This is a genomic window from Amorphoplanes friuliensis DSM 7358, assembly GCF_000494755.1.
Lineage (GTDB): Bacteria > Actinomycetota > Actinomycetes > Mycobacteriales > Micromonosporaceae > Actinoplanes > Actinoplanes friuliensis.
Genome location: NC_022657.1, coordinates 5,454,098 through 5,510,426, shown reverse-complemented (window position 1 = coordinate 5,510,426; position 56,329 = coordinate 5,454,098). Strand labels below are relative to the sequence as shown.

Below are 56,329 nucleotides of genomic sequence, written 5' to 3'. Positions count from 1 at the left end.
CGTACGTGAGCTTCCGTGTGAACTTTACGCAGCGCGAGGGGTCCTGGATCAAACCTGTACGCCGATGCGACCAGGGCCATAGCCGCAAAAGTGGCAAACTGGAGGGTAAGGTGCCAATCGGCAGAGGGAGATTTTCGTGAAGTATCGGCTCGTGACCCGCAGCGACTTCGACGGCCTGGTGTGCGCCGTTCTGCTGCGCGTGCTCGACATGATCGACGAGATCACCTTCGTCCATCCGAAGGACGTGCAGGACGGCGCGATCGCGGTCACCGAACGTGACATTTTGACCAACCTGCCGTTCGCCCCGGGCGCTCACCTGGTGTTCGACCATCACCACTCGGAGACGCTGCGTAACAAGGGTGATCGGTCGAACCACATCATCGACCCGGACGCACCGTCGGCCGCGCGGGTGATCTACGACTACTACGGCGGCGCCGAGCGGTTCCCGGAGATCTCCGACGAGCTCATGCGCGCGGTCGACCAGGCCGACTCGGCGCAGTACGCGCTCGAGGACATCCTGGACCCGCAGGGCTGGACCCTGATGAACTTCCTGATGGACAGCCGGACCGGGCTGGGCCGCTTCCGCGAGTTCCGGATCTCGAACTACCAGCTGATGATGCTGCTCATCGACGCCTGCCTGCAGTTGCAGTCGGTCGAGGAGATCCTCGAGCTCCCGGACGTCAAGGAACGCGCCGAGCTGTACAAGGACTGCTCGGCGATGTTCGTGGAGCAGCTCAAGCGGGTCAGCCACGTCGAGGGTGACGTGGTCGTGGTCGACCTGCGCGAGGAGGAGACCATCCACGCCGGCAACCGCTTCATGGTCTACGCGCTGTTCCCCGAGGCCCGGGTGTCGGTGCACATCATCTGGGGCCGGCAGAAGCTCAACACGGTCTTCGCCTGCGGCAAGTCGATCCTCGACCGCACGTCCCCGGTCGACATCGGCGAGGTCATGCTCCGCTACGGCGGCGGCGGTCACCTGGCTGCAGGCACCTGCCAGGTGCCCCACGAGGATTCACCCCGGGTCCTGGCCGAAATCATCGACGCCCTGAAGACCCCGCGGACAGTCTCGGTCTAGAGCAAAAAATAGGGGGGCGGGAAGCCGAACCTTCCCGCCCCACCCTGTGCAGGTCGTGGGTCTTGCCCTGGACCCCACCCGCTGGTCGTGTTCCGCGCCCCACGCGCATCAGCACGACACACCCGCGACCACCTTGCGCGGGACGTCTCTTTACTCGGCCGGGCCGTCCTTGTAACTCCAGGACGTGACTCGGGGCGCCGCACCGACGAGTTCCTTGGGCGGGTCTTCCGAGGAGTCGTCGGAGGCGGCCGGCTCGTTGCGTCGGCGGGACCGCAGCACCGCGATCACACCCGCGGCCGCGGCCAGGGCAGCCACGACCCAGCCGGCGATCGTCCAGAAGCCCGGGCCGTCGTTCTCGTCGAGCAGGGCCGCGAAGAGAGCGGCGTCGGCGTCACTGGTGCCGCTGGTTCCCGTACCGGAGTGGCCACCGTGAGCGGCACCCTCCTGGCCGGGGACCGCCGGGGTGAGCGCCAGCTGCGCGGGCGGCATGGCCGCACCCTTGGCCGGGTCCGCGTAGGTCGGCTCGACGGCGAAGCTCATCTGTGTGGTCTCGACCGGCAGCGGGCCGAGGGCGACCGCGAGGTCGGCCGACTTGCCCGGGGCCAGCGACTTGCCGGGCATCGCGATCCAGACGATCGCGGACGCGGTCTCGGTCACCGGCTGACCGCCGTGGATGCTGGTCAGCGGTTTGTCGAGGTCGCGCTGGACGATCTGCGGCGCCCAGTTGTCGACCGAGAGCGGGTAGACCTCGGCGACCGGCTGGTCCGCGGGGAGGACGAGCTTCACCCGCGTGATCGCGCTCTGGGCGGTGTTCGTCACCCGGAACGTCACGTTGGTGCCGCTGCCCTGGGGCGCGGTCGGCGGGCTGACCGTCACGTCGGCGGCGGCGGGGGAAGCCGCGCACAGCACACCCGTGGCGACGGCGGCGGCCAGGACGCCCGCCCGGCGGTGCTTCTCGAGATGCCTCACGACGGGTAGTTCGGTTGAGGCGGCCGAATGGTTCAACCGCTGCGAACTTTCTTTCGGCGGGTTCGGCATGATGGTCGGCATGCGTGACGTGGCGATCGACAGCGACATGATCAGACTCGGACAGTTCCTCAAGCTGGCCGACCTCATCGACACCGGTGGGGAGGCCAAGGTGCTGATCTCTGTCGGCGATGTCTCGGTCAACGGTGAGGTCGACACCCGGCGCGGCCGGCAGTTGCATCCCGGCGATGTCGTCACGGTCCGCGGGCAGTCCGCACGGGTCGCCTGAGGACCTTCGGGCAATTAGATACCCATATATGCAGCACTGAGTGACGAACGGTTGACATGCTGTCGATCACAGGCATCTACTGAGTCCGGTGTGTTACCGGCGTCACAGATGCCGGCGTTCGTTCCGCCTCGCCGGGGAGGCCCCATGTCTCGTGCTCGCATTCGCGCGGTTATGTCGGGAGCGGCGGCAGCGCTGCTGGCGGTGGCACTCGCCGGATGTGCCGGCTGGGGCGGGGGCGGCGGGGGCTCCAGCGACGCGAACAGCATCGACGTCCTGATGGTCAACAACCCGCAGATGATCGACCTGCAGAACCTGACCGCGGACAACTTCACCAAGCAGACCGGCATCAACGTCAACTTCACGGTCCTGCCGGAGAACGACGTCCGCGACAAGATCAGCCAGGAGTTCTCCAGTCAGGCCGGTCAGTACGACATCGCCTCGCTGAGCAACTTCGAGATCCCGATCTACGCGAAGAGCAAGTGGATCGCGCCGCTGGACACCTACGTCGCGGCCGACACGGCCTTCAACCAGGCGGACATCCTGCCGCCGATGACGAAGTCGCTGACCGCCGACGACAACAAGCTGTACGGCGAACCGTTCTACGGCGAGTCCTCCTTCCTGATGTACCGCAAGGACGTCCTCGACGCGCAGGGCATCCAGATGCCCGCGAAGCCGACCTGGCAGCAGGTCGCCGACATCGCGGCCCAGGTCGACGGCAAACAGCCCGGGATGGCCGGCATCTGCCTGCGCGGCCAGCCCGGCTGGGGCCAGATCTTCGCCCCGCTCACGACGGTGGTGAACACCTTCGGGGGTACGTGGTTCGACGCGGACTGGAACGCCCGGGTCGACGCGCCGGAGTTCAAGCAGGCCACGCAGTTCTACGTCGACCTGGTCCGGGCGCACGGCGAGGTCGGCGCACCGCAGGCCGGCTTCACCGAGTGCCTCAACAACCTGATCCAGGGCAACGTCGCCATGTGGTACGACGCGACCAGCGCCGCCGGCTCGCTCGAGGCCGCCGACTCCCCGGTCAAGGGCAAGATGGGCTACGTCGCCGCGCCGGTGGTCAAGACGCAGAGTTCCGGCTGGCTCTACGCCTGGTCGTGGAGCATCCAGCAGGCCAGCAAGAAGAAGGACAACGCCTGGAAGTTCATCTCCTGGGCGTCGAGCAAGGAGTACGAGGAGCTGGTCGGCAGTCAGCTCGGCTGGTCCAAGGTGCCGGCCGGCAAACGCGCCTCGACGTACGAGAACCAGGACTATCTCAAGGAGGCGTCGGCCTTCGCCGAGCCCACCGAGCAGGCCATCTCCAGTGCCGACCCCCGCAACCCCGGCGTCCAGCCGCGCCCGGCGATCGGCATCCAGTTCGTCGACATCCCGGAGTTCACCGACCTCGGTACGCAGGTCTCGCAGTACGTCAGCTCGGCCATCGCCGGGCAGATGTCCGTCGACGAGGCCCTGAAACGTGGTCAACGTCTGGCCGACGACGTCGCCGAACGGTACCGATCCCGCGAGAACGGCTGAGAGGGGTTCGTGTCATGACTTCCGTAGCCGAGAAGACCGGTGAGGGCCGGGTCGGCACCACTCCTCCGAGCCCGCCCGGCGCCGCTCGCCGGGCCGCGGGCTGGGCACGCCGGGCACCATTGCTGCCGGCGCTCATCTTCATGATCATCGTGACCCAGCTGCCGTTCGTGGCGACCCTGGTCATCTCGTTCATGGACTGGAACGCGTACTACCCGGACGAGCGCGGGTTCGCCGGGATCGACAACTTCAAGCGCGTCTTCACCGACGTCAACATGCGGGACGCCGTCTGGACGACGATCCTGCTCACCGTCGGTGTGGTCCTGATCAGCCTGATCCTCGGCCTGGGCATCGCGCTGCTGCTGGACCGCAAGTTCCGCGGCCGGGGCGCGGTCCGCACGATGATGATCGCGCCGTTCCTGGTCGTGCCGGTCGCCGCGGCCCTGCTCTGGAAGCACGCTCTCTACAACCCCGAGTACGGCCTCTTCAACGGCGCTCTGACCTGGCTCTGGGGGCTCTTCGGGGCCGACGCCCCGCAACCGGACTGGATCAGCAACGCGCCGCTCTGGTCGGTCATCTTCGCCCTGGTCTGGCAGTGGACGCCGTTCATGATGCTCATCCTGCTGGCCGGGCTCCAGGGCCGTCCGCTCGACGTCGTGGAGGCGGCGCGCATCGACGGCGCCAGCAGCTGGCAGATCTTCCGCAGCATGACGCTGCCGCACCTGCGCCAGTACCTCGAGCTCGGCGCGCTGCTCGGCTCGATCTACATCGTGCAGAACTTCGACGCCGTTTTCACGATCACCTCCGGCGGTCTCGGTACGGCGAACCTCCCGTACACGATCTACCAGATCTTCTACCAGGCCCACGATTACGGCCGGGCCTCCGCGGCTGCCGTGATTGTCGTCATCGGCACGATCATCATCGCGACGTTCGCACTGCGGACCGTCTCGTCGCTGTTCAAGGAGGACCCGGGCCGATGACCACCGCCTTGCACCGCGCCGCACCGCCCGACGCCGTACCCAAGAAGAAGGACCGCGGTGGCCCCTGGCTGTCGCTGCTGGCCTGGGTCGTCGGCATCCTCTTCGTGCTGCCCGTGGTCTGGATGGTGCTGACCTCGTTCCACACCGAGGCCGACGCCGCCACCAACCCACCGGCCGTCTTCGCGCCGCTGACCCTCGAGGGGTACCGCGAGTTCTTCTCCGGGGGCGCCACCCCGTGGCCGCCGCTGCTCAACTCGCTGACCGCCAGCCTCGTCTCGACCGCCCTGGTCCTGCTGCTGTCCTTCCCGGCCGCGTACGCGTTGTCGATCAAGCCGGTGAAGAAGTGGACCGACGTCCTGTTCTTCTTCCTGTCCACCAAGATGCTGCCGGTCGTCGCCGGTCTGCTGCCGCTGTACCTGTTCGCGCAGAACACGGGCCTGCTCGACAACATCTGGCTGCTGATCGTCTTCTACACCTCGATGAACCTGCCGATCGCGGTCTGGATGATGCGCTCGTTCCTGTCCGAGGTACCGGTCGAGATGCTCGAGGCCGCGTCCATGGACGGCGCGAGCCTGTCCAAGACGCTGCGTTCGGTGATCGCCCCGGTGGTCATGCCGGGCATCGCCGCGACCGCGCTGATCTGCTTCATCTTCAGCTGGAACGAGCTGCTCTTCGCCCGGGTCCTGACCGCCACCGTGGCGGAGACGGCCCCGGTCTTCCTGACCAGCTTCGTCACCAGTCAGGGGCTGTTCCTGGCCCAGTTGTGCGCGGCCGCGTTCGTGGTCTCGCTGCCGGTGCTCGTGGCCGGTTTTGCGGCCCAGGACAAGCTGGTCCAGGGCCTGTCGCTCGGCTCGGTCAAGTAGCCGCGCCTGATTCCGCATCCACTCCGCCCGATAGAGGTGACCGGCCCCACCCTCGGGGCCGGTCACCGCCTCTTTTTCCCCGAAAGAGGTAGGAACCGGCCCGGCCCTGGGTACGTCAGAGCGCCTATGACCAGACTTCGCGGCTCTTTCCCGGCCGCTGCCGTCGTGACCCTGTTCCTGCTCGGCGCCTGTGCCCAGACGACCGGCGCCGGTGCCGCGGCCGAAGCCTCGGGCTCACCCGTGCCCCCGGCCATCCCCGGCGACTCCGACACCCTGGTGCTGCGTGTGGCGTACACCGGGGGTTTTGTGGGTCCGGACGCGCTCGCCGGCCGCATGCCCGAGACCAGCGTCTACGCCGACGGCCGGGTGATCTTCAACGGCCCGGTTCCCGCGAGTTATCCCGGCCCGGCCGTGCCCAACGTGCAGCTGATCACCGTCTCGCCGGACACACTCCGAGAGCTGGTCGACGGGGCCGTCGCCGCGGGGGTCAGGGAGGGGACCGACTTCGGGCAGCCCGGTGTCGCCGACGCACCGTCCACCGAGGTGTCGGTGCTGCTGGCCGACGGCCGCCGGCAGGCCGTCGCGGCGGAGGCGCTGGCCGAGGCGCAGGCCGACGACCCGATGCTCACCGCGCCGCAGAAGCAGGCCCGCAAGGAGCTGCTCGGCTTCATCGACAAGCTGGACAGGCTGACGACGCAGCCGACGAGCGGCACACCCCAGCCGTACAAGGCGGAGACCCTGGCCGCGATCGTCACCCCGTGGGTGGATCCCGGTGACGACCTGCCCGGCAAGCCGAAGGCTATCGCCTGGCCAGGCCCGGCGCTGCCCGGCGAGTCGCTCAGCCCGACCGTCAAGATCAACTGTGTCGCGGCAACCGGCGCCGAGGCCAAGGCCGTGCTCGACGCGGCGGCCGAGGCGACCGCGATCACACCGTGGACCTCGGGCGGCAAGACCTACTCGGTGCGGCTGCGGCCGTTGCTTCCGGAGGAGACGGGCTGCGCCGATCTGAAGGCGGTTCGATGACCCCGATCGGTGAGCCGTTCGAGCCGTCGGCCGGCCCGCGACCCGAGCCGGCCCGCACGGACAGCAGCGGGCCGGGACAGGCAACGCCCGTCCCGGCCCGCGCGGCCTGCCGGCCCTGGCTTACTTCACGCCGAGCAGATCCACCACGAAGATGAGCGTCTCGTTCGGCTTGATGACGCCACCGGCGCCACGGGCGCCGTAACCGAGGTGCGGGGGGATGGTCAGCTTGCGGCGGCCGCCGACACGCATGCCGACCACCCCCTGGTCCCATCCACCGATGACCTGACCGGCGCCCAGGCCGAAGTCGAACGCGTCGCCCCGGTTGTAGGACGCGTCGAACTCCTTGCCGGAGGAGAACGCGACCCCCACGTAGTGGACGCTGACCTGGTGTCCCGGCTTCGCCTCGTCGCCGTCACCGACGACAAGGTCCTCCATGACCAGCTCGGCCGGCGGCTCACCTTCGATGGGGCCGACGTCGGGCTTCTCCATGTGTCCTCCTGTGTTGTGTGCCTTCGTGGCCATGCAACCACAGCGCCTGGTCTTTTCGGGCAGCACCACCCAGCGTAGTGAACGACTGAGGGCTGATCTCCGTACTGTCCGCCGTGGGGTCGGTCCGGCCTCGCGCCGCCGTGCCCGCCCGAGGAGGCCACATGACCGTCGTACGCCGTACCGCCGCGCTGGTCATGGCCGGTGGGTTCGCCGCGGCCGCCACCTTGCTCCCGGCGGCGCCGTCCCTTGCGCACGGCGCGCCGACGTCACCCATCAGCCGTACGGCGGCGTGTGCCACGAACGGTGAGCAGTCGGGGTCGGCGGCGTGCAAGGCTGCGTTGCAGGCCAACGGGCGGGGGTTCGGCAACTTCGACAACCTGCGCGTACCGAACGTGAACGGCAAGGACAAGCAGTTCATCCCGGACGGCAACCTGTGCAGCGGCGACCTCCCGGAGTTCCAGGGCCTCGACCTGCCCCGCACCGACTGGCCCACCACCAAGGTCAACGCCGGAGCCAACCTGCCCATCCGGTACGCGGGGACGATCCCGCACCAGGGCACGTTCCGCATCTACCTGACGAAGCAGGGGTACGACCCGACCGAGCCGCTGGGCTGGGACGACCTGGGTGCGTCGCCGATCTCGACCGTTCAGGACCCGCCGCTGCGGAGCGGGGCGTACAGGATGAGCGCGAAGCTGCCCAAGGACCGCAGCGGCCGCCACGTGCTCTACGTCGTGTGGCAGACCTCCAGCACGCCGGACACCTACTACTCGTGCTCCGACCTGCAGATCAAGGCGAAGCCGGTGGCCGTCGCCGCGACGAAGCAGGCCAAGCCCGCCGCGACACCCAAGGAGTCACGGTCCGTGGAGCCGGGAGTGGTCGCGTCGCCGCAGGAGGTTGCCGGTCCGGCTGCTGCGGGCGTACCGGAGCAGGGTAAGGAATCGTGGTTGAGCCCGGCGGCGGCGCAGGCCGAGGACCGGGTGGCCCTCGGCCATCAGATCATCGTCGCGGCGCTGATCGTGATCGCCGGTGTCGGAGCCGCGGCCGGCTTCAACCGGTGGCGCGGAGCCCGCAACGGCGGCCCGGGTCACCAGGCCCCGCGCCGCTGACCGTCAGCGCACCGACCACCGCTGCGCGGCCGTCCCGTTGCAGGTGTAGAGCTGCACGAGCGTGCCGTCGGTGGTGCCGCTCGCGGTCACGTCCAGGCACTTACCGGAGCCGGCGCCGACGATGGTGCCGTCCGGCTGGAACGTGAACCGCTGTGCGGTCGTGCCGTTGCAGGTCCAGATCTGAGCCTTGGTGCCGTCCGCGGTGCCGTTGCCGTTGATGTCGAGGCAGCGGTCGCCGTAGACGCGCAGCTCACCGGCGGCCGACCGGGTCCAGCGCTGGATCGTGCTGCCGAGGCAGTCGTAGATGTGCAGCTGCGTGCCGTTGGTGGTGCTGGTGCCGGGCACGTCCAGGCAGCGCCCGGACAGCGGGCTGGCGACCGCGACGGTGACGCCGACCGGCGGTACGACCTGGGCGTTCAGGGCGGACGGGGTCGCCTGCAGGGCGCTGAACCAGCGGGCGCCCATCTTGTCGTAACCGGCTGCGGTCGGGTGGGTGCCGTCCGCGATGTCGGCCGTGGTCAGCACCGCGTGAATGTCGACCAGGTGGGTGAGCGGGCCCTTCTGCGCCACGATGCCGGGGATCGCGGCGTTGAAGTCCTGGATGCGGCTCTCCAGCACCGGGTCGGTCTCCGGTGCGAGCGTCGAGATGAAGAGCTCGACCGTCGGCGCGTTGGCCCGGATCTTGTCGATCAGCGCGCCGAGGCGGGCCGGGGCGTTCGGGAGGTCGTAGTTCTGGTTGACGTCGTTGGTGCCCAGGTGGACCAGGATCGTGCGGGGTGCGTACGCCCGCAGCCACCCGGCCACATTGGCGTCGATCTGGTCGATCCGCCACCCGGAGTGACCCTCGTGGTCGTGGTCACCGAGGCTCGCCGGCCCGTTGGCCGCCGACCCCACAAAGTCGATCTTGTGTCCAGCGCCGGTCAGCAGCTCCCACAGCTTGATCCGGTAGCCGCCGGGCACGTTGAAACCGTCGGTGATGGACGCGCCCAGCGGCATGATCCGGACCCCGCCGTTCGACTCGGCCGCCCGCGCCGGTGCCGGCAGGCCGAGGACGAGCAGCAACCCGAGGATCGCGGTGCCCATGGTGCGCCAAGTTCCTGACCTCATCAAAGCCTCCCTGACAACGTTGTCGTACCTCGTCCAGGAAGACAGACGGGTATCAATGTGTCAATGGTGTTTCCAGCGCTCTGCCCGTAACCCGCTAGCGTGGGCGCCGATGAGGAAAAATGTGCTGGGGTGGAGTGCAGGCGCTGTGGTGGCGGTCGTGGCGGCGACGCTGGTGATCAGATCGGCCACGGACGACAGTCCACCGGCGGCGGTCCCGCTCGGCGCCGCCTCATCGGCCTCTGTCTCGTCGGCCGTTCCCTCTTTGGTCCCGTCGCCCACTCCGTCTTTGAGTTGCGCCCGGGCGACCGCCGAGGGTCTCTCCCTGGAGGAACGGGCCGGTCAACTGCTCATGATCGGTACGCCCGTGGACAGCCCGCGTGACCTCAGCGGCGAGGTGAAGCGCTACCACCTGGGCGGCGTGTTCCTGGCCGGCCGCAGCACCCGGTCCGCCGCGTCGCTGCGGGCCGACATCACGGCGCTGCAGGGTGCCGCCACGGTGCCGCTGCTGGTCGCGCTCGATCAGGAGGGCGGCAGCGTGCAGACCCTCAAGGGGCGCGACTTCCCGCTGATCCCGTCGGCGCAGAGGCTCGGCGCGGGGTCGCCCGCCAAACTGCGTGACACGGTCCGCGCCAACGCCGATCGGCTCTCCGGCATCGGAATCACGGTCAACCTCGCACCGGTCGCCGACACGGTCCCCGCGAACATCGGCACGGCCAACCCGCCCATCGGGGCGTTCCGCCGGCAGTACGGCTCCGACCCCGACAAGGTCGCGGCGTCCATCCGTACCGTGGTGCCGGCCTCTCAGGGTGAGGGTGTGCTGACCATCCTCAAGCACTTCCCGGGCCTGGGCCGCGTCCGCGCCAACACCGACACCTCGACCAAGGCCGTCGACCGTACGGCGACCGTCGACGACCCGTACCTGAAACCGTTCGAGGCAGGCATCGAGGCCGGCTCGGCCGGAGTGATGATCTCCTCGGCGTCCTATCCGCGCCTGGACCCGAAGAACATCGCGGCGTTCTCCGAGCCGATCATCACGGGTCTCCTCCGCGACCGCCTCGGGTACCGCGGCCTGGTCATGTCCGACGACCTCGGCGCCGCTGACGCCGCCGAGTCGGTGCCGGCGGGGGAGCGCGCGGTGCGCTTCGTCCGCGCCGGCGGCGACATGACCCTGAGCATCCGCCCCGAAGACGCGGCGCCGATGACGTCCGCACTGATCGAAGCCGCCCAGAAGTCCCCGGCGTTCGAGGCCCGGGTCACCGACGCCGCCGTGCACGTCCTGGAGGCCAAGGGAAAAGCGGGCCGCCTCCGCTGTTGACCTGGTGCGCGCTCCAGGTCCTAGCGTCGAGACCATGCAGACGATCGAACTCGGCACCACCGGACAGCAGGTCAGCCGTCTCGCCCTGGGTGCCCTTGCGCGGGAGGGCCGCCAGGCCCGAGCGCGCCTTAGACCGGTCGGTTCTGCTGCTCGATGTACTGACGCACGACATTTAGCGGTGCCCCGCCGGCGGAGCCCGCGAAGTACGAGCCCGACCAGAGCTTGTTGGTCCGGTAGTAGTGCCGCACGAGTCCGGGAACTCCTGCCGCAGGCGGCGCGACGAAACGCCCTTGAGGTTGTTGACGAGCTTCGCCGGGGCGGCCTTGGGCGGAAAGTTGACCAGCAGGTGGACGTGGTTGTTCTCGCCGTTGAACTCAACCAGCTCGGTCTCGAAGTCCGCGCACACTGCCCGCATGATTTCCCTTATCCGGGCGAGGTGCCGGTCGCCGAACACCCGGTGCCGGAACTTCGTCACGAAGACCAGATGAGCGTGCAGAGCAAAAACACAGCGCCTACCAGTGCGGATGCCTTCAAGTTCAGTCATGAACCAACCCGGTACGGTGCTTCTCGTGCAGCTCCGTTACAACTTCCGGCTCTACCCGGACACCGCTCAGCGGAAGGCGCTGGCTCGGTCGTTCGGGTGCGCTCGGGTGGTGTTCAACGACGGGTTGCGTTTGCGGCAGACGGCGCGGGAGAACGGCGGGAAGTACGTCTCGGACGGCGAGCTGTCGCGGCGGCTGATCACCGAAGCCAAAGCCACCCCGGAACGGGCGTGGCTGGGCGAGGTGTCGTCGGTCGTGCTCCAGCAGGCCCTCGCGGACCTGAACGTGGCGTACCGCAACTTCTTCGCCTCGATCACCGGCAAGCGCAAAGGCCGCAAGGTCGCACCGCCGCGGTACCGGTCACGTAAGGAAAACCGGCAGGCGATCCGCTTCACCAGGAACTCCCGGTTCAAGGTGCTCGACAACGGCCGCCTGCGGCTGCCGAAGATCGGCGACCTCGCGGTGCGCTGGTCCCGGACGCTGCCCTCGGACCCGTCGTCGGTGGCTGTGATCAAGGATGCTGCCGGCCGGTATTTCGCCTCGTTCGTCGTGAAGAGCACCGACGAGGCGTTGCCGCCGGTCGAATCCGAGGTCGGTATCGATCTGGGACTGACCCACTTCGCGGTGCTCTCGGGCGGCACGAAGGTGGCCGCACCGAAGTTCCTGCGCCGCGCCGCGCGCAAGCTCAAGCGGTTGCAGCAGGCGCTCTCGCGCAAGCAGCGCGGGAGTCAGAACCGGAGGAAGGCCGTCGTGAAGGTCGCCAGGGCGCACGCCCGGGTGGCCGACACCCGGCGGGACTGGCAGCACCAGCTGTCCACGACGTTGATCCGCGAGAACCAAGCGGTGTACGTCGAGGATCTGTGCGTGGTCGGTCTGGGCCGGACAAGGCTGGCGAAGTCCGTGCACGACGCCGGCTGGGCCGGCTTCACCGCCATGTTGGAGTACAAGGCGGCGCGGTACGGGCGGACCTTCGGCCGGGTGGACCGGTTCTTCCCGTCCACCCGGAAGTGCTCCGATTGCGGCCGGATCAACGACAAGATGGCACTCGACGTGCGAGCGTGGGACTGCCCGTGCGGCAGTCACCACGACCGGGACGTCAACGCCGCCAGAAATATCAAGGCCGCCGGGCAGGCGGACTTCAACGACCGTGGAGCGCAGGTAAGACCAGCAGCGATGCTGGCACCGCGCGGCGAAGCGGTAACCCACCCGGACGCCGCGTATTCCACACGCAGCGTGGAGGGAATCTCCGTCCTTTAGGGCCGAGAGGATGTCAAGAATGGTGGGCCCGCCCCGGCAGCCGCGGCGGCGAGAGCGAGGAACTCCTCGGCCGCTGGTTGCGCCGCGGCGGCCACCGCGACCAGGTTTTCCTCGCCACCAAAGGCTCCGCCCTCCCACGCCCCTCCCCGAACCTGTGGTCCGCAGACGGCACCCCGGACTGGAACCTGGCCCGCCGCACCTTCGAAGGCGCCGGCGCCGACACCCTCCGCCACGCCGTCGACGCCAGCCTCCAACGACTCGGCACCGACCACATCGACCTCTACTACGTCCACGTCGACGACCTCACGACCCCGCTGTCCGAAACCCTGGAGGCGCTGGCGGGCCTCGTCGCCGCCGGCAAGATCCGCTACCTGGGCTGGTCCAACGTCCGCACGTGGCGCCTCGAACGCATCCGCCAGCTCTGCGACCGCCACGGCTGGCCGGCGCCGGTCGCGGTCCAGCAGCAGCACAGCTACCTGCGCCCGAACCCGGCCACGGACAACGCCTCGATCACCGGCCACGAGCAGCTCGACTACCTGGCCGCGCACGACGACCTGACGCTGGTCGCCTACTCACCGATTCTGAAAGGCATCTACGACGACCCGGCCCGCCGCGCCGCCCACGGCGTTATGGAGTCCTATGCCGGCCCGGACACCGATGCGCGGCTCGCGCTGCTGACGGAGATGGCCGCCGACCTCGGCGTGACACCGGGCCAGCTGGTCCTGGCCTGGCTCCTCCACTCCACACCCCGGGTCATCCCACTGATCGGCCCAAGGACTCCCGAACAGCTCGAATCCGCCCTCCAAGCCCTCGACGTCAAACTGACCGAAGACCAACTGCAACGCCTGGCGGGGTGAAGTCACGTGCTCGTCCCGTCGAGAGACATGCCATCGCCGATACTGATGGCATGTCTACCCAATGGCCTGCAGTCGCCTCGCTCACGGGCAGCGTTCTCGCGGCGCTGATCGGCGGCAGCCTCGGCGGGTTCGTCGCTCGTCGGCATGAAGGTCAGAGGTGGACTCGCGATCAGCGTATGTCCGCCTACGCCGACTTGGTTCGTAGTTACTCCGAGGTGTACCACCGGATCGCGTCACTCGATGACGACGGTCAGCGTGGTCAACCTGACTGGCCGGCCTGGAACCGCAGCCTTGCTGTCGTCTATGTCGTTGCAGCATCGGAGATTGCCAATCAGGCGCGGTCGATCGACGAGGCGCTATGGGATTTGAGCCAGCAATCCGGAACAGGACGCCTCCCAGCTGAGCAATGGCGGGCCCTCCGGACGCCGCTCGAAGCGGCGGTGCTCCAGTTCCTCAACTTGGCACGGGACGAACTGGGCAGCCTGGGCGAACCACTGCCGAAGTTGTGGGGTCGCCCGGACAACTACCCGGCCTCTTGAGCACCGGCCGTCAGTCGCTGCTCAGTCCGTGTCGGGGCGGAAGCTGGCGAAGATGAGGTCGAGTTTGGGGCGTTGGGCTTTCCAGCGGGAGTCGCTGGTCTGCCAGTAGATGCCGTAGGCCTGCTTCTTCGAGGTGATCACGCCGCGGTTGTTGACGTGCTGGCGGGTGCTGCCGTTGAAGGTGTATTCCCAGTCGGCGGCTTTCTGCCAGTACTTCACTGCTTTGATCTTGATTTCGCGGTAGCCGGGGAATTCGCCGCGGCCGACGCGGTATTCGGCTTTGCCCTGCCAGTCGGCGACGGGGTTGGGCCGGGGTTTGTTCGTCTGGTCGATGCCCAGGGTGGTGCCGCTGTCCGGGTCGCGGAAGTAGACGATCGAGCCTTCCTTGGACCGGGTCCAGCCTTTTGGCACGTAGAGGCGGAAGCCGGTCGGGTCGCGGTAGTCGCGCCAGCCGTTCGGGAGGGGTGGGCGGGTGTTGCCGGCGGCCACCGTGGTGGTCACGGTCGATTCGGGGGTCCGGCTGGGTGGTGTGGGGGACGGGGACAGGGCCGAAGGCGACGGTACGACCGGAGCAGTCGTGGCAACCGCCGCCGGCGGAGGCGACGCGGTGGTCGTCTCCGTGCGCCGTCCCAGCCACACGGCCGTACCGGCGGCGAGCATGACAGCGACCACCACCGCCGCGGCCAGGGCGACCTTGCGGCCGGGGCGGCGTACCGGGGAGACCGAGGCCGCGCGGCGCAGAAGGCGGCGGGTTTCGGGGAGGCCGATGCGTTGCGCCGGGTCCTTGCGGAGGAGGCCTTCGAGCACGGGCGCCAGCGGGCCCGGCTGGTGTGCGGGGTCGGGTTCGTCGACGGCCACCGCGGTCAGGGTCTCGACCGTCGACTTCCGCTCGTACGGGGAGTGGCCCTCGACCGCCGTGTAGAGCGACGCACCCAGGGACCAGAGGTCGGAGCCGAGGGCGGCGGTGCCGTCGCGGAGACGTTCGGGGGACATGAACTGGGGGGAGCCCACCACCATGTCGGCGCTGGTGACGATGCCGTCGCCCTCGATGGCGGCGATGCCGAAGTCGGTGAGGACCACGCGGCCGTCGTCGCCGAGGAGGATGTTCGCGGGTTTGACGTCGCGGTGGCGGACGCCGGCCTGGTGGGAGGCTTCCAGGGCGGCGAGGACCTCGAGGCCGATCTCGGCGACCCGACGGGGTGGCAGCGGGCCGTCGTCGCGGATGGCCTCGGCGAGCGTCCGGGACGGGATGTACTCCATCACGATCCAGGTGTGGCCGTCGGCCTCGAAGACGTCGAAGACCCGCGCGACGTTGGGGTGGCTGAGCCGGGCCGCCGCCCGGGCCTCGCGCAGGGAACGCTCCTGGACCTTGGCGTGTTCGGTCTCGACCAGGTCGTCCGGCGGGATGATCTCCTTGACGGCGACGTCGCGGCCGAGGACCTCGTCGCGGGCCAGCCAGACGCGGCCCATGCCGCCTTCGCCCAGGGTGCGGCCCAGCCGGTAACGGCTGTTGACGACGACCGGGCTGACAGTCATGCCTCTCGCTGTACCCGCGGCGGGCGAGAAGCACACCCCCGTCTCACATTCCGCGGGACTATCATGCGCCGATGGACGAGCTGTCGCTGCTCGACACCACCGGGATCCTGCGCCAGCCGTGGATCAGGCCCGAGCGGACGAGTGCCGGGCTGGGCTGGTCCGGCCTCTATGTCTCGGCGCAGCAGGAGCAGCCGTACCGTGCCGCTTTTGACGGCGCTCGCAGCCACCTGGTGATCCTGCATCTCGACGGGCCGGTCACCGTGCGTCGTGGGCAGGCCGGGCTCGTCTCCGCGCGTACCGTGGGGCCGGGTGGATTTTTTGTGCATCCGGCGGGGAAGGATCTGACCGTCGAGCTCGGCGGGGACCTCGCCACCGTGCACGTCTACCTGGACGACGAGGCGTTGCAGGCGGCCTGCGACGGTCCGGCGGTGGAGCTGGCCGAGGAGCTCGGTGTGGCGGACCCCGAGCTGGAGCGGCTGGTGCGGGCGCTCGACCAAGCGCTGCGCGGGTGGGAGCCGTCGGGACGGACGTATGTCGACGAGCTCTGCGGTCTGCTCGCCGATCATCTGGTCCGGCGGCACAGCGTGCGACGCCCGGCCGGGTCGCCGCGGGCCGGGGGATTGAGCGCGCGGCAGCTCGCACGGGTGCGGGAGCTGCTGGTGGAGCGGCTCGGCGAGCCGGTCCCGCTGGCCGACATGGCCGCGGTGGCGGGGCTGAGTGTCAGTCACTTCTCGCGGCGGTTCAAGGCCGGCACCGGGCTGTCACCCCATCAGTTCCTGGTACGGCTGCGGCTGGAGACCGCCTGCCGGCTGCTGCGGGCGCGGGTCATGCCGATCGCGGCGGTCGCCAGTCACTGCGGCTTCTCCCACCAGGAGCATCTGACGCGGGTCATGCGGCGCTACCTGCAGACCACACCGGGGGCGCTGCGCCGGGCCGGGTGACAGCGTTTTTGTGCAGGAAACGAGCGCGTGACAGCGTCGATACTCGATCGATGACGCCCTTCGAGTTCACGAGCGGGCCCTCGCGGGTGGTTTTCGGGCCGGGCATCCTCGACCGGCTCCCGGACGAGGTCACGCGGGCCGGCGGCACCCGCGTGCTGGTGCTGTCGGGGTCGGGCACCGCCGAGGCCGCGGGGCGGGCCGCCGCGCTGCTGGGCCCGTTGCTCGGCGGTCACTTCGCCGGCGCGGCGATGCACACCCCGGTCGGCGTCACGAGCACCGCGCTCGAGCTGGTGCGGTCCCTGGACGTGGACTGCCTGGTCTCCGTCGGCGGCGGCTCGGCCACCGGGCTCGGCAAGGCCCTGGCGGTCCGGACCGGCCTGCCGCAGCTCACGGTGCCCACCACGTACGCGGGCTCCGAGGTCACGCCCGTGCTCGGCGAGACGGACCAGAACGGCAAGACGACCAGATCGGCGCCGGAGATCCTGCCCCGGGCGGTGCTGTACGACGTCGAGCTGACCCTCGGCCTCCCGGTGGCGCTGTCGGTCACGAGCGGTGTGAACGCGATGGCCCACGCGGTGGAGGCGCTGTACTCGCCGGACGCGAACCCGGCGACCGACACGATGGCTGTCCGTGCCCTGACCCTGATGTCCCGCGCGCTGCCCCGGATCGTCGCCGACCCCGGGGATGTCGAGGCCCGCTCGGACGCGTTGACCGCGGCCTGGCTCGCGGGCATCTGCCTGGGCACGGTCCGGATGGGCCTGCACCACAAGCTCTGCCACTTCCTGGGTGGTAAATATGGCATGCCGCACGCCGCGACGCACACGGTCCTGCTGCCACAGGTGCTGGCCTTCAACCCGGCCGCCACGCCTGACGTGCTCGGGCGGATCGCGGGCGCTCTGGGCGTACGGGATGCGGCCGCAGGCCTGCACGATCTGATCGCGGGCTGGGGCGGGCCGACCTCGCTGAGGGAGCTCGGGCTGGCCGAGGAGGCGGCGGACGACGACCTGCTGCGGGCCGCCTACCGGGGGACACGTCCGCCGGGAGCCGCGGCCGTGCCGGACTTCGGCGCGCTGACCGAGCAGGTCGTCGCGAGCTTCGCCGCGACGCCCGATCCCCGGACCCGGGTCCTGCTCACCGACCTGGTCCGGGTGCTGCACGAGTTCACCAACCGGCACGATCTCACCCAGCGCGAGTGGGAGACCGCCGTCGGTTTCCTGACGCGTACGGGTCAGCTGTGCGACGACACGCGGCAGGAGTTCGTGCTGCTCTCGGACACTCTCGGCGTCTCGAGCATGGTGGATCTGCTGACGAACTCGCGGACCCCGGACACCACCCCGTCGGCCGTGCTCGGGCCGTTCTACGTGCCGGGGCCGCCGGCCGAGCAGCAGGGTGCCGACATCGCCCGTGGTCTGCCCGGCACTCCACTGTGGGTGGACGTGCGGATCGAGGATGTCGACGGCAAACCGGTGCCCGGCGCGGTGACCGACGTGTGGCAGTCCAACGAGGACGGATTTTACGACGTGCAACTGCCGGAGCTCGCCGGGCCGGTGCTGCGGGCGCGGTTCACCAGCGACGCCGACGGGCGGGTGCGGTTCTGGTCGATCCTGCCGTCGGAATATCCGATCCCCGACGACGGGCCGGTGGGGCAGCTGCTCGCGGCGGCCGGACGCCACCCGTACCGGGCGCCGCACCTGCACTTCATGATCAGTGCGCCCGGTCACCGGCGGCTGGTCACGCAGCTGTTCGTCGCCGGTGGTGCGTACCTGGACTCGGACACGGTGTTCGGTGTCAAGGAGGAGCTGATCGTGGACTTCGGGCCGGGCACCGGCGAGCCGCCCGACGGCCGGGAACTGACCGAATGGAACAAAGTCGTTTACACGTTCCGGATCGCGGGGGAGCAGCAGTGAGCGTTGTGGAAACCGATGTCCTGATCGTCGGCAGCGGGCCGGCGGGCAGCGCCGCCGCGATGCTGCTCAGCACGTACGGCGTGCCGAACATCATGGTCACGAAGTACAGCCGCCTGGCCGACACACCCCGCGCGCACATCACCAACCAGCGCACGATGGAGGTGCTGCGCGACGCCGGGCTCGAGGACGTGGTCGTCGCCCAGGCCACACCGCAGCACCTGATGGGGCAGACGCCGTTCTGCTCGTCGATCGCCGCGACCGAGGAGCTCGGCCGGCTGCACACCTGGTACACCCACCCGAACCGGCAGGCCGACCACGACCTCGCCTCGCCGACGGCCATCTGCGACATGCCGCAGCACCTGATGGAGCCCGTCCTGGCGTCGGCGGCGACGGCCCGCGGTACTCACCTGCGGTACGACACCGAATATCTGTCGCTGACCCAGGACGACGACGGGGTCACCGCCACGGTCCGTGACCGGCTGCGCGGCGACGAATACCAGATCCGGGCGAAATACCTGATCGGTGCCGACGGCGGACGCAGCCGGGTGGCCGAGGACATCGGGCTGCCCACGGTCGGCCGGATGGGTGTCGCCGGCAGCATCAACGTCGTCTTCGAGGCCGACCTGAGCCGGTACGTCGCCCACCGGCCGAGCACGCTCTACTGGGTGCTGCAGACCGGTGCCGACGTCGGGGGGATCGGGATGGGGCTGGTCCGCTGCGTACGCCCCTGGCACGAGTGGCTGATCGTCTGGGGGTACGACATCGAGGGCGAACCGCCGGACCTCACCGAGGAGTACGCCCGCCGCCTCGCCCACCAGCTGATCGGCGACGACACCGTGCCCGTCACCATCAAGTCGTCGTCGGCGTGGACCGTCAACCACCTGTACGCCGAGCGCTACCACCAGGGGCGGGTCTTCTGCGCGGGTGACGCCGTGCACCGCCACCCGCCGTCGAACGGGCTGGGGTCGAACACGTCGATCCAGGACGCGTACAACCTGGCGTGGAAGCTCGAGCTCGTGCTGTCCGGGGCGGCCGGGCCGGCGTTGCTGGACTCGTACAGTGCGGAGCGGGCGCCGGTCGGCCGGCAGATCGTGGAGCGGGCCAACCGGAGCATCGGCGAGACCGGCCGGATCTTCCAGGCGCTGGAGGGCGGCCTCGACGCCCGCAAACTCCCCGGCGAGGGCGCGGAGAAGCAGCGGCAGCTGCTGAGGGAAGCGGTCGCGTTCAAGGACTACGAGTTCAACACCCACGGCGTGGAGCTCGACCAGCGGTACGTCTCGGACGCGGTGGTCCCGGACGGCACGCCGGCGCCGCGGAATCCCCGCGACGCCGAGCTGTACCACCACGCGACGACCTGGCCGGGTGCGAAGGTCCCGCACGCCTGGCTGGGCCGTGGCACCGAGCGGGTGTCGACCCTGGACGTCGGCGGCCGGGGCCGGTTCACGCTGCTGACCGGTGTGGGTGGCGAGGCCTGGGCCGCCGCAGCCGCCGATGTCGCCGAAGAGCTGGGCATCGAGCTGACGGCGGCGACGATCGGCCCCGGCGCCGATTACGAGGACCTCTACGGGGACTGGGCGGCCCTGCGCGAGGTCGGTGACACCGGAGCCGTGCTGCTGCGGCCGGACAACTACGTGTGTTTCCGCAGCCCGGCACTGGCGGCCGACCCGGCGGAGGCGCTGCGTACCGCTCTCCGCCAGGTCCTTGCGGTCTAGATGCCCGGCACGGTCGTGACGGGCACGATCGGCTGGACCTCGGGCTCCGACGGCATCAGGATCCAGAGCACCGGGTAGACAAGGAGCTGGCTTCCCGGGATCGCCAGCAGGATCAGCACGAAGAGGAGGCGGGCGGCCAGCGGCTCGAGGCCGAAACGCTGTCCGAGGCCGGCGGCGACACCACCGAGGATCCGTCCGTTGCGCGGCCGGACCAGGCCGTTGCGGCGCATCGAACCGTACATCTTGTTCATCGCACTCTGTTCGTTCATGTCTCCAAGAATGGCTGGTCAGGGGGTCTCGGGGCATCGGGGACGAACCCTGGCCGGACCCTTAGCCGGCGACCCTGAGACGGGCGGCGACCGGCAGGTGGTCGCTGCCGGTGCGGGGGAGGGTCCGCACCTCGGTGACGGTCACCGCACGGGCCATGACCTGGTCGATCCGGGCGACCGGCAGCCGGGCGGGCCAGGAGAACGCAAAACTGCTGTCGTCGGTGGTCAGGCCGAGCCGGGCCAGCGCCCGATCGCCCGTGGCGGTGTTCAGGTCGCCCAGCAGGATCACCCTGTCCAGCGGCTCGGCACTGATCGCGGCGGCCAGCCGGCCCGCGCTCTCGTCCCGGTGATCGGAGCCGAGCCCGGCCGGCCCGAGACGCATCGACGGCAGGTGCGCGACGTAGACCGCGATGTCCCCGTGCGGCGTGCGAGCCGTGGCCCGCAGGCCACGGTTCCAGTCGGGACCGAAAGCGGCCGGCCTGATGTCGACCGCGCGGGCCTCGGCCAGCGGAAACCGCGACCACAGGGCGACGGTGCCCTGCACGGTGTGGTGCGCGTACTCCGCGGGGAAAGCCGCCGCATACGCGGCCACGGCCTCCGGCGTGACCTCCTCCAGCGCGACCAGGTCCGGCTCGATCTCCAGCAGATCCCGTACGGTCGCAGCCGGGTCCGCGTTCTCGTCGCTGACGTTGTGCTGGACGGCGGTGAGGTCGTACCGGGAATCCGATCGGGGGAGGAAGTGGCCGCCGAAGAGCGCGAGCCAGGCGATCGCAGGCACGAGCACGGCGACCAGGGCCAGCGCTGACCGCCGCCAGAGTGCGAGGGCGAGCAGGGCCGGGATCGCCAGCCCGAGCCACGGGAGGAAGGTCTCGACGAGGCTGCCCAGGTGCCCGACCGTGTTCGGCACCAGTGCATGAAGGACCAGCAGACCGGCGACGAGGACGGCGGCCAGAGCCCGTTTGCGGCCCCGCCGCAGGGATGGCATGCGCACGCCGCGATGCTCGCAGACCCTCGCCACCTCAGCCCTGCTGCCGCACCAGCGGGAGGAAAACCTCGTCGACGATCTCGACGAGCGTGTTGTCGGGCACGGCACTGAGGCCCCGGGTCAGATATTCGTTCCGGAGCAGCGTGATCGCCACGGTGGCGACCCGCGGGTGCAGCGCGCCGGGACGCGCCTGACCCCGGGCGACGGCCCGTTCGAGCAGGATCAGCCAACTGCCCGTGCTGCCGTCGGCGATCTGCTCGTGCATCTCGGTCAGCAACTCGGGATCGTCGGCGAGACCGGCCAGCAGGCTGCGCAGGATCTCCGCCCGCGGCGAGGTGGCGTCACCGTTCACCCGCCGCAGCAGGTCGAGGGCGTCCGCGCGGAGATCGCCGGTGTCGGCGGGCTGCAGAGCGGCCTCGCTGAGCTCCCGGTAGGCCGCGACGCCGAGAGCGGCCCGGCTGGGCCAGCGCCGGTAGATCGTGTTCTTGTTCGTCCCGGCCCGCCGGGCCACCGCGTCCATGGCAAAACCGCGATAGCCGGACGCCACGAGCTCGTCGGCCGCGGCACGCAGGATCGCCTGCTCCAGCTCGGTGCCACGACGCCGGGTGCCGGCCATGGTTCCTCCTTCGTAAGGTACTGGGTGTACCTTACGCCCATGCGAGGTAGAGGCGTCACCTACGACACCGGATTCATCAGCGAAGGCCCGAGCACGCACGAGCCGTTCGACCCTGAGGCCGTGCGGCGCGACCTGCGGGTGATCCGCGAAGACCTGCACTGCACCGCCGTACGCGTGACCGGCAGCGACCCCGACCGGCTGGAGGTCGCCGCCCGGCTCGCCGCCGACGCCGGTCTGGAGGTCTGGTTCTCACCCTTCATCTGCGACCTGACCACCGACGAACTGCTGGACTTCCTCGCCGACTGCGCGGACCGGGCCGAACGGCTGCGGCGTACGGGTGCCGAGGTCGTCCTGGTCACCGCGGCCGAGCTGACGCTCTTCGCCAAGGGCTTCCTCCCGGGCGACACCATCGGCGAGCGGATCGCCGGGCTCATGAGCGGCCGGAAGCCCGCCCCCTTGAACGACTTCCTGGCCCGGGCGGTGGCCGTGGTCCGCGAGCGGTTCGCCGGCAAGGTCACCTACGCGTCGCTGCCGACGGAGGTTGTCGACTGGACGCCGTTCGACTTCGTGGCGGCCGACGCCTACAACTCCGTCGAGGTCGCCGCCGTCTACACCGAAGGGATCCGCTCCCTGCTGTCCCACGGCAAACCGGTCGCGATCACCGAGTTCGGCTGCACCACCCACCGCGGCGCCGCGGCCCTCGGCGCCCGCGGGATGTTCATGGTGGACTGGGACGGGCCGACCCCGCTCGGACTCAAGGCGCCGTACGTCCGCGACGAGCACGAACAGGCCACCTACCTCCACGACTCCCTGGACGTCTTCGAGGCCGAAGGTGTCGACACCGCCTTCTGGTGCACCTTCGCCTGCTACAACCTGCCGGACGAGTACGACGTCGCCTCGTACGGTCTCGTCCGAGTGACCAAGGACCACCAGTGGACGACAAAAGAGTCCTTCGAGGCGCTGAGCCGGCGGTTTCGGGCCCTAGGCTGAGTGGCACCAGGCCTGGGGAGGGAACATGCGGATCAGTGACGTTCTTCGTGTCAAGGGCGGGCAAGTTGTGACGGTGTCTCCGGAGACGCTCGTCGAGGGGTTGCTGGCGGTGCTCGCCGAGCATCGGATCGGCGCCGTTGTCGTTTCTGCCGACGGGTCGGCGGTGGACGGCATCGTCAGTGAGCGGGACATCGTGCGTGCGCTGGCCGAGCGCGGCGCCGCCGTGCTCGCGGAGCCGGTCACGGCCATCCACACCACCCAGGTGCACACGGTTGCACCGGACGCTTCGCTCGAGGACGTGGAGCGGCTGATGACCGAGCGGAGGTTCCGGCACGTGCCGGTTGTCACCGGCGGGGCGCTGCACGGCATCGTCAGCATCGGTGACGTCGTCAAGGAGCGGATCGGTGAGCTCGAGTCGGAACGCTCCGAGCTGGCCGGGTACATCACCGGCGAACGCTGAGTCCCGGCCGGATCGTCACTCCAGGAGGAAACGCCTGTCGGCGGCGGCCGCTGCCAGCTGCTCGGCGGTCAGGGGCAGGTCGGCCAGCGGCTCGAGCGAGCCTGACTTCCGGGCCTGCGCCATGAACACCACGGTTCCGTCCGCGTGGCGGTAGGCCGCCACCTGATCGATGCGGTCGTCGCCGGACGTGGTCACCACGCCGACCGTCGACATGCCGACCGTCGTGAGTGAGCAGTCCCCGGCCAGGTTCCAGAACGTGTGGGTCAGTGCGCACGGGTCCTGCGGCAGCGTGTTGCCTGCGGTGCGGACCTCGGCCAGCAGCCTGCCCGTGCGGTTGTCGTGGGTCACGGCGACCACACCCTGGTAGGTCCAGGTGCCGTCACGTTCGACGGCGGCCTGGTGGGAGCCCAGAGCTGTGCGGACGGTCAACCCGTCGGGCACCGCGTCGAGGATTGTCGTCTGCACCCGCTTGGCCTGCTCGTAGTGGACGCCCGAGCGGGCCGTGGCGTCCTCCTGCGGCAGCCCGTTGCCGTCGATGGGCCACGTCGGCTTGGAGTCGGCGGGGTCGGGGATGGTGGACGGCACTGCCGCCCACGGCGCCGGCTCGGTGTCGGTCCGCAGCGACGGGCTCACCACCGCGACACCGAGTGTGGCCAGGGCTGTCACCGCCGCGGCGCCGGCGATCGTCGTCCTCCGCCGGACGGCCCGCCGGCCCGCGGTGAGCGACGCAGCCGACTCCATCGGTGGCGGCTCGGGGGTGAGCACCATCGTGCTGCGCATGGCTTCACGCAGTTCGTTCTCGTCCACGGTCCCTCTCCTCATTCGGCGTTGACGGGTGGGGCGACGATGCCGCGCAACGTGGTCAGGCCGCGGGCGGCCTGGCTCTTGAGCGTGCCGGCCGAGCAGTTCAGCGCCGCCGCGACGGCCTCGACGGGCATGTCCTCCCAGTAGCGGAGGACCAGCACCGCCCGCTGCCGCGGTGGCACCTGCGCGAGCGCCCGCATCAGCATCAGCCGGTCGTCGGTCTGCGGCTGATCGGCGGGCATGTCGCCGGGAGTCTCGGACGGGCGTTCCCGCCGCCACCAGCCCCGCCGCCCGTCGTCGATGAACGTGTGGATCAGCACCCGGCGGACGTACGGGTCCAGGGCCTCGTGCCGGGCCACCCGGTTCCAGTGCACGTAGAGCTTGGTGAACGCCGCCTGGACCAGGTCCTCGGCCCGGTGCCAGTCCCCGCAGAGCAGGTACGCCGTCCCCCGCATGACCCCCGACCTGGCCGCGAAGTACTCGGCGAACGCCGAGTCCCGATCGCTCATCCCCACCCCTATCCGTGCAGTCGGTGTAAGCACGGGTGCGGCACGGCGGGAGGTTGCCTCACCCGGCGAGAATTTTCCGTCTCTGCGCCGGGCGGCGGGCGATCACGTGCAGGGCGAAGAGGGTGTAGCCGCCGAGGACGGGCACCAGCACAGGATGCACCAGGGTGGCGAGGACGGCTGCGAGGACGATCACCCCGGTCGCCGCCGGGAGGGCGCGGGTCAACGGCACCCCGCGGGTGGTGGTCCGCCAGGGCCGGTCCGGGTCCGTGCCGATCGCCACGAGCACCAGCCCCGCGTACCCGCAGACGACCGCGACCAGGACTGCGGTGAGGACGAGCAGCGGCGTACCGCCGGGGACCGCGCCGTGGCGGACGGCCAGGAAGTCGGCGATCAGCAGGGTGACCACGGCGGCGGTGGCGAGCCCGGCGAGCAGACCGGGCAGCAGTGCCCGGCGGAAGACCACCCAGCTCCGGTGGGCCGGTGGCCAGCTGCCGTGGGTGAGGTGGTGCTGGATCGCGGCGCTGGCCGTGGCGAGCGCTGCGCCGGCGGTGACCAGCGGGAGCGCCGCCACCGCCACGAGCAGGCCGAGCAGGGCCAGGTCGGTGGCGACGTGGACGGTGTCCCGCCAGTCCCGCCTCATCCCTTCAGCCCGCTCGTGTTGATGCCCTCGACGAGCATGCGCTGGAAGGCCACGAAGAACAGGAAGACCGGGATCAGCGACAGCAGGGACATCGCGAACATCGGGCCGACCGAGCTCTCGCTGGTCGAGTCGATGAAGAGCGTGAGCGCCACCGGGGCCGTGTAGTCCTCCAGCTCGGACAGGTAGACCAGCTGGCGGAAGAAGTCGTTCCAGGTCCAGATGAACGAGAAGATCGCCGTGGTGACCAGCGCCGGCCGGCTCAGCGGCAGGATCACGTGCCGGAACACCGAGAACGGCGACGCCCCGTCGATCTTCGCGGCCTCGTCGAGCTCCCTGGGGATGCCCCGCATGAACTGGACCATCAGGAAGACGAAGAATGCCTCGGTGGCCAGGAACTGCGGCACGAGCAGCGGCAGGTAGGGCCAGTCGCCGCCGACCCAGCCGAGCGTCCGGAACAGGATGTACTGCGGGATGATCAGCACGTGCCCGGGCAGCAGCAGCGTGGCGATCATGACAGCGAACCACGCCTTGCGGAGCCGGAACTTCAAGCGCCCGAACGCGTACGCCGCCAGCAGGCAGGAGACGGTGTTGCCGACGACGGTCAGCGCCGACACCATGGCGCTGTTCAGGAAGAAGCGGCCGAAGCCGACGTCGAACTTCTCCCACCCGGAGGTGAAGTTGCCCGGTGTGAACTTCTCCGGGATCAGCCCGATGTTGCTCGCGATCTCCTGCGGCGACTTGAACGACGTGCCGACCATCCAGATCAGCGGGTAGAGCACGACCGCCAGGATGACGATCAGCAGGAGCAGGCGCAGCCGGCCACGCATCAGCGGTCCTCGCCGTCGGAGTAGTGGACCCAGAACCGGCCGGTGCGGAACAGCACCACGGTGATCAGGCCGATGGCGAGCAGGAAGACCCAGGCCATCGCCGAGGCGTAACCCATGTCCAGCTCGACGAAGCCCTTGATGTAGAGGTCCAGGGTGTACATCAGGGTCGAGTCGACGGGTCCGCCGGTGCCGTTGCTGAGCACGAAGGCGGACGTGAAGCCCTGGAAGCCGTTGATCGTCTCCAGCACCAGGTTGAAGAAGATCACCGGGGACAGCATGGGCAGGGTGACGTTGCGGAACTGCCGCCACGCGCCGGCGCCGTCGACCGAGGCCGCCTCGTACAACTCCACGGGTACCTGTTTGAGACCGGCCAGGAAGATCACCATCGGGGCGCCGAACTGCCAGACGGCCAGCAGGATCAGGGTCTGCAGGGCCCAGTCCGGGTCGTTGACCCAGGGCGCCCCCTCGACGCCGAAGAGGCCCAGGAACGAGTTGAACGCGCCGTCGCGGTTGAACATGTTGACCCAGACGATGGCCAGGGCCACGCTGCCGCCGAGCAGCGACGGCAGGTAGAACAGGCCCCGGAACAGCCCGATGCCCCGGATCGCCCGGTTGAGCAGCAGCGCCACCCCGAGGGCGGCGGCCAGCTTGAGCGGCACGGCGACCAGCGCGAACGTCAGCGTGACGCGGACCGCGTGCCAGTAGGACGGGTCGCCGGTGAACATCCGCTCGTAGTTGGCCCAGCCCACCCAGCTCGCCTCGGACAGCGGGGTCAGCACGTCGTAGTCGGTGAAGCTCAGGTAGAGCGACAGCAGCATCGGGATTGCGGTGATCGCGAAGAGCCCGAGCAGCCAGGGGGAGAGGAACGCGTACCCGGACAGGTTCTCGCTGTGCCGTCGCCCGTGCGGGCCCTGCCGGTCGGCAGGGCCCGGGGGGACGGCTCGGAGCCGGCTCTGGGCCGGTCGCACCGTGGTCACGTCGACCGTCAGCCCTGCCCGATGGCGGTCTTGGCGGCGGCCACGAAGGCGGCGGCGCCCTGCGCGGGCGTCTGCCGGCCGTACTGGACCTCCTCCGCGATCCGGATCAGCTCGCTGCGGACCTTGCTGTGCCCCTTGAGCGGCACGGCCGGCGAGGGCCCGAAGTTCTTGCCGAGGTCGTTCTGGACCGCGATCGTCTGCTTCATGTTCGGGTCCGTGACGGTGTCGGCGACCAGCTTGCGGACGTCGAGGTTGGACGGGAGCCCCCGGTCGGTGCCGAGGATCTTGCCCGCCTCCGGGTCGTTGGCCAGGAAGTTCAGCACGTCCACGGCCTGGTCCTTGTGCTTGGTGCCGCGGAAGACCGAGAAGTACATCGAGGCCCGCGGCCACAACGACTTCGGATCACCCGGGTACGCGACGACACCCAGCTCGTCGGCGGTGTTCTTCTTCAGCTCCGGCATCTGGTTGGCCCAGACCCAGGACGTCGCCGCCTTGCCGGTGACGACCAGCTGCTTGCTGATGTCCGTGGCGTTGCCCTCGTGGATGACGTCCGGTGTGGGGGTGGCACCGCGGTCGCGGGCACCCTTCCACAGGTCGAACCACGCGGTGATGTCCTGCTCGGTGAAGCCGAGCTCCTTGTCCTTGTAGAGGTCCTTGCCCTGCTGCCGCAGCCAGACCCAGAGTGCCTGGTAGATGGCGCTGGCGTCCTGCGTGCCGGGAACCTTGGCGACCTTGGAGACGTTCTCGGCCCAGGCGATGTGCTCCTCCCAGCTCATCCCGGTCGTCGGCGCGGGCAGCTCGAACTTGTCGAGCAGCGTCTTGTTGAATACCAGGCCCTGGGTGTTCTCCCCGAACGCGACACCGGCCAGCTTGCCGTCGACCACGCCGTAGTCGCGCAGCCCGGGCGGGAACTTGGTCAGGTCGAGCTTGCCGTCACCGGAGTACGGGGTGAGGTCGAGCGTGACGTTGCGGCCGGCGTACTCCGCGATGTAGTTGTCGTCGATCTGGAAGATGTCGGGGGCGTTGCCACCCGCGGTGAGCGTGGCGAGCTTGTCGAAGTAGCCCTGGTTGGCCTGCCACGTCTTCTTGAACGTCACGTCGGGGTGCCGCTGGGTGTAGAGCTCGAGGGCCTTCTCGGTCAGTGCGGCCCGGCCCTCCGCTCCCCACCAGAAGATGGACAGCTCGGTCTTGCCGTCGTCGCCCGAATCGTCACCACCACAGGCGGCGGCACCGAGGGCGAGGGGTATGACCAGGGCCGCGGCGAGAAGCCGCCGTCTGGTCGCGGTACGGTGACCGCGCGTGGTCCGCGCGTCTGCCGCCGGGGTCTTGTCGGGGTGCATCTGTGCTCACTCCTTGGCGTAGGAGGCGACAGCGTCGGGGGCGGCCGTGGCCACGTCGCCCGGATCCGCATGGCTGTGCGGATCCGGGCCCGGTCCCGTCGAGTCGCGGATGACCAGTTCGGTCTGAAGGCTCGCGTGTGCGGTGGTTCGGCGGTCGTCGCCGTGCGCCAGAAGCATGTCGACGGCCGCCCGTCCCGCGGCGGCGGCAGGTGTCGCCACCGTGGTCAGCTTGGGGTGGATCAGGCGGCTCAGCGCGATGTCGTCGATGCCGACGACGCTGATGTCGTGCGGGACCCGCGCGCCCTGGGCGTGCAGGCCCTCGATGAGGCCGATGGCCATGAGGTCGTTGTAGGCGAGCACGGCGGTGACGCCGCTGCGCAGGACCTGCTCGGCCGTGGCCGCGCCGCCGTGCTCGTTGGGTGGGTTGGGGCCGATGACGGTGAGCCCGGCCTCGGCGGCCCGGGCCGCGGTGGCGGCCGAGCGCCGGATCTCCTTGCTGGTCCACGAGCCGCGGGGGCCGGCGATGAGACCGATCGAGCGGTGACCGAGACCGGCCAGGTGCTCGACGGCGAGCCGGGCGCCCTGCGCCACGTCCATGACGACCGTGGGCAGACCGGTGATCTGGCGGTTGACGACGACCAGCGGCACCTCGCGGCTGAGCAGCTCGATCAGGCTGTTGCTCATCCGCGGGCTGCACAGCAGGATGCCGTCGACCTGCTTGGCCAGGGCCCGGACCAGGTCCTCCTCGACCGCGGCGTCCTCGTTGGAGTCCGCGACGAAGATGTGGTAATCCCGTTGCCGGGCCTGGCTTTCCGCCGCCTTGATCAGCGGCGGGAAGAACGGGTTCGCGATGTCGGCCACGATCAGCCCGACGTTGTACGTGCGGCCGGTGATCAGTGCCCGGGCCGCCCGGTTGGGCCGGTAACCGAGCTGCTCGGCGCTGGCCAGCACGCGGGTCCGGGTCTCCGGGTTGACCAGGTGCGGCGCCGAGAACGTCCGGGAGACCGTGGAGATGTGCACTCCGGACTCCCGGGCGACGTCGCGAATCGTGGCTGGCACGCCGGCCCTTCCTGTCGATGATCGTCATTGTTGTGGTCGGGGTCACTCTGGTGGCCAATTAATGCAAACGGTTGTAGCTCTGTCAACGGTCATTTATTGCGCCTTCGTGTCGGCTGTCCGCATTGAACGCGCCTCTGGCCTGTGCGAATACGGATATAACTGGACGAAGGCTGGCGGATTTCTTGACGCCATCGCATCGACGTGTTTAGTTCTGCTGCAAACGTTTGCAGTGAGGAGACGTGGTGTCCGAACGACGGCGGTACGCAGTGGCCGGTGCCGGCGCACGAGCCGAGATGTTCGTGCGCGCCCTGACCCTGGACCACGCGGGCACGGCCGAGCTGGTGGCGTTCGCCGACGTCAACCCGGCCCGGATGGCGGCGCACAACCGCTGGCTCACCGAGCTCGGCGCCCGGCCGGTGCCGGCGTACGCGGCGGCCGAGTTCACGGCGATGCTGGCCAAGGAACGTGTCGACGAGGTGCTGGTGACCAGCATGGACAGCACTCATGCTCACTACGTGGTCGCCGCGCTCGATGCCGGCTGCGACGTGATCACCGAGAAGCCGATGACCGTCGACGCCGACGGCTGCCGCCGCATCCTGGACGCCGTCGAGCGGACCGGGCGGCGCGTGTCGGTCGCCTTCAACTACCGCTTCAACCCGCTGCACGAGGCGGTCCGTGAGGTCCTCGCGTCGGGGGAGATCGGGGAGATCGGCTCGGTCCACTTCGAATGGCTGCTGGACGTCCGGCACGGCGCCGACTACTTCCGCCGCTGGCACCGCGACAAGGCCAACTCCGGCGGCCTGCTGGTGCACAAGTCCGGCCACCACTTCGACCTGGTCAACTGGTGGCTCGGCGCCGCACCCGAGCGGGTGTACGCCGACGGCCGGCTGTTCTTCTACGGCGAGAGCGGGCGCCGCCACGGGTACGCCCGCGACTATCTCCGGGCGCACGACGACCCGGCGGCCGAGGGTGACCCGTTCGCGCTGCGCCTGCGGGACAACCCGCGGATGAAGGAGCTCTACCTCGACGCCGAGGCCGAGGACGGGTACCGCCGCGACGTCAACGTCTTCGCCCCCGGGGTGACGATCGAGGACGACCTGGCGGTGCTCGTGCGCTACGACACCGGCGCCACGATGACCTACCACCTGACCGCGTACGCGCCCTGGGAGGGCTATCGCGTCATGGTCAACGGGAGCCGGGGACGCCTCGAGCTGGAGGTGGTCGAGAGCGACCACGTCAGCCCGGCCGGGGCGAACGAGGTCAAGGGCGCCGCGATCCACGGGGTGACCGAGGCGCAGGAGAAGGGTCACGCCTCGCTGACCGTTCATCCGTTCTGGGCGCCGCCACGGGAGCTGCCGCTTCCGGCGGCGTACTCAAGGACCGGTCACGGCGGCGCCGACACCCGCATGACGGCCGTGCTGTTCGGCGCCGAGAAAGACCCGATGCACCGTTCGGCCACCGCCCGCGACGGCACACTCGCGCTGCTCACCGGTCTCGCGGCCAACCGTTCCCTCGAGACCGGGCTGCCCGTCCGCGTCGCGGACCTGCTCGACCTGCCCTGACCCGCTGCCGATCCGAGGTACTCATGTCCGACCTGCTGTTCGCGGCCGAACCCCGGCAGCGCGACATCGCCCGGGAGCTCTACACGCTCGCCCGGGACCTGCCGCTGATCTCACCGCACGGCCACGTCGACCCCGGTCTGCTGGCCGGTGACGAGCCGTTTCCCGACCCGGCGCGCCTGCTCATCGTGCCGGACCACTACGTCACCCGGATGCTGCTGAGCCAGGGCATCCCGCTCGCGCAGCTCGGCGTGCCCAGCCGCACCGGCGCCGAGGTCGAGCAGGACCCCCGGGTGATCTGGCGGCTGCTCGCGGAGAACTGGTACCTGTTCCGCGGCACGCCGTCGCGGCTCTGGCTGGAACGCACGCTGTCAGCCGTCTTCGGCGTCGACGAGCGGCTCGGCCCCGACACCGCCGACCAGCTGTACGACACGATCGCCGAACGCCTCACCGAGCCGGAGTTCCGCCCCCGGGCGCTGTTCGAACGGTTCGGCATCGAGGTGCTCGCCACGACCGAGTCACCGCTCGACGACCTCAGCCGGCACGCCAAGCTGGCGGCCGACGGCTGGGGCGGCCCCGGTGGGCGGGTCATCACGACCTTCCGGCCCGACGACGTGGTCGACCTGGAGTTCGACGGCTGGGCGGGCAACGTGGCCCGGCTCGGCGAGATCACCGGCGAGGACACCGCGACCTACAGCGGCTATCTGGCCGCACTGCGGTCGCGCCGGCAGGCGTTCCAGGCGGCGGGCGCGACCTCGTCCGACCACGGTCACCCGACCGCCCGGACCGTCCGGCTGAGTCCCTCCGACGCCGCGAAGATCTTCGAACGCGGACTGCGGGGGACTGCGTCGGCGGCGGATGCGGAGACGTTCCGTGCGCACATGCTCATGGAGTTCGCGCGGATGTCGATCGAGGACGGGCTGGTGCTGCAGCTGCACCCCGGCGCGGTCCGCAACCACAACAAGAGCCTGTACGCCGTCCACGGGCGCGACGTCGGCGGCGACATCCCGCGGGCGACCGACTACGTGCACGACCTGGCGCCGCTGCTGGACGCGTACGGGAACGATCCGCGCCTGCGGGTGGTGCTCTACACGCTCGACGAGGACGTGTTCAGCCGCGAGCTGGCGCCGCTCGCCGGTGGGTACGCCGCGCTCTACCTGGGCGCGCCGTGGTGGTTCCTCGACTCCCCGGACGGGCTGCGGCGCTACCGGGACGCGGTCACCGAGACCGCCGGTTTCTACAACACGGCCGGGTTCGCCGACGACACCCGGGCGTTCTGCTCCATCCCGGTCCGCCACGAGGTCGCCCGCCGCGCCGACGCGGCCTACCTCGCCCGGCTCGTCGCCGAGGGCCGGCTCCCGCTCGACGAGGCCGCCGAGACCATCGCCGACCTCGCCTACCACCTGCCGAAGAAGGTGTTCCGCCTGTGACCAGGATCGAATCGGTCGACGTGCACGACGTGCGCTTCCCGACCTCCGCGGCCGGCGACGGCTCCGACGCGATCAACCGCGGCGACTACTCCGCCACCTACGTCGAGCTGCGCACCGACGGACCGCACGTCGGCGCGGGCTTCACCTTCACCAACGGCCGGGGCAACGAGATCACCTGTGCCGCCGTCCGTGCCCTGGCCCGGCACGTCACCGGGCGTACCCTCGCGGAGCTGACCGCGGACCCGGCGGCGTTCTCCCGGAGCCTGACCGCCGACCCGCAGCTGCGCTGGCTCGGGCCCGAGAAGGGCGTCATCGCGATGGCGTCCGGCGCGCTGATCAACGCCGTCTGGGACCTGCGGGCCAAGTGCGCGGGTGCGCCGCTGTGGCAGCTGCTCGCCGAGATGTCCACCGAGGAGCTCGTCGCCTGCGTCGACTTCCACCACATCAGCGACGCGCTCACACCCGCGGAGGCGACCGCGATTCTCGACAAGGGGCTGGTCGGGCTCCCGGACCGGCTCGCCGAGCTCACCCGGGACGGCTTCCCCTCGTACACGACCTCGGTGGGCTGGCTCGGTTATCCCGACGACAAGGTGCGGGGGCTGGCCCGGCAGGCGTACGCCGAGGGGTGGCGGGCGATGAAGATGAAGGTCGGCGGTGACCTCGGCGACGACGTCCGCCGCGCCGGGATCATCCGCGCCGAGATCGGTACGGACGCGCTGCTCATGATGGACGCCAACCAGGTGTGGGACGTCGACGAGGCGATCACCGCGATGGGACGGCTCGCCGCGTTCGACCCGTACTGGATCGAGGAACCCACCCACGCCGACGACGTCCTGGGTCACGCCCGGATCAACCAGGCGGTCGCCGGGCTGACCGGCGGCCGGTGCCGCGTGGCGACCGGGGAGGTCGCCGCGAACCGCGTGATCTTCAAGCAGCTGCTGCAGGCCGACGCGATCGGGGTCGTGCAGGTCGACGCCTGCCGCGTCGCGGGTGTCAACGAGGTGCTCGCCGAACTGCTGCTCGCCGCCAAGTTCGGCATCCCGGTGTGCCCGCACGCCGGCGGGGTCGGGCTCTGCGAGCTGGTCCAGCACATCGCGGTCTTCGACTACCTGCGCGTGGGCACGTCCCTCGACGGGCGCATGATCGAGTACGTGGACCATCTGCACGAGCACTTCGAGGATCCGGTACGCACGCAGGACGGCCGTTATCTGCTGCCGGACCAGCCGGGTTACAGCGCCACCATGCGTCCCGCCTCGATCGCCGAGTTCTCCTTCCCCGAGGGACCGGCATGGCAGTGACCACCACGCCGCTGCTCGGGCTGGGCACCCTCGGACGCCTGCCCGAGCACAGCCGTCCGCTGCTCGAGCCCGGCTCGGTGCCGGCGGGCATCGTCCACCTCGGGCTCGGCGCCTTCCACCGGGCCCACCAGGCCGTCTACACCGAGGAGGCGGTCGCCGCCGGCGGTGGTGACTGGGGCATCGTCGGCGTCTCACCGCGGTCGTCCGCCGTGGTCGACGACCTGCTGGCGCAGGACCGGCTGTTCAGCGTGACGACCCTGTCGGCGGCGGGCCCGCACACCCGCGTGGTCGGCGCCCTGGCCGAGGTACGCCACGCGGCCTCCGACCCGGCCGGTGTTGTCGCCCTGCTGGCCGATCCGGCCGTCCGCGTCGTGACCCTGACCGTCACGGAGAAGGCCCACCGGCTCGACCCGGTGACGGGCGAGCTGACCGTCGACGCCGCACTGCTGGCCGACCTGGCCGGCGCCGGGCCCTCGGTCACGATCCCCGGGCTGCTGGTGCGGGGACTCCTCGCCCGGCACCGCGCGGACGCGGGGCCGATCGCCCTGGTGAGCTGCGACAACATGCCGTCCAACGGGCGCCGGCTGCACGGGATGGTTGAGCAGGCGCGGGTGCTGGTCCCCGGGGCCGCACCGGCGTTCGGTGACTGGGTCCGCGAGAGTGTCACGTTCCCGGGCACGATGGTCGACCGGATCGTGCCGGCGAGCACCGCGGAGACCCTGGCGATCGCGGAGGCGGCCCTCGGCGCACGTGACCTCGCCGGAGTGCACGGCGAGCCGTACCGGCAGTGGGTGATCGAGGATCGTTTCCCCGGCGGCCGGCCGGCCTGGGAGCTCGCCGGTGCGGTGCTGACCGGCGACGCCGGGCCGTGGGAGCGGCTCAAGCTGCGCGCGCTCAACGGCGTGCACTCGGCCATCGCCTACCTGGGTGCGCTCGCCGGGCGCGACACCATCGTGACCGCGCTGGAGATCCCGGGTCTGCGGACAGCGATGGAACGGTTCATCGCCGAGGACGTGGCGACCAGTTTCGAGCCGCCGCCGGGTGTCTCGGTCGTCGGTTACGGTGCTTCGGTGCTGGAACGTTTTGCCAACCCGGCCATCGCGCACGCCACCCGGCAGGTGGCGATGGACGGCTCGCAGAAGCTGCCGCAGCGGGTGCTGCACACCATCCTGGACCGGCGGGCGGCCGGCGCCTCCCCGCGGTGGGCGGCCCTGGTGGTCGCGGCCTGGATGCGTTTTGTGCAGGGCCGGACCGACGACGGGCGGGAACTCCCGCTGAACGACCCCCTGGCAGCACAGATCCGCACCCGGCTGGCCGCGGCCCCCGCGACGCCGCAGGGAGTGGCCGACGCGCTGTTCGGCCTCGACGCGGTGTTCCCGGCCGAGCTGGCCGCCGACGCCACCGTCCGCGCGCTGGTCGTCGACTGGCTGACCGCCCTCGACAGGCACGGTGTCGAGGCCACCCTGGCCGGTGCGTCGTGAAGGTCGCGCTGATCGGTGCCAACGGGCACGGCCACTCGCACCGCCGCCGGATCGCCGAGCTCCAGGCGCAGGGAGTGCTCGAGCTCGTCGCGCTGGCGGACATCCAGCCGATCGACGACGTACCGCCCGGCGTGGCCGTCTTCACCGACCACCGCGAGCTGCTCGCCGCGACCCGGCCCGCCGTCGTGGTCATCTGCACACCGCCGCACACCCATCTGCCGATCGCCCTGGACGCCCTCGACGCCGGCTGCGACCTGCTCCTGGAGAAGCCGCCGGTCCCGGACCGGCAGGCCCACGCGACCCTCGAGGCCGCGGCGGCCGAGGCGGGCCGATCCGTCCAGGTCGGCTTCCAGGCGCTCGGCTCGTACGCCGCCCAGCAGCTCTTCGACGCGGTACACGACGGGCGGCTCGGCCGGATCGAGACGGTGGCCACCGTGGCCTCCTGGCGGCGCGACGACGCGTACTACGCCCGGGCGCCCTGGTCGGGCCGCCGGATCGTCGACGGGCGCCCGGTGCTCGACGGTGCGCTGGTCAACCCGCTCGCGCACGCCGTCATGCAGTGCCTCGCGGTCGCCGCCGCGGCCGGTGCGGGGGAGCCGTCCCGGCTGGAGTTCGAGCGCTACCGCACCCGGGACATCGAGGTCGACGACACCGCGTTCGCCCGGATCACGTTCCGCGAAGGACTCCGGATGCTGGCCGCGGTCACCCTCGCGGGCGAGGACTACATCCCGGGCGAGGTCATCGTCACCGGCACCGGCGGGCGTGCGGTCCTCGAATATCCGACCGACCGCCTCGACATGCCCGGCCCGCCCGCCCCCGAGGGCCGCATCGACCTGCTGGAAAACCTCATCGCGCACCGCCGCGACCCGGCCGGGGTACCGCTCGTGGCCCCGCTCGCCCGGACCGCCGCCTTCACCACCGTGGTCCAGGCCCTCACCGGACCTGGCGTGCCCGTACCCCACCTGATCGGCGACGAGTTCGTCACGTCGGTCGGCACACCACCGGAACGCGTCCGAGTCATCGGCGGCATCAACGCGGTGCTGCGCGAGGCCGCGGAAACCCTGAAACTGCCGTCGGAGTCCGGTGTGGTCTGGGCGGTGCCCGCCCACACGGAAAACCTGGTCTGACCGCCGGCGTCAGGCCAGCTGCTCGCGGGTCAGCAGACCGTCCGCCACCAGCACGGTCAGGTGCCGCTCGATGCGGTGACCGGCCCGCACGACCAGCGGATGCTCGAACGCCAGCGCGGCGCAGACCCCGGCGTAACCACCGTTCGCGGTCCGGACGAACCAGCGGTCGTCGTCACTCAGACCCCGGAAAACCAGCGTGTACGGGCCCGGCCCGGTCAACGCGACCCACGGCTCGTCACTGCCGTTCACGTCGTCCTCGCCCTCCCGCGTGGCCGTGAACGTGGTCGCCGGGCCGGGCGCCGCACGCCAGAAGAACCCGCCGTAACCCGCACCGCCCGGGCGTCCGTTCGTGGCCGGGCTGCCCAGCTCGACATCGGTGGACGCGCTGCTGAGGGCGTACGAGAAGGAGAGCTCCCAGCCGAGAGGGACCGGATGCGCGGCCACCCGCCGGGTCTCGGTGAGCAGGACCCGGCCGCCGGGGCCGAGCCACCGCAGCCGCTCGGCAAAACCGTCGGCGGCGGCAGGCTGCCAGTCGACGTGCTCGATCCGGCCGTGATCGTCCAGCCAGGTGTAACCCTGATCGCGGACGTAGGTGCGCCCGCCCCAGAGATTCGCGCCGTCGACGTCCTGCATCGCCACCGAGACACCGAGATGCCACCGGTGATCCTCCGGCAGGGCATCGGTCACCGTCACCCCGCCGAGCGTCCGAACCGGATGCAGGTACGGCCGCGGCCCGTTCACCGGATCGACGTCCGCGCCCGATTGGTACTCCGCGACAACGGTCCCGCCGGCGAGGATGCGCATCCCGGAACGGTACCGCCCTACGCCCGGGTCCGGTCGACCTCGCTGATCTGCAGAATCTTGTCGACCACCCGGGCGACCGGCACGGTGGCATCGACGACCACGGCGTCCGCGGGGATGTCCTCTCCGGTGCGGTGCAGCCGCGCGATGAACTCGCGGTCCGCCGGCCTGCCGCCGAACTCGTCCTCCGGCCGTGTGCTGAGTCGCTGGTGCAGCGTGCCCGGGTCGACGTCGAGCACGAACACCCCGTCGAAGAGGTCGATGAACTTGGCGAAGTTCCGGGAACCGCCGCAGAAGTACGTCACCGGCTCGCTGTGATCGGCGATCAGCGCCCGGACGGCGTCCACCCGCCAGATGTGGTTCTGATGCGAGCCGCCGGGTGTGGGCTCACCGGTTTCCGGATCACCCTGATAAGCCAGGACACGGTCGCCGTGAACGGCGTGAAAGCCGCGCCGCTGCAACTCGTCGCAGACCGTCGTCTTGCCCGTACCGGAGACACCCTCGATCAGGAAGTTTCTGACACCCATCGCTGGATGCTACAAACGGTCGGACCGAAGGGACGACCGATATGAATCGGGCAAAGCTGGCAGCCGCGGTGCGCTTCGCGCTGGACGGTGAACTGAAGGACGTCGATCGCCTCACCGGCGGCAGCCGCAAAGGGGTCTACCGCCTGACGACGGCCGATTCGACGACAGCGATCGCCTACGTATGGGAGCAGGCCGAGAACTACTGGCCCGAGACCGAGGGCGACGATGCCGACCCTTTCGCGGCAGGCGTCGGCTTCGACCTCTTCTCGGCGGCGCGATCCAAGCTGTCTTCACTCGGGCTGCGCGTTCCCGCTGTGTATCTCACCGGTCCCAGGTTTGCCCTCGTCGAGGACTTTCCCGGCCCGCATTTGATGGACCTCCTCGCCCGAGACCCGGAGGTCGCCGCACCGACGATGTCCCGCCTGGCCGCCGACCTCGCCGTGATGCGCGCGTACCGGGCACCGGCCTACGGCAAGGTGGCGCTGATCGACGGCGGTGGCCGCTCGCACGGCACGTCCTGCGAGTCCGCGGCGCTCGATTTCGGACTGCGCTGCCTCGCGGAAGCGGCCGGACGTGACGAGCGGATCGCCGCGGCCCGCCCCCGTCTGTCTGATCGCCTTCAGGAACTCGCCGCCGCCGTGCGCCCCCGCTCCGAATATTCGGTCGTCCACGGTGAACTCGGCCTCGACCACGTCATGATCGCCCCGGACGGCCGGCCCGTGCTGATCGACATCGAGGACCTCATGTACTTCGACGTCGAATGGGAACACGTGTTCCTGCGCATCCGCCTCGGCGACTCCTACGCCCACCTGGCCGTCGACGACCTGGACGAGGACCGGCTTGCGCTCTACATGCTGGTCCAGCGGTTGTCGCTGACCGCCGGCCCGCTGCGGTTGCTCGACGGTGACTTTCCGCGCCGGGCGTTCATGCAGGGCATCGCCGAGCACAACCTGAAGCAGGCTCTGGCCTTGCTCAGCTGAGCTGCCAGACGGCCTGCGGCTGATGCGGATCGGCCCCGAAAACGAGCCGTTTCGGATCCCGCGCCTCGAACGGCATCTCGACGGTGGCGCGTTCGCCGGCCTCGAGCTCGGTCACGCCGGTGTAGCAGTCCGCCAGGGCCGTCACCGTGCCGCCGCTGACGGTTTCGAGCTGGAACCAGGCCGGATCCACCACAGCGGAACCCTTGGTCACCGCCAGAGTCACCGACACCGTGGTGATCGTCTTCTCCCCGCAGGAGCCGGAGACGAAGGTGAGCTCTCCCGCACTGATCTCCAACGCGGCCCTGGTACTGCGCAGGCTCGCCACCTTGCCCGCGTCCAGGTTGACCGGTGCGGTGCCCCGCACGATCAACGCATCCGCAAAGCTAGGCACCCCGGCGCTGGTCGGCGGCGGAATCGGATCACTGGACGCGATGACGGCCACCCGCACGAGCAGAACCAGCAAAGCCGCCAGCCCCACCCCACTCAAAACCCACAACCGCGCCCGCATTCGGCCCCCGCCCGATCGACTCGCGTGAGTGTAGCGACCGGGCCGACGTCATCGGGGGACCTTGACTGCTGCCGCCCGCCCCGGCCAAGAAACGCCGGACGCGGCGGTAGAGATCTCAAGGCGTGTCCAGGGGAGCGCTGAGTTCCGTAGGCTGGTCAGGCGCTGTGCAGAGCGGTCCGGATGGTCGCACCGATCGGCGGGGGCTCGGCGTCGGTCACGCGCAGGTTGTAGGGGCCGAGCCAGAGGTCGTCGCTCGGATCGAGCGGCGGCTGCGCCATGAATCGAGGGTGCTCGCCGTGGTGCGGCTGTGCTGCGTGCACCAGGAACGGGTGGCACAGGAAGACGTCGCCGGCGCGGCCGGTTGCCAGAGTGACCGGCCGATGCTCCGAGGCCGCTGCCACTGCGGAACCCACCGTCATCATCGGGGTGCCGCGCTCGCCGTACGGGGCGAGGACCGGCGGTACGTCCAGGTGAGACCCCACGCGGATCCGGGTCGGTGCGTCACCCTCGCCGACGTCGGTGAAGAGGAAGAGCATGAGCAGCGCTCGGCCGGTGGTGTGTACGTTGACCCAGTAGCCGGATTCACCGGGTGGCTGATAGCTGCCCTCGATGTGCCATCCGGCATCGTCAGGCTCCTCATCGTGCGGAAACCGCAGAGGGAAGGAGCCCAGCGACCCGCGTGGCTTCCAGCGGCCGGGCCCGACCAGCGCGTCGAACGCGTCGTGCAGCACCGCGGTGTTCGCTGCGGCGCTGAATGGCGCCTGCGCCATGTTGCCCACCCAGTACACCGGTCTGGTCCAGGTCGACCGGTCGCCGGGCATTGCCTCGATCTGCTCCCACAGCAGTTCGGCGCAGGCCGCGGTGACATCCGGCGGCACCGCCTGCTCCATCTTGATGAACCCATCGGTCGTGAAGCGCTCGATCGACTCGCTGTCCATCTGGACAACATCGCCAAGGGGCGCTCGGACGTCAATCAGTTTTGGAGACAACCGACGTTCGTAGCGATCGGGTTCGCCGTGGTGCAGAACGAGGATGGCCTGCACGATCGCGGTGGCGCGGCAGCAGCGCAGCAGGCGTGACCCGTAGCTACGTGGTGGGAATCCCTGCGGTTTGTCCACAAGAGGACATGGCGGCGCTCAGCGTGGCACCCCGCTTTACCGTGAGCGAATGTTCGTGGCTGGTGTAACGCGCAGAACGTCGTCCGTCATTGTCGTTGCCGTGCTGGTGTGCGCGGCCGTTACGTCGTGTTCCGCGGACACTGCGCCGGGGATCGGCTCCGCGCCATCGGCGGTCGGCAGTACGCCGGTTCTCACTCCAGTGGTCACGCCGTCGCCGTCGGGCGACTCGTGCGCTGACGGAACGTGCCGGGTCGAGGTGACCGTGGGTGACGTGGTGACCGTGCCGGAAAGGTACGGGTTGGGGCCGATCGAGGTTACGGCGATTGCCTCCGCCGAGGTGGGGCTGACCGCGTCCCTGACCGGCTCGGGCTACAGCATGTCGGGTTGTTCCGGTGGGGGTGGTGTGTTCGCGCCGGGCGGCGGTGGTGTCGAGATGAGCTGCCGGGTGGGGGTCGTCGCGACCATCAACGACGCCATGACTTTGGAAGTCGTCGAGATCGACGACCGGGCCGCGGTCCTGCGCATCGCCGCCGCCAAGTGACCGACGGCCGCTGGACGGCTCGGCTGACGCAAGAACCCCCAACTGTCGACAATGGCGAGCGAGGGCTTGCCGCGCATCAATCGGAAAAGATATCGTCAATAATCCTCCGATGGCGGGAAACTCCGTTGAGTTCACACGAGAGCAATATTGTCGCGCACTACCTGAATGACGGCGAACGGGTCCGGTTGGCGTTCTCTGCCTATACCGGTATGGGTCTTGGTCGCAGGGTGGTCGGGGTAACCACCGACAGGTTCCTCTTGATCAAGAGTCGATATGCCTCGGTGAGCGACAAGGGCCTGCTCTGGGCGGAGCCGCTGGCCGGCATCGCACTGGCGGAATCATACGAAAGATGGCACACCAACTTCGTCTACACCGGTAATTCTTACGTGACCCTCCGGCGAGGCAACGGGCTGGTGGAATTGCTTAATACGCGTAGTAGTTTCTGGGGCGGCGACGGCTCGGCTGACTACGCTATCGAAGCCCTTTACGCGGTCATTCCCAACCGATTCTGAAAAGTTCGGGCGGACCGACGTGAAGGACCGGGCTCGCCGACTCTTCTCCCGCAGGTCGAACGCAGATTGCCTACCGGCTCGGATCGAGGCCGGGTGACTGGGGCCGGCGGTTACCCGACCAGCTCGGGCTGCACTGACGTAAATCTGTCGATGGGCGCGGACGGGCGCGGCATGATGCGGGCCATGTCAGGCGACGAGATCTACGAGTACGTGGCGTGGTTCCACGACGAGACGCTTCCGGTCGACGACCAGTGTCACGAGTGGCCAGGGGTTGTCGGCATCTGGGCGCGCGACCCCGAGTCTGCCCAGGCCTGGGGTGACGAGCTCGCCAAGACGTGCGGTGACACGTTCGTCCGGTCGACGGTGGAGCCCTGGCCGATCTCGGCCGCAAAGCCGACCGTGATGTGCGTCGTCGGGCAACGGCTGACCGCTGCACAGATCGGCTGGTAGAGCCCCGGCGGGCTGCGTGTGGGTGCGCAGGCCGCCGGGGGAGCAGCAACTACAGGTTGATCATGTGGCCGGTGAGGCCGTGGAAGGCTTCCTGGAGGGCTTCGCTCAGGGTGGGGTGGGTGTGGACGTTGCGGGCCAGTTCGTTGGCCGTGAGGTCCCACTTCTGGGCGAGGGTGAGCTCCGGCAGCAGTTCGGAGACGTCCGGGCCGATCAGGTGGCCGCCGAGCAGCTCGTTGTACTTGGCGTCCGCGACCAGCTTGACGAAGCCTGTCGGTTCGGCAAGGCCGTGGGCCTTGCCGTTCGCGGTGAAGGGGAACGTGGAGACCTTCACGTCGTAGCCCTCGTCGCGGGCCTGCTGTTCGGTGAGGCCGAAGCTGGCCACCTGGGGCTGACAGAACGTCGCCCGGGGCATCATGCGGTAGTCGCCGAGGGTCATCGTTTCGGCGCCGCCGATGGTTTCGGCGGCGACCACGCCCTGGGCTTCGGCTACGTGGGCGAGCTGGAGCTTCGAGGTGACGTCGCCGATGGCGTACAGGTGGGGGATGTTGGTGCGCATGTGGTCGTCGATGTCGATGGCGCCGCGGTCGGTGAGTTTGACGCCGGTGTTCTCGAGGCCGTAACCCTCGACGCGGGGGGCGAAGCCCACCGACATGAGGACGCGGTCGGCTTCGATCGTCTCGTTCTTGCCGTTCTTGGCGGTGTAGCTGACGACGACCGACGAGCCCTTGTCCGTGACCGTCTCGACCTTGGCTCCCGTGATGATCGGGATGCCGATCTTGCGGTACTGCTTGGTGATCTCCTTGGAGACGTCGGCGTCCTCGTTGGGCAGGGCCCGGTCGAGGTATTCGACGATGGTGACGTCGACGCCGTAGTTCTTCATGACGTAACCGAACTCCATGCCGATCGCGCCCGCGCCGACGATGACGATCGACTCGGGGAGGTCGCGGTCGAGGATCTGGGTCTCGTAGGTCACGACGTTGTCGCTGAGCTCGACGCCGGGCAGCAGCCGGACGGTCGAGCCGGTGGCGATGATGGCGTTGTCGAAGGTCAGCGTCTCGGTGCCGCCGGAGCTGAGCGCGACCTCGAGGGTGTTGGCGTCACGGAAAGTGCCCAGGCCGTCGTACTCGGTGATCTTGTTTTTCTTCATCAGGTAGTGCACGCCCTTGACGCGGCCGTCGGCGACGGTGCGGCTGCGGTCGAACGCCACGCCGTAGTCGAAGGTGACGTCGCCGGACATGCCGAACGTCTTCGCCTGGGTGTGGAAGATGTGCGCCAGCTCGGCGTTGCGGAGCAGCGCCTTCGACGGGATGCACCCGACGTTGAGGCACACGCCGCCCCAGTATTTTTCCTCCACGACGGCCGTCCGCAGGCCGAGCTGGGCCGCGCGGATCGCCGCGACGTAGCCGCCCGGTCCCGCGCCGAGGACGATCAGGTCGTAGTGCTCGCTCATGGTGAGGCTCTTCCGCGTCGACGTCGAAATCCCTACGTCATGAAGTATCCCGCAGCGACCCGGCAAGCGACGAGGAACACCGGGGCGTTGCCCGTCACGCCCCTCCCGGTACGCCGAACCGCGGCGTCCCGTCGGCGTTCCACGTGAACGGCTGGACCCGCGTGTGCCGGTTGGGGTCGTACAGCGGGTCGCCGACGATGTCCCGGTAGTCGCGGGCGTGGTAGACCAGCAGGTCGGTGACCCCGTCCTCGGCCACGGTGAAGCTGTTGTGACCGGGCCCGTACTGCCCGGTCTGCGCGTTCGTGGTGAAAACGGGGTCGGGGGTCTTCGCCCAGGACGAGGGGGCGAGCAGGTCGGCGCGGGCGTCGGCGGTCAGCAGGCCGAGGCAGTAGCGCGCGTCGGTGGCGCTGGCGGAGAACGTGACGAACATTCGCCCGTTGCGGATCAGCACCGCCGGCCCCTCGTTGACGCGGTAGCCCTGGATCTCCCAGCTCCTCGTCGGCGTGGCGATCCGTGTCGGCTTGCTCCTCAGCGCCCACGGTGAGCTCATCTCGGCGATGTAGAGGCTGGAGTTGACCGCGATCTCCGGCTCGCTCTGCGCCCACACCAGGTAGCGGCGGCCGCGGTGCGCGAACGTGGTCGCGTCCAGGGCGAAGCTGTCCCACTCGGTCGTGATCCGGCCGCGCAGGGTCCAGCCGGCCGGGTCGGTGGGGTCGGCCAGCGGTGACTCGAGGACGTACATCCGGATGCGGAACACGTCGTCGGAGTCGCCGGCGGCGAAGTAGATGTACCAGCGGCCGTCGATGCGGTGCAGCTCCGGCGCCCAGATGTGCCCGCCCATCGGGCCGGTGGCCGGCCGCCGCCAGACCACCGATTCGGTCGCGGTCGTCAGCCCCGAGATCGTGGAGGCTCCCCGTACGACCACACGGTCGTACTCCGGCACCGAGCCCGTGAAGTAGTACCTGCCCTTGATCCGCGGCGTGATGAACGGGTCGGCCCGCTGCTCGATCAACGGACCTGCGGCGAGTTTCGGCCCGGGCGGGACGAGGGCCATGGCCAGGCTCCCGCTGAGCAGCGTACGGCGGCTGATCATCATGGGTTCCCTCACTTGGTCTCGAGGCGCAGGAACGTGACGGAGTTCGGGGCGAACGTCCTGGTGAACGTCGAACCGAGACCGGTGACGGTCGTGGTGACGGGCTGGATCGGCTCGGCGGTGCGGGTGTTCTGCTCCTGCGGGTCGCCGGTGATCACCGTCATCCGGCCGCGGCTCGCGACCTTCCGCCCGGCGAGGTCGACCGTGGTCACGGCCGGGGTGTCCTGCGCGTTCACGACCTTGACGATCAGCTCGCCGGTGCGGTCGTCGTGCGTGATGACCTGCGCGAACGGCTCGGTCACCTGATCGTCGGTGAAGCTGCCCCACTCGGCGCCGTCGAGGAACAGCCGCACGGTCGTACCGCGTACCTCGATCTTGATGTTGTAGGTCTGTCCGGCCGTGATGCTGCCGGGCTTGGCCAGAACGATCTCCTTGCTGCCGCCGGCGCCCTTCTGGATCGCGTGCTGGGTGTTGTTCCAGCCGCCGAGATTCCACCAGTAGAGCTCGCCGGAGTCCTGGACCCCGAACGCGACGAGGAAGCCCTCGGCGCCGGACTGTTTGGTCGCCTTCAGCGTCAGGTCGTAGTCGGTGGCGGTGATGTTCCCGGCCTTGACCAGGGTGTCCAGCGCGGCGGTGTCAATCTGCCGGTACGCGCCGTCGACGACCGACCACGCGCCGCGGGGCTCGACGGGTGTCCACTGCCCGGCGCCGTCCGAGAAGTCGTCGCTGAACAGGACCGCGCCGCCGGGGCTGGTCACGCGGACGTCGTCGTAGGCCGCCGCGGTGGCCCAGGTCGAGAGGCCGACCGCGCCGGTGATCGGCTTCGGCTGGATGACACGGCCGGTCGCGCGGCTGGGCACGACCCGGTCGCCGACGTTGGTCATGAAGAGTTTCTGCACCTGGTAGCTGGTCGAGCCCCACGACTCGTCGTTGTCGAACCAGATCAGGTCGGGCCGCCACTGGACGTGGTCGACGTTGGCGAACAGCGGCGCGTACGAGGCCATCCTGACCACGTCGGCGTTGCGTTCGAGACCGGTCATGTAGGACGCCTCGGCCAGCGAGTTGACGAGTTTGTTGTCCAGCGACGCGTACTCGCCGAGGAAGACCTTCGGGCCACTGCGGTCGTACGTGTCGTAGCGTTTGTTGTTGCCGAGGAACCACGCCGGGCTGTTGTAGTAGTGCTCGTCAACCATCGCGACCCCGGCCGCTCTGTTCTTGGCCCACAGGCTGTCGAAGGTCGCACCCTGATCGTCCGGGCCGGAGTTGCTGACGACCGTGATGCCCGGATATTTCGCAGCGATCGCCTCCCGGAACTTCAGGAAGTTCGCGAAGTAGGCGTCGGGCAGGTTCTCCTCGTTACCGACAGCGACGTGCGTCAGCCCGAACGGCCGCGGATGTCCCATGTCCCGGCGCAGCTTGCCCCACGTCGACGTGACCGGCCCGTTCGCGAACTCGATCAGGTCGAGCGTGTCCTGGATGTGCCGTTGCAGCAGCTCAGGGTCGTCGGTGGCACGGTTCTGCCCGCACCCCGTGACCAGCGCGGGCACCACCGGCAACGGCATCGCGCCGAGGTCCTCCGAGAACTGGAAGTACTCGTAGTAACCGAGCCCGTAGGACTGGTTGTAACCCCAGAAGTTGGTGTTCGTCGCCCGCGTCTCGACCGGCCCGACCGTGTCCTTCCACTGATAGGACCGCGCCCGCGGGAAATCCGACGCCGCGTCGTAGGCCTCGTGGCTGCCGGTGTTGACCAGACAACCGCCGGGAAAGCGCACAAAACCGGGCTCGAGCGCCGCGACCTTCTCGGCGAGGTCCCGCCGCAGGCCATGGCCCCGGTAGGTGTCCCGCGGCAGCAGCGAAACCATGTCGAGCCGCAAGGTCCCGGTCCCTCCGGCCAGGACCGCGAGCCGGCCCCGATCGGTGGTCCTGGTCGCCTTCACCGGTACGGAATAACGGGTCCACCGATCACCCCGCGCAGTCAGTGCCGAGGGCTTCGCCCATGCTTCACCACCCGCATCCGCAGCCACGACCGAGATCGGTGTACCACCCGCAGCATCGCTGCGCGCCCACACCGAGAAGTCGTACGTCTTGCCGCGCTCGACCGCAAAACCGGTGTTCCAGCCGTCGTTCGTCACCCCGAAGCGCCCGCCCGCCGGATTGTCGAGATCGAGCTTCAGATAGGTCCGGTTGCGCTCGTTCAGCCGCGCGTCGTCGTTCACCGTGGACGCCTCGCCGGCCCCGCCGCCCACGCTGCTGGGCGTCCACGCGGTCAGTCCCGTGTACGCCGCGTTGTCCGCAGGCAGGAACTCGAACGACCGGTTGCGCACCAGCTCCGGATAAAGCCCGCCGTCAGCCCCGAAGTTGATGTCCTCGAAGAACACGCCGTACATGGCCTCGTTGATCTCCGGCCCGCGCGCACCCGGCTCCACAGTGATCGTGTAATCCGGCGCAGCCTCCGCGAACACCGGCGCAGCACCACCGAGCCCGACGAGGAGCACGGTGACGGCAGTGAGCCCGAACAAAGCCCGTGACGGGGACATCCTTGTCCTCCAGCAGCCAACAGCATTGTGAACGTTAACAACAAACAACGATTATCATCGATGCGTTACAGCCCGTCAATGCTCCCGTTTCCTTCCGTCGCCCTGGAGCAGCCTTGGGCGGTGGTGTTGTGTGCAGACGTCCGCGGCCATCGCAGCCTGGCAGCGGCGTGGGCGTAGTTGTCCGGACCGCTGAGACGCCTTACCGCGCCGGGCGCGACGTGATGGCCGCCGGCGGCCACCACGGCGATCTCAGAGTGACCGCCGCGCCGGGCGCACGCTCGCGGTCACCGTCAGGCATCGCCCATCTGGGCAACGTGGCTCTGGCCGGCTGACCACCCGTTTGCCCGGCGGGCGCCCGCACCGAGTTACGAGACATCACTCAGGAGCCTTTTTAACGGTTGTCTCAGATTCGCTCGGTACGAAATAGGCGTCAGGCGAACGAGGCAAGTCGTGCGGAGGAGGTACTGACGTCCGCCAATGCAACGCCAGGCGCAGCCGGCGCCGAGGTCGAAGGGTGGACGCGGCGTGGGCGGACACCTGGGCCCGCCTGGTAACGAACAGACGGATACACACCACACAAACAGCTGAAGAGAGATTGACATGAAGTCCATGGGACGTCGCGGCTTTCTGGCCGCTGCCACGGCACTTGGTGCTGGTGCCGGCTTGTCCGCGTATGCCGCCGTCTCGGCAGCGGACGAGGACGATACTCCGGCCAAGACTCCGGACAAGGCTCCGGATATTGCATTGCGAGACCGGGACCTGCCCTTCATGGGTACGGAGGAGACATTTTCGACTCCCACGTTGTTGAAGCTGAACTCGATCAACGAGGATCACATAGCGTTCCTCGAAGAAATTGGTCTTTCGGATCTGGGTCAACGCCGCATCGGCGACATGGACGCGGGGGGACTCAACGTTCAGATCCTCTCTGCTCATACACCGTCCGTACAAAATGTCCCTGGGCAGAAAGGCATCGACCTTGCCTATCGTCTCAACCGGCAACTCGTGGACGGGCCGATCGCCAAGTATCCGGGCCGCTTCAAGGCCTTCGCCACCTTGCCCCTGCGGAGCCCGGAGGCGGCGGCGGACGAACTGGAACGATCGGTTCGGGAGGATGGCTTCCTGGGCGCACTGACCAACGGACACATCGCGAAGAAGTATCTCGATCATCCCGACTTCGAGCCTGTGCTGGCACGTGCCGTTGCTCTCGATGTGCCGATCTACCTGCATCCCGGCTATCCCGCTGACGAGATCTTCAAGATCTACTACAGCACCACGCGATCTGAATACACGGAAGAGTTCCAGGACTACATTTTCAGCGGGTCCGGATATGGCTGGCACCAGGAGGTGCTGACCCAATGCATTCGGATGATCACGTACGGGGTTTTCGACAGATTCCCCAAACTGAAAGTCATCATCGGCCACATGGGTGAAGGTCTTCCGTTCTACCACCAGCGGATCATCAATGACATGGGCGAGCCGACCGAAAACTCGCTCGAGAAGCCCTTCGGGCAATACTTCCAGGACAACTTCTGGGTCACCACCAGCGCATTCCCGCAGACCGAACTGCTCCAGCTCCTGCTGAAGTTCATCAGCGTGGATCGGGTGATGTTCGCAACCGACTACCCGTTCGCGGACATCAAGGCGCAGACCGACTGGTTCCGCGGAGTCGATCTGCCGCGCGAGGACAAGGAAAAAATCGCTTTCAGAAATGCGGAAAAACTGTTCAAGATGAAAGTGCCCGTGAAGTGACGCGCCGGCGCCGGCCAACGCACGAACCCGGCCGCGTTGCGGTCGACCTTGCGGTGCTCGTGGCTGACGGCGGCGAAGCCATCACCGTCCCCGGGAACGCTGCTCGAGGGTCGCGGCTGATGCTCAGGGCTCGGGCCAGAGGCCGCGGGCGGTGTAGACGTCGCGGAGGGTCTGGGTGCGGTCGGTCATGATGCCGTCGACGCCGAGGTCCAGAAGTGCGTGCATCTCGGCCGGGTCGTCAATGGTCCAGACGTGGACCTGGAGGCCCAGGCGGTGGGTGCGGGACAGGAAACGGCGGTCGACGATGGTCAGGCGGCCGTGGCGGACCGGGACCTGCGCCGCCACCGCGGACGGGGGCAGGCGCAGGCGGGTGCCGGTCAGGGACGAGATGCGCAGGCGGGCCACCTCGCCGCGGCCGAGGGAGGTGGCGACGGACGGGCCGGCCAGGCGGCGGAGACGGGTCAGGCGGGCGTCGCTGAAGGAGGCCAGCAGGACGCGGCCGCTGGCGCCCGCGTGGTGGATCGCCTCGACGGTGGGGGCGACGGCGGCCTCGGACTTGACGTCGATGTTGAAGCGGATCTGCGGCCAGGCCGCCAGGACGTCGTCGAGGCGGGGGACCGCGCCCGCGCCGCCGACGCGCAGGGTGGCGAGGTCGGACCAGCGCAGGGCGGCGATGGTGCCCTCGGTGCCGGTGAGGCGTTCGAGGGTGCGGTCGTGGAAGACCACCGGGACGCCGTCCGCGGTGGCGTGGACGTCGGTCTCCACGTACCGGTAACCGAGGGCGACCGCGCGGCCGAACGCCTCGGCGGTGTTCTCGTCTCCCTCCGCCGCGCCGCCGCGGTGGGCGAAGGCCAGCGGGGCGGGGGAGTCGAGGTAGGGGAAGCGGAGCCCTACAGACACTCGTCGTCCAGGTCGGCGAGCAGCGTGTCCCCGCTCTCCAGCAGGTCGAACCAGGTGGTCGTGCGGGGCAGCTCGTGGGTGAAGAAGTACCGGGCCGCGAGGCGTTTGCCGTCGTAGAAGGCGCCCTCCTTGCCCGCGGCGGCGGTGGCCTGCTCGAGCCACATCCAGGCGATGACCAGGTGGCCGGTCGCGTCGAGGTACGCCGTGGAGTTGGCCAGGGCGGACGTCGGGTCGGCGTCGGCCCACAGCTTGCCGGTGACCTCGATCAGGCGTTGGCAGCCGGCCTCGAGGAGCTCGGCCATCCAGGCCAGGTCGGCGGGGGCTTTTGCGGCCGACTCGCGGATCGTGCGGACCAGCAGGGTCAGGCCCGCGCCGTCGCGCATGACGACCTTGCGGCCCAGCAGGTCGAGGCCCTGGATGCCGTCGGTGCCCTCGTGGATCGGGTTCAGGCGGTTGTCGCGGTAGAACTGCTCGACCGGGTACTCGCGCGTGTAGCCGTACCCGCCGTGCACCTGGATGGCGTGGTCGTTCGCCTTCAGGCACCACTGCGACGGCCAGGCCTTGGTGATCGGTGTCAGCACGTCCAGGAGCAGCCCGGCCTCGGCGGCGTTGCCGGTCTCCTTCTCGTCGACGAGCTTGGACGCGTACAGGATGAGGGCGAGGGCACCCTCGACGTAGGTCTTGGACGCCAGGAGCAAACGGCGGACGTCGGGGTGCCGGATGATCGGGACGGGCGGCGCGAGGGGGTCCTTGCCGGCTACCGGGCGGCCCTGGAGCCGCTCCCGGGCGTACGCGAGCGCGTGCAGGTAGCCGGTGTAACCGAGCGCCACCGCACCCGCGCCGACGCCGATGCGTGCCTCGTTCATCATCTGGAACATGTACGCGAGCCCGCGGCCCTCCTCGCCGACGAGGTACCCCTCGCTCTCGCTGAACGCCAGCACGGCGTTGGTCGTGCCGCGGAAGCCCATCTTGTGGTTCAGGCCCGCGAGGTCGACGTTGTTGCGCTCGCCCACCACGCCGTCCGCGCCGACCAGGTGTTTCGGGACGATGAAGAGCGACAGGCCCTTGACCCCGGCGGGCGCACCGGCGACCCGGGCCAGCACCAGGTGCACGATCGTCTCGGTCAGCTCGTGGTCACCGCCCGAGATCCACATCTTGCTGCCGGTGACGCGGTAGGTGCCGTCGCCGGCGGGGACCGCGCGGGTGGTGACGTCGCTCAGCGAGGAGCCCGCCTGCGGTTCGGACAGGCACATCGTGCCGGTGAACCGGCCCTCGAGCATCGGACCGACAAACCGGTCGATGTGCTCCTGGGCCGCGTGGGTCAGCAGCAGGTGAGCGTTCGCCATGGTCAGCAACGGGTACGCCGAGGTGGCGATGTTGGCTGCCTGGAACCACGCGAAACACGCCCGGTGGACGACGTGCGGCAACTGCATGCCGCCGACCTCCTCGTCCAGCGAGCCGGCCAGCAGTCCCGAGGCGTTGAACGTGGTCAGCGCCGCCTTGACCTCGGGGATCAGGTGCACCCGTTCGCCGTCGAAGCGGGGCTCCTCGGCGTCGTTGCGCCTGTTGTGCGTGGCGAACTCACGCTCGGCGATCTGCGCGGAGACCTGCAGGAACGCGTCGAACGTCTCCCGGGAGTGCTCGGCGAACCGAGGCCGCGAGGTCAGCGCCTCGACGTCGAGCCACTCGTAGAGCAGGAACTCCAGGTCACGCTGCGAGAGGATGCTGGACACCGGGTGCACACCGCCGTTTCACGTTCGGGGACACCTCACACTAAACCGCTGCCCCCACAGCCGGAGCAGACCACCGACCAGGTCTTGCCGCCGCCGAAGGCGCCCCGCTTCTGCCGGCCGGATCCCAGGCACCGCGGGCAGGTCCCGGAGTCGTCGCGGGCGGCCCTGGTGGTGACGGGTGCCGGGCGTTCGAGGGCGCCGCCGGGCCGGGCCTGGCTCAGGTCGGCGACGAGCCGGGTCGCCGCGGCCTCGGCGGTCATGGACCTCCGGGTCCGGAAGATCTCCTCCGCCGTACGCGCGGCCGCCAGCCCTTCGTCCAGCCTGGTCCCGGACTCGAGGCAGCATCGGCCGTAGGTCAGCTGGACCATCGCGAGCAGCCGGGCGTAACGCTTCTCGTTCTGGCGGTTGAGCCGGACCGCGATGTTGCGCGCCCGGCCGACCTTGTCGAAGGCCTCGTCGTGGGCGCCGCTCTCGCTCAGGGCGGCCGCCCAGGCCCGCAGCGCCGCGGCCGTCTGCGGCAGCAGGGTGATGTCGCGGCGCCACAGCAGCCAGAAGCCCTTGCCGGCGCGCTCGCCCGCGTCGAGGCGGATGCTCAGCGGAGCCTCGGCCGCGGCCGCCAGTGCGGTCAGTGCGTCCAGCAGCTCGACACGGTGGACGCCCGGCTGCTCGGTGTCGAGTTTGGTCCACCGGGCGGCTGCCCGCCGGATGGCGGCGTACGCGTCGGCACCGGCGCCCGCGGCTCGGCAGTAAGTGTTCTGCCTGGTCAGAGCGCGTGCCAGCGCGAGCTGGTGGTCCGGCCGGGCCGAGGCCTGCCAGATCATGATCGCGTCGGCCTGGTGCCGTACGGCCTCGGCGCTGTGCCCGCGTTCCGCCAGCAGGCGGGCGTGCAGGGTGAGATGGGCGGCGAAGTCGGCGTCGGGCTCCCAGCCGGCGGCGTCCCACCAGAGCGCGGTCGCGGCCTCGGCGCTGTCCAGCGCGTCGTCGATGCGGCCCAGACCGTCCAGGACCTCGGCCCGGCAACTCAGCGCCCGGTTGAGGTGATGGCCGGGCTCCTCCCGGCGCTCCGGACGGGTCCACCAGGCGACAGCGTGCTCGATCGGGGCGAGCGCCTCGGGGTGGCGGTTCGCGCGTACCAGGCGGGAGGCGAGCCGATATCCGAGGGCTGCGACCGTGGCATCACGGGGTTGCGCGGTCCGCATCCGCTCGTAGAGGCGCCGGGTCAGGGTGGCGAGCGGGTCCATCAGGTCCGGGGTGCCGTCGATCGGCATCTCCGCCTCGAGGTCGTGCAGCGTCGCGGCATCCAGAGTGGTCACCTCGGCCAGGGCGCTGAGCACCGGGCTGCCCGCCGCCAGCACCACCTCGGGCAGCTCGCGCAGCAGCGGGCCGAGCTGCTCCCGCGCGAACGGCTCCCACCGCTGCGCCACGGTGACCATCGTGGTCAGCGCCGCCACCAGCCGGTCGGGAGCGGCGGTGGCCAGCGACCGCACGATCTCCGGGAGCTTGTGGTCCGCCCACGGGTCGGGCTGCGTCCCACTGCGGCGTCCGCCGGACCGCAGCCCGATGAAGTCCTCGGCCAGCAGCCCCGGGTGCAGGGGTGCGAGCGCTTCACCACCCTCGGCGGGACAGCAGCTGCGGTGGTCGTCGATCAGGAACGCGCACTCCTCGCCGTCGTCGGCCAGCGCGATGCCGGTGATCAGTGAGGCGGCCTGCTCCCGGCGCAACGGTCCGGCGAGACCGGCCAGGTAGACAGCGCGCGCCAGCGTCTCCGGGCCGGTGTGCCTGCCAGCCCAGTTCTCGTACTCGCGGTCCAGCAGGTAGTCCGCGACTGCGCCGGGGCCGGTGGTGATCTCCTCGTGGCGGCCGGTGGCGTACACGGCGGCGAGCGCGGCCAGCTGGACCTCCAGTGCGGTCGGGCCGGCGGACCACTCCGGGGCACTGAGGCCGCGCGCGCCCGGCACCGCGAGCACTTCCGCAAAACTGTCACGGGCCGCGGCGAAGAGCCGGTCACCGGACTCGGGTGGCAGCGGCGCCAGCGCGACGCCGACCGGCACGATGTCGAAGGACCGCCTCAGGTACGCGGTGATCCGCAGCCACCAGTTGCCGGCCGGCCGGGCCAGCAGCACGATCCGGGTCCGCTGGTCGTGCACGCGGGCGTCGGCCAGCGCCCGGCGGAGCAGCTCGACGGGCCAGCGTTCGGCCCGGTCGACCACGATGATGCGGCCGCGGTCGCCGGCGGGCAGCTGACGGGGGTCCCGCGCCGGATCCGGTCCGTCGCCGATCAGTGCGGCCTCGAGGGTCAGCCAGCCCGGTGCGGCCGACTGGTCCGCGAACCAGCGGGCCAGCCGGGTCTTGCCCTGCCCGGGGGAGCCGTGAACGAGTGCCACGCCGTAGTCGCCCGGGCTGTCACGCCAGGTCAGGAGGGTCCGGAGCTCCTCGTCACGACCGAGGAACGGCACGAGGTGGTGCGCCTCGGCGAGCAGGGCGCTGGGCTGCCGGCGTACGCGGGTGGGCGCCGGCGGGGGATGCGCGCGCAGGGCGGTGAACCGGTAACCCGGCTCGGGCAGGAAGAGGTGGAGGTCGCCGCTCTGCCGGGCGGCGGCGTTCAACGCCCGCTTGTCTCCGGATCGGTCCACTCACCACCGCCCTGCTCCTCGGCGCTTCACCGGACCTCACCCTAACGGCGAGTTTCGCAGTCGCAGGCCCGACAGGTCCCTCGTGCGACTCCGGAGGTACTCGTAGCGTCGTCACGCACAGTCGCTACGGAGGTGCGCTATGTCGATCATGGCGGAAATCAAGCTGGACCCCGATCACGGACTCGGGACGGTACGCACGATGCCGGACTTCCGTGAGCTCACCGAGCAGCCGTCGCTGAGCGGGGCTGATCGGCTGACCCTGCTGGACCAGGCCGCCCTGCTCATCGACACCGTTTACGTGCACCTGCTCCACAAACGCGCCATGTACGCCGTGGAGCCCACCCAGCGTCTCAGACTGCTGCGTCACCGGCAGTCCCGGCTGACCGACGCGGCCTTCCACGCCGAGCTGCTGCGGATCTTCGTCGAACTGCGCGACCTGCACACGAACTACATTCTGCCGCAGCCGTACCAGGGGCCGTTCGCGTTCCTCGGTGTCCTGCTCGAACAGTTCTGGCAGGACGGTCGCCCGGCTTTCCTGGTCTCGAAGACCTTCCCGCACCTCGTCGGGGACGCCCGGCTCGTCGAGGGCGCCGAGATCACGCACTGGAACGGCGCCCCGATCGCTCTGGCGGTGACCCGCAACGCCGACCGGGAGGCCGGCAGCAACTCCGGTGCCCGGCTCGCCCGCGGCCTGGAGAGCATGACCCTGCGGACGCTCGCCCTCTCACCCGTGCCCGACGAGGACTGGGTCGACGTGCGGTGTCTGGTCGACGGCACCCCGCACGAGACGCGGCTGCGCTGGCGGGTCTTCGACACCGCTGCCGACCTCAACGGCCCGCTGCCCGACAACGGCCCGTTCGCCGGTCTGAGCGTACCGTCGGCGCATCTGGTCGGTCTTGATCTGCGGACCGAGGTGGTGCGGCAGGCGAAGAAGCAGCTCTTCGTGCCCGCGGCCGTCGACGAGGAACGGCGGGTCGCGTCCGAGCCCGGCGACGTGCCCGAGCCGACGGCGGCGCAGGTGGCGGCGAGCGAGATCCCGACCACGCGCCCGGACGAGCTGCGCGCCCGTGTTGTCACCACGGCCGCCGGGACCTTCGGCCACCTGCGCATCTTCACCTTCCACATGAAGGACCAGAAGATCGAGGCTTTCCTGAACGAGGTCGTCCGGCTCCTCGACGTCCTGCCGAAGAACGGGCTGATCCTCGACGTCCGCGGCAACGGTGGCGGGTTTGTCGTCGCCGCGGAGTTCCTGCTGCAGTTCTTCACACCGCGGCCGATCCAGCCCGAGCCGATGCAGCTGATCAGCACCGACGCGACCCGCGAGCTGTGCGCCAGCGCCGAGGACCTGGCCGGCTGGCTGCCCTCGGTCGACCAGGCGATCGAGACCGGCGCGCAGTATTCGAGCGCGCTCCCGCTCTATCCGGCCGAGGTGGTCAACGGCGTCGGCCAGCTCTACCACGGCCCGGTGGTGCTCGTCACGGACGCGCTCTGTTACAGCGCCACGGACATCTTCGCCGCGGGTTTCCAGGACCACCGGATCGGCCCGGTGCTGGGCATCGACGAGGCCACCGGCGCCGGTGGCGCCAACGTGTGGACCCACCAGAACCTCGTCGACGGCTGGAAGGACGGGCCGTTCCGGCCACTGCCCTCCGGTGCGCAGTTCCGCGTGTCGTTGCGCCGCTGCCTGCGCGTCGGGGAGCGGGCCGGCGAGCCCGTCGAGGACCTCGGTGTACGCCCGGACGTGCCGTACCGGATGACCCGTCGCGACCTGCTGGAGGGCAACGCGGACCTGCTGGAACGCGCGGGTGTGGTCCTCACCGCCGGCACACCGCGACGGCTGGACGCCGAAGTGGGCGACCGGACGGCCTCCGCGGTGACGCTGTCGCTGACCACCGAGGCCCTGACCGGCGTCGACGTCTACGTGAACGAGCGCCCGGTGCAGTCGGCCCCGCTCACCGACCACAAGGCGACGCTGACGGTGCCGCTGCCGGCCGGGAGAGCGGTGATCCGGCTGGCGGGCTTCGACGGCGACACGCTCGTCGCCGCCCGCACCCTCGACCTGTCGTCCTGACTCGTCACGAGCGGCCACGGCCCCGGCGGTGATCCTGGCGATCCCGCCGCGGCCGCGGACCGAGCTCGGCCGTCTTGTAGGTGACCAGCGGAACCGTGGTGGCGATCGGCGTGGCCAGCCCGTGCCCGGCCAGGTCGGCGATCACCTGCTCGATGCGCTTGTACGCCGTCGGTGCCTCCTCGAAGAGCAGCTGCCGGTCACCGCAGACCACGACCGAGCCCACCGGCGTACGGCGCAACTCCTCGACGGTGTGCTTGGCCCGCCCCCGCCGCAGCGCGTCCGACCGCGACATCTTGCGACCCGCACCGTGGGCCACGGAGTAGCCGGCCTCCGCAC

52 protein-coding genes and 1 pseudogene (1 of these 53 only partly in view) are annotated in these 56,329 nt (G+C 69.8%); 27 read left to right on the top strand and 26 right to left on the bottom strand.

The annotated features are described in order from the left end of the window. Positions 1-136 precede the first annotated feature (136 nt). Entirely contained in the window at positions 137-1,075 is a 939-nt protein-coding gene (locus AFR_RS25570; protein ID WP_023363963.1) for a DHH family phosphoesterase, read from the top strand. Between the two features lie 150 nt (positions 1,076-1,225). On the opposite strand, the gene AFR_RS43905 is transcribed toward AFR_RS25570, so the two are convergent. Then, positions 1,226-2,044 carry a DUF1775 domain-containing protein gene (locus AFR_RS43905; protein ID WP_052359461.1) on the bottom strand — a complete coding sequence of 273 codons (819 nt, stop codon included), beginning with the start codon at positions 2,042-2,044 and terminating at the stop codon, positions 1,226-1,228. A gap of 79 nt (positions 2,045-2,123) precedes the next feature. Between AFR_RS43905 and AFR_RS25560 the strand changes: the two genes are divergently transcribed. The 5 genes from AFR_RS25560 to AFR_RS25540 all read left to right on the top strand — a co-directional run bounded on the left by AFR_RS25560 (position 2,124) and on the right by AFR_RS25540 (position 6,711). Continuing rightward, on the top strand, positions 2,124-2,330 hold the full coding sequence (locus tag AFR_RS25560; protein WP_041842701.1) for an RNA-binding S4 domain-containing protein: 207 nt from the start codon (positions 2,124-2,126) through the stop codon (positions 2,328-2,330). Between the two features lie 144 nt (positions 2,331-2,474). After that, entirely contained in the window at positions 2,475-3,848 is a 1,374-nt protein-coding gene (locus tag AFR_RS25555; protein WP_041841128.1) for an ABC transporter substrate-binding protein, read from the top strand. A 14-nt stretch (positions 3,849-3,862) separates the two neighbouring features. Then, entirely contained in the window at positions 3,863-4,825 is a 963-nt protein-coding gene (locus tag AFR_RS25550; RefSeq protein ID WP_041841127.1) for a carbohydrate ABC transporter permease, read from the top strand. Next, a complete protein-coding gene (locus AFR_RS25545) occupies positions 4,822-5,688 on the top strand; it encodes a carbohydrate ABC transporter permease (RefSeq protein ID WP_023363955.1) in 867 nt (288 codons plus the stop codon). Before AFR_RS25550 ends, AFR_RS25545 begins: the two co-directional genes overlap by 4 nt. Positions 5,689-5,814: 126 nt before the next feature. Continuing rightward, positions 5,815-6,711, top strand: a complete 897-nt coding sequence (locus tag AFR_RS25540) for a hypothetical protein (protein ID WP_041841126.1) — start codon at positions 5,815-5,817, stop codon at positions 6,709-6,711. Between the two features lie 120 nt (positions 6,712-6,831). Here AFR_RS25540 and AFR_RS25535 read toward each other — a convergent pair whose 3' ends face one another. After that, the gene (locus AFR_RS25535; protein ID WP_023363951.1) at positions 6,832-7,200 is read right to left on the bottom strand and encodes an FKBP-type peptidyl-prolyl cis-trans isomerase; all 369 of its coding nucleotides are present in this window, start codon (positions 7,198-7,200) and stop codon (positions 6,832-6,834) included. A 161-nt stretch (positions 7,201-7,361) separates the two neighbouring features. Here AFR_RS25535 and AFR_RS25530 point away from each other — a divergent pair, with 161 nt between their 5' ends. Beyond that, positions 7,362-8,306, top strand: a complete 945-nt coding sequence (locus AFR_RS25530; protein WP_023363949.1) for a lytic polysaccharide monooxygenase auxiliary activity family 9 protein — start codon at positions 7,362-7,364, stop codon at positions 8,304-8,306. Positions 8,307-8,309: 3 nt separating this feature from the next. Here AFR_RS25530 and AFR_RS25525 read toward each other — a convergent pair whose 3' ends face one another. Next, positions 8,310-9,413 carry a ricin-type beta-trefoil lectin domain protein gene (locus tag AFR_RS25525; protein ID WP_041841125.1) on the bottom strand — a complete coding sequence of 368 codons (1,104 nt, stop codon included), beginning with the start codon at positions 9,411-9,413 and terminating at the stop codon, positions 8,310-8,312. Positions 9,414-9,522: 109 nt separating this feature from the next. Here AFR_RS25525 and AFR_RS25520 point away from each other — a divergent pair, with 109 nt between their 5' ends. After that, the gene (locus AFR_RS25520; RefSeq protein WP_041841124.1) at positions 9,523-10,728 is read left to right on the top strand and encodes a glycoside hydrolase family 3 N-terminal domain-containing protein; all 1,206 of its coding nucleotides are present in this window, start codon (positions 9,523-9,525) and stop codon (positions 10,726-10,728) included. 128 nt (positions 10,729-10,856) lie between these two features. Here the strand turns inward: AFR_RS25520 and tnpA are convergent. Beyond that, positions 10,857-11,272, bottom strand: a pseudogene (tnpA, locus tag AFR_RS25515) (IS200/IS605 family transposase). Positions 11,273-11,297: 25 nt separating this feature from the next. Here tnpA and AFR_RS48000 point away from each other — a divergent pair. From AFR_RS48000 to AFR_RS46225, 3 genes are all read left to right on the top strand, one after another. Continuing rightward, entirely contained in the window at positions 11,298-12,527 is a 1,230-nt protein-coding gene (locus AFR_RS48000; RefSeq protein ID WP_148308058.1) for an RNA-guided endonuclease InsQ/TnpB family protein, read from the top strand. A gap of 77 nt (positions 12,528-12,604) precedes the next feature. After that, the gene (locus tag AFR_RS25505; RefSeq protein ID WP_023363941.1) at positions 12,605-13,384 is read left to right on the top strand and encodes an aldo/keto reductase; all 780 of its coding nucleotides are present in this window, start codon (positions 12,605-12,607) and stop codon (positions 13,382-13,384) included. A 50-nt stretch (positions 13,385-13,434) separates the two neighbouring features. Next, entirely contained in the window at positions 13,435-13,923 is a 489-nt protein-coding gene (locus tag AFR_RS46225) for a hypothetical protein (protein WP_148308057.1), read from the top strand. 21 nt (positions 13,924-13,944) lie between these two features. Here AFR_RS46225 and AFR_RS25500 read toward each other — a convergent pair whose 3' ends face one another. Next, entirely contained in the window at positions 13,945-15,459 is a 1,515-nt protein-coding gene (locus AFR_RS25500; RefSeq protein ID WP_023363939.1) for a serine/threonine-protein kinase, read from the bottom strand. A gap of 71 nt (positions 15,460-15,530) precedes the next feature. On the opposite strand from AFR_RS25500, the gene AFR_RS25495 reads away from it, so the two are divergent. From AFR_RS25495 to AFR_RS25485, 3 genes are read left to right on the top strand one after another with little or no spacing between them, the layout of a single operon-like run. Continuing rightward, the gene (locus tag AFR_RS25495) at positions 15,531-16,400 is read left to right on the top strand and encodes an AraC family transcriptional regulator (protein ID WP_023363937.1); all 870 of its coding nucleotides are present in this window, start codon (positions 15,531-15,533) and stop codon (positions 16,398-16,400) included. A gap of 50 nt (positions 16,401-16,450) precedes the next feature. Continuing rightward, positions 16,451-18,307, top strand: coding sequence for a maleylacetate reductase and hydroxyquinol 1,2-dioxygenase domain-containing protein (locus AFR_RS25490; RefSeq protein ID WP_023363935.1), 1,857 nt, complete (start codon positions 16,451-16,453; stop codon positions 18,305-18,307). Beyond that, positions 18,304-20,019: an FAD-dependent oxidoreductase gene (locus tag AFR_RS25485; RefSeq protein WP_041841123.1), complete on the top strand. Its 1,716-nt coding sequence runs from the start codon at positions 18,304-18,306 to the stop codon at positions 20,017-20,019. The genes AFR_RS25490 and AFR_RS25485 overlap by 4 nt, the downstream gene beginning before the upstream one ends. Here AFR_RS25485 and AFR_RS25480 read toward each other — a convergent pair. The 3 genes from AFR_RS25480 to AFR_RS25470 form a co-directional block, all read right to left on the bottom strand. Then, positions 20,016-20,288 (bottom strand): PspC domain-containing protein, encoded by a 273-nt coding sequence (locus AFR_RS25480; protein WP_238547134.1) that lies wholly within the window; start codon positions 20,286-20,288, stop codon positions 20,016-20,018. The two genes, AFR_RS25485 and AFR_RS25480, sit on opposite strands and share 4 nt — an antisense overlap. A gap of 61 nt (positions 20,289-20,349) precedes the next feature. Further along, positions 20,350-21,273: an endonuclease/exonuclease/phosphatase family protein gene (locus tag AFR_RS25475; RefSeq protein ID WP_041841122.1), complete on the bottom strand. Its 924-nt coding sequence runs from the start codon at positions 21,271-21,273 to the stop codon at positions 20,350-20,352. Positions 21,274-21,307: 34 nt separating this feature from the next. After that, positions 21,308-21,889, bottom strand: coding sequence for a TetR/AcrR family transcriptional regulator (locus AFR_RS25470; protein WP_023363928.1), 582 nt, complete (start codon positions 21,887-21,889; stop codon positions 21,308-21,310). 39 nt (positions 21,890-21,928) lie between these two features. Between AFR_RS25470 and AFR_RS25465 the strand changes: the two genes are divergently transcribed. Beyond that, a complete protein-coding gene (locus AFR_RS25465) occupies positions 21,929-22,879 on the top strand; it encodes a glycoside hydrolase family 113 protein (protein WP_023363926.1) in 951 nt (316 codons plus the stop codon). Between the two features lie 25 nt (positions 22,880-22,904). Continuing rightward, the gene (locus AFR_RS25460) at positions 22,905-23,339 is read left to right on the top strand and encodes a CBS domain-containing protein (protein WP_023363924.1); all 435 of its coding nucleotides are present in this window, start codon (positions 22,905-22,907) and stop codon (positions 23,337-23,339) included. Positions 23,340-23,354: 15 nt separating this feature from the next. Here AFR_RS25460 and AFR_RS25455 read toward each other — a convergent pair whose 3' ends face one another. From AFR_RS25455 to AFR_RS25425, 7 genes are read right to left on the bottom strand one after another with little or no spacing between them, the layout of a single operon-like run. Then, complete coding sequence (locus tag AFR_RS25455; protein ID WP_023363922.1) at positions 23,355-24,146, bottom strand: hypothetical protein; 792 nt, start codon at positions 24,144-24,146, stop codon at positions 23,355-23,357. An 11-nt stretch (positions 24,147-24,157) separates the two neighbouring features. Then, entirely contained in the window at positions 24,158-24,652 is a 495-nt protein-coding gene (locus AFR_RS25450; RefSeq protein ID WP_023363920.1) for a SigE family RNA polymerase sigma factor, read from the bottom strand. 58 nt (positions 24,653-24,710) lie between these two features. After that, positions 24,711-25,292: a hypothetical protein gene (locus AFR_RS25445; protein ID WP_023363918.1), complete on the bottom strand. Its 582-nt coding sequence runs from the start codon at positions 25,290-25,292 to the stop codon at positions 24,711-24,713. Continuing rightward, positions 25,289-26,119, bottom strand: a complete 831-nt coding sequence (locus AFR_RS25440; protein ID WP_023363916.1) for a carbohydrate ABC transporter permease — start codon at positions 26,117-26,119, stop codon at positions 25,289-25,291. Before AFR_RS25440 ends, AFR_RS25445 begins: the two co-directional genes overlap by 4 nt. Next, positions 26,119-27,096, bottom strand: a complete 978-nt coding sequence (locus tag AFR_RS25435; protein WP_023363914.1) for a carbohydrate ABC transporter permease — start codon at positions 27,094-27,096, stop codon at positions 26,119-26,121. The genes AFR_RS25440 and AFR_RS25435 overlap by 1 nt, the downstream gene beginning before the upstream one ends. An 8-nt stretch (positions 27,097-27,104) precedes the next feature. Continuing rightward, positions 27,105-28,436: an ABC transporter substrate-binding protein gene (locus AFR_RS25430; protein WP_023363912.1), complete on the bottom strand. Its 1,332-nt coding sequence runs from the start codon at positions 28,434-28,436 to the stop codon at positions 27,105-27,107. A 6-nt stretch (positions 28,437-28,442) separates the two neighbouring features. Next, complete coding sequence (locus AFR_RS25425; RefSeq protein ID WP_041841121.1) at positions 28,443-29,495, bottom strand: LacI family DNA-binding transcriptional regulator; 1,053 nt, start codon at positions 29,493-29,495, stop codon at positions 28,443-28,445. 293 nt (positions 29,496-29,788) lie between these two features. Here AFR_RS25425 and AFR_RS25420 point away from each other — a divergent pair, with 293 nt between their 5' ends. Genes AFR_RS25420 through AFR_RS25400 form a run of 5 tightly spaced genes read left to right on the top strand, consistent with a single transcriptional unit; the run spans position 29,789 to position 36,390 of the window. Then, positions 29,789-31,057 carry a Gfo/Idh/MocA family protein gene (locus tag AFR_RS25420; protein ID WP_084298433.1) on the top strand — a complete coding sequence of 423 codons (1,269 nt, stop codon included), beginning with the start codon at positions 29,789-29,791 and terminating at the stop codon, positions 31,055-31,057. Positions 31,058-31,080: 23 nt separating this feature from the next. Next, a complete protein-coding gene (gene uxaC / locus AFR_RS25415; RefSeq protein ID WP_023363909.1) occupies positions 31,081-32,484 on the top strand; it encodes a glucuronate isomerase in 1,404 nt (467 codons plus the stop codon). Continuing rightward, positions 32,481-33,782 (top strand): enolase C-terminal domain-like protein, encoded by a 1,302-nt coding sequence (locus AFR_RS25410; protein ID WP_023363908.1) that lies wholly within the window; start codon positions 32,481-32,483, stop codon positions 33,780-33,782. The genes uxaC and AFR_RS25410 overlap by 4 nt, the downstream gene beginning before the upstream one ends. Next, positions 33,773-35,263 (top strand): mannitol dehydrogenase family protein, encoded by a 1,491-nt coding sequence (locus tag AFR_RS25405; protein WP_041841119.1) that lies wholly within the window; start codon positions 33,773-33,775, stop codon positions 35,261-35,263. The genes AFR_RS25410 and AFR_RS25405 overlap by 10 nt, the downstream gene beginning before the upstream one ends. Continuing rightward, positions 35,260-36,390 carry a Gfo/Idh/MocA family protein gene (locus AFR_RS25400; RefSeq protein ID WP_023363906.1) on the top strand — a complete coding sequence of 377 codons (1,131 nt, stop codon included), beginning with the start codon at positions 35,260-35,262 and terminating at the stop codon, positions 36,388-36,390. The genes AFR_RS25405 and AFR_RS25400 overlap by 4 nt, the downstream gene beginning before the upstream one ends. 9 nt (positions 36,391-36,399) lie before the next feature. Here the strand turns inward: AFR_RS25400 and AFR_RS25395 are convergent, their stop codons facing one another. Continuing rightward, positions 36,400-37,194, bottom strand: a complete 795-nt coding sequence (locus AFR_RS25395; RefSeq protein WP_023363905.1) for a DUF6807 domain-containing protein — start codon at positions 37,192-37,194, stop codon at positions 36,400-36,402. 17 nt (positions 37,195-37,211) lie between these two features. Further along, positions 37,212-37,718, bottom strand: a complete 507-nt coding sequence (locus AFR_RS25390; protein ID WP_023363904.1) for an AAA family ATPase — start codon at positions 37,716-37,718, stop codon at positions 37,212-37,214. A 41-nt stretch (positions 37,719-37,759) separates the two neighbouring features. Between AFR_RS25390 and AFR_RS25385 the strand changes: the two genes are divergently transcribed. Then, a complete protein-coding gene (locus AFR_RS25385) occupies positions 37,760-38,698 on the top strand; it encodes a phosphotransferase (protein ID WP_023363903.1) in 939 nt (312 codons plus the stop codon). Here the strand turns inward: AFR_RS25385 and AFR_RS25380 are convergent. After that, positions 38,691-39,161, bottom strand: coding sequence for a hypothetical protein (locus AFR_RS25380; protein ID WP_148308056.1), 471 nt, complete (start codon positions 39,159-39,161; stop codon positions 38,691-38,693). The two genes, AFR_RS25385 and AFR_RS25380, sit on opposite strands and share 8 nt — an antisense overlap. A 200-nt stretch (positions 39,162-39,361) precedes the next feature. Continuing rightward, positions 39,362-40,324 (bottom strand): phytanoyl-CoA dioxygenase family protein, encoded by a 963-nt coding sequence (locus AFR_RS25375; RefSeq protein ID WP_238547133.1) that lies wholly within the window; start codon positions 40,322-40,324, stop codon positions 39,362-39,364. 49 nt (positions 40,325-40,373) lie between these two features. Between AFR_RS25375 and AFR_RS47475 the strand changes: the two genes are divergently transcribed. From AFR_RS47475 to AFR_RS25360, 3 genes are all read left to right on the top strand, one after another. Next, positions 40,374-40,865 carry a hypothetical protein gene (locus AFR_RS47475; protein WP_202963950.1) on the top strand — a complete coding sequence of 164 codons (492 nt, stop codon included), beginning with the start codon at positions 40,374-40,376 and terminating at the stop codon, positions 40,863-40,865. Further along, complete coding sequence (locus AFR_RS25365; RefSeq protein ID WP_158510570.1) at positions 40,862-41,377, top strand: hypothetical protein; 516 nt, start codon at positions 40,862-40,864, stop codon at positions 41,375-41,377. Before AFR_RS47475 ends, AFR_RS25365 begins: the two co-directional genes overlap by 4 nt. A gap of 183 nt (positions 41,378-41,560) precedes the next feature. Next, on the top strand, positions 41,561-41,827 hold the full coding sequence (locus AFR_RS25360) for a hypothetical protein (protein WP_148308054.1): 267 nt from the start codon (positions 41,561-41,563) through the stop codon (positions 41,825-41,827). A 49-nt stretch (positions 41,828-41,876) separates the two neighbouring features. Here the strand turns inward: AFR_RS25360 and lpdA are convergent, their stop codons facing one another. The 3 genes from lpdA to AFR_RS25345 all read right to left on the bottom strand — a co-directional run bounded on the left by lpdA (position 41,877) and on the right by AFR_RS25345 (position 46,907). Further along, entirely contained in the window at positions 41,877-43,277 is a 1,401-nt protein-coding gene (gene lpdA, locus AFR_RS25355) for a dihydrolipoyl dehydrogenase (RefSeq protein ID WP_023363898.1), read from the bottom strand. 94 nt (positions 43,278-43,371) lie between these two features. Then, complete coding sequence (locus AFR_RS25350) at positions 43,372-44,370, bottom strand: glycoside hydrolase family 43 protein (protein ID WP_238547132.1); 999 nt, start codon at positions 44,368-44,370, stop codon at positions 43,372-43,374. 11 nt (positions 44,371-44,381) lie between these two features. After that, positions 44,382-46,907, bottom strand: coding sequence for an alpha-L-arabinofuranosidase family protein (locus AFR_RS25345; protein ID WP_041841117.1), 2,526 nt, complete (start codon positions 46,905-46,907; stop codon positions 44,382-44,384). A gap of 600 nt (positions 46,908-47,507) precedes the next feature. Here AFR_RS25345 and AFR_RS25340 point away from each other — a divergent pair. After that, positions 47,508-48,656, top strand: coding sequence for an amidohydrolase family protein (locus tag AFR_RS25340; protein ID WP_052359459.1), 1,149 nt, complete (start codon positions 47,508-47,510; stop codon positions 48,654-48,656). Positions 48,657-48,779: 123 nt separating this feature from the next. Here AFR_RS25340 and AFR_RS25335 read toward each other — a convergent pair whose 3' ends face one another. The 3 genes from AFR_RS25335 to AFR_RS25325 are packed head-to-tail and all read right to left on the bottom strand — an operon-like array spanning position 48,780 to position 53,922. Continuing rightward, positions 48,780-49,556: a glycerophosphodiester phosphodiesterase family protein gene (locus AFR_RS25335; RefSeq protein ID WP_023363894.1), complete on the bottom strand. Its 777-nt coding sequence runs from the start codon at positions 49,554-49,556 to the stop codon at positions 48,780-48,782. Continuing rightward, positions 49,547-51,289: an acyl-CoA dehydrogenase gene (locus AFR_RS25330; protein ID WP_041842695.1), complete on the bottom strand. Its 1,743-nt coding sequence runs from the start codon at positions 51,287-51,289 to the stop codon at positions 49,547-49,549. Before AFR_RS25330 ends, AFR_RS25335 begins: the two co-directional genes overlap by 10 nt. Positions 51,290-51,324: 35 nt before the next feature. Continuing rightward, positions 51,325-53,922, bottom strand: coding sequence for a hypothetical protein (locus tag AFR_RS25325; RefSeq protein ID WP_023363892.1), 2,598 nt, complete (start codon positions 53,920-53,922; stop codon positions 51,325-51,327). 139 nt (positions 53,923-54,061) lie between these two features. Here AFR_RS25325 and AFR_RS25320 point away from each other — a divergent pair, with 139 nt between their 5' ends. After that, the gene (locus AFR_RS25320; protein WP_023363891.1) at positions 54,062-55,993 is read left to right on the top strand and encodes a S41 family peptidase; all 1,932 of its coding nucleotides are present in this window, start codon (positions 54,062-54,064) and stop codon (positions 55,991-55,993) included. 4 nt (positions 55,994-55,997) lie between these two features. On the opposite strand, the gene AFR_RS25315 is transcribed toward AFR_RS25320, so the two are convergent. Next, positions 55,998-56,329: the final stretch of an RNA ligase RtcB family protein gene (locus tag AFR_RS25315; protein WP_023363890.1), read on the bottom strand. Its footprint extends 799 nt past the window's final position; 332 of the gene's 1,131 nt are visible here — the last part of the coding sequence; its start codon lies beyond the right edge, outside the window; its stop codon occupies positions 55,998-56,000.

Bases quoted from the DNA above. Each gene is read 5' to 3' on its own strand.
- AFR_RS25560 (WP_041842701.1), top strand. From the start codon at position 2,124: ATGCGTGACGTGGCGATCGACAGCGACATGATCAGACTCGGACAGTTC.
- AFR_RS25555 (WP_041841128.1), top strand. From the start codon at position 2,475: ATGTCTCGTGCTCGCATTCGCGCGGTTATGTCGGGAGCGGCGGCAGCG.
- AFR_RS25550 (WP_041841127.1), top strand. From the start codon at position 3,863: ATGACTTCCGTAGCCGAGAAGACCGGTGAGGGCCGGGTCGGCACCACT.
- AFR_RS25545 (WP_023363955.1), top strand. From the start codon at position 4,822: ATGACCACCGCCTTGCACCGCGCCGCACCGCCCGACGCCGTACCCAAG.
- AFR_RS25540 (WP_041841126.1), top strand. From the start codon at position 5,815: ATGACCAGACTTCGCGGCTCTTTCCCGGCCGCTGCCGTCGTGACCCTG.
- AFR_RS25535 (WP_023363951.1), bottom strand. From the start codon at position 7,200: ATGGAGAAGCCCGACGTCGGCCCCATCGAAGGTGAGCCGCCGGCCGAG.
- AFR_RS25530 (WP_023363949.1), top strand. From the start codon at position 7,362: ATGACCGTCGTACGCCGTACCGCCGCGCTGGTCATGGCCGGTGGGTTC.
- AFR_RS25525 (WP_041841125.1), bottom strand. From the start codon at position 9,413: ATGAGGTCAGGAACTTGGCGCACCATGGGCACCGCGATCCTCGGGTTG.
- AFR_RS25520 (WP_041841124.1), top strand. From the start codon at position 9,523: ATGAGGAAAAATGTGCTGGGGTGGAGTGCAGGCGCTGTGGTGGCGGTC.
- AFR_RS46225 (WP_148308057.1), top strand. From the start codon at position 13,435: ATGTCTACCCAATGGCCTGCAGTCGCCTCGCTCACGGGCAGCGTTCTC.
- AFR_RS25500 (WP_023363939.1), bottom strand. From the start codon at position 15,459: ATGACTGTCAGCCCGGTCGTCGTCAACAGCCGTTACCGGCTGGGCCGC.
- AFR_RS25495 (WP_023363937.1), top strand. From the start codon at position 15,531: ATGGACGAGCTGTCGCTGCTCGACACCACCGGGATCCTGCGCCAGCCG.
- AFR_RS25490 (WP_023363935.1), top strand. From the start codon at position 16,451: ATGACGCCCTTCGAGTTCACGAGCGGGCCCTCGCGGGTGGTTTTCGGG.
- AFR_RS25480 (WP_238547134.1), bottom strand. From the start codon at position 20,288: ATGAACGAACAGAGTGCGATGAACAAGATGTACGGTTCGATGCGCCGC.
- AFR_RS25475 (WP_041841122.1), bottom strand. From the start codon at position 21,273: ATGCCATCCCTGCGGCGGGGCCGCAAACGGGCTCTGGCCGCCGTCCTC.
- AFR_RS25470 (WP_023363928.1), bottom strand. From the start codon at position 21,889: ATGGCCGGCACCCGGCGTCGTGGCACCGAGCTGGAGCAGGCGATCCTG.
- AFR_RS25465 (WP_023363926.1), top strand. From the start codon at position 21,929: ATGCGAGGTAGAGGCGTCACCTACGACACCGGATTCATCAGCGAAGGC.
- AFR_RS25460 (WP_023363924.1), top strand. From the start codon at position 22,905: ATGCGGATCAGTGACGTTCTTCGTGTCAAGGGCGGGCAAGTTGTGACG.
- AFR_RS25450 (WP_023363920.1), bottom strand. From the start codon at position 24,652: ATGAGCGATCGGGACTCGGCGTTCGCCGAGTACTTCGCGGCCAGGTCG.
- AFR_RS25445 (WP_023363918.1), bottom strand. From the start codon at position 25,292: ATGAGGCGGGACTGGCGGGACACCGTCCACGTCGCCACCGACCTGGCC.
- AFR_RS25440 (WP_023363916.1), bottom strand. From the start codon at position 26,119: ATGCGTGGCCGGCTGCGCCTGCTCCTGCTGATCGTCATCCTGGCGGTC.
- AFR_RS25430 (WP_023363912.1), bottom strand. From the start codon at position 28,436: ATGCACCCCGACAAGACCCCGGCGGCAGACGCGCGGACCACGCGCGGT.
- AFR_RS25420 (WP_084298433.1), top strand. From the start codon at position 29,789: ATGTTCGTGCGCGCCCTGACCCTGGACCACGCGGGCACGGCCGAGCTG.
- uxaC (WP_023363909.1), top strand. From the start codon at position 31,081: ATGTCCGACCTGCTGTTCGCGGCCGAACCCCGGCAGCGCGACATCGCC.
- AFR_RS25405 (WP_041841119.1), top strand. From the start codon at position 33,773: ATGGCAGTGACCACCACGCCGCTGCTCGGGCTGGGCACCCTCGGACGC.
- AFR_RS25395 (WP_023363905.1), bottom strand. From the start codon at position 37,194: ATGCGCATCCTCGCCGGCGGGACCGTTGTCGCGGAGTACCAATCGGGC.
- AFR_RS25390 (WP_023363904.1), bottom strand. From the start codon at position 37,718: ATGGGTGTCAGAAACTTCCTGATCGAGGGTGTCTCCGGTACGGGCAAG.
- AFR_RS25385 (WP_023363903.1), top strand. From the start codon at position 37,760: ATGAATCGGGCAAAGCTGGCAGCCGCGGTGCGCTTCGCGCTGGACGGT.
- AFR_RS47475 (WP_202963950.1), top strand. From the start codon at position 40,374: ATGTTCGTGGCTGGTGTAACGCGCAGAACGTCGTCCGTCATTGTCGTT.
- AFR_RS25360 (WP_148308054.1), top strand. From the start codon at position 41,561: ATGTCAGGCGACGAGATCTACGAGTACGTGGCGTGGTTCCACGACGAG.
- lpdA (WP_023363898.1), bottom strand. From the start codon at position 43,277: ATGAGCGAGCACTACGACCTGATCGTCCTCGGCGCGGGACCGGGCGGC.
- AFR_RS25350 (WP_238547132.1), bottom strand. From the start codon at position 44,370: ATGATCAGCCGCCGTACGCTGCTCAGCGGGAGCCTGGCCATGGCCCTC.
- AFR_RS25345 (WP_041841117.1), bottom strand. From the start codon at position 46,907: ATGTCCCCGTCACGGGCTTTGTTCGGGCTCACTGCCGTCACCGTGCTC.
- AFR_RS25340 (WP_052359459.1), top strand. From the start codon at position 47,508: ATGAAGTCCATGGGACGTCGCGGCTTTCTGGCCGCTGCCACGGCACTT.
- AFR_RS25320 (WP_023363891.1), top strand. From the start codon at position 54,062: ATGTCGATCATGGCGGAAATCAAGCTGGACCCCGATCACGGACTCGGG.